This window comes from Paenibacillus arenosi (genome assembly GCF_014841135.1).
Lineage (GTDB): Bacteria > Bacillota > Bacilli > Paenibacillales > Paenibacillaceae > Paenibacillus_B > Paenibacillus_B arenosi.
Window position 1 is genome coordinate 461,373 of record NZ_JACYTN010000002.1, and the last position, 57,671, is coordinate 519,043.

Here is a 57,671-nt window from a genome sequence, read left to right on the forward strand (position 1 = left end):
TCGATACGGCCAAGCGGCATACGCGCTACCGCTTTACCTGCTACTTGAATCGCGCTGATTCCATCTTCAGGGTTTACACCTGCGTGTGCAGACTTCCCGTAAATCTCCATCGTAATCTTCGCTTGTGTTGGTGCAGCAACTGCAATGGAACCGATCTCACCGTTCGAATCCAAGGCATATCCCAAATCAGCCTTCAAAAGGGATGCATCCATAACACGAGCACCGTTTAGGCCTGATTCTTCTCCAACTGTAATGACGAATTGAATTTGACCATGTGCTTGACCAGATTCTTGCACGACACGGATCGCTTCGAACATAGCAGCAAGACCTGCTTTGTCATCCGCACCAAGAATAGTCGTACCGTCACTGCGAATCATACCGTCCGCATCGATAACTGGCTTAATCCCTTTACCAGGCGTAACTGTATCCATATGAGAGGTGAAGAAAATGCGCTTCGCTTGTTCTTGTCCCGCCGATGCTGGCCATGTAACGATCAAGTTGCCTGCACCATGTCCAGACTTCTCTTCTGTATCATCTTCATATACGTCAAGTCCTAGTTCACTGAACTGTTTTTTTAGCAAATCACAGATTTCGCGCTCATAGCGTGTTTCACTATCTACTTGAACCAATTGCAAAAAATGTTGTACTAATCGTTCTTGTTGTACCATCGTATCTTTCCTCCACACTCATTTTTCGTTAAAATAAATAGTATATCACTGAATTAGAGAGAAAGGAGTGCCTTCCTATGCAATCCAAACGTTGGTTTAAGATCGTTGTCTACGTCATGCTCATCGCTATGATCGCTTCCACTTTAATCTTCCTTATTGAGCCAATATTATATGGCCTATAAGATATCGCTTGAGAAGTTCTCAGCACCATTCGGTTCGATCGTATAGAATCGCTTAGGCAGGACAAGCCTATTTGCAAGTTGTCCACATACATCTTTACATGTACCTACGGATGAAGCCATGCTATCAGCATGGCTTTCAACGTGTTATGTTAGGAGACAGAATGATGAATGATCTCATGATATCCGAACACATTCATAAAATGAGGAATCAATTCCTGTCCTACCTGCTCTACTGTAAAGGTTTGACCTGTTACATCTTCTAATGACGTTACTCCGAATTGTTGAATGCCGCACGGAACGATTCCGGTAAATCCAGTGTGCTGAATTCCTTGCTTAATATTAAAAGCAAATCCGTGACTCGTCACAAATCCTCTGCGGTTTCTACATTTGTTGAACTTAACTCCGATCGCTGCAATCTTTTCATTGCCGACCCAAACACCTGTAAAATCTGGCTTGCGATCCCCAACGATACCATAAGAAGCAAGATACTGAATCATGATTTCTTCCAAATTTCTTAAGTATCCATGCAAGTCCAAGCTTGGACCTTCAAGCAGCAGCATAGGATATCCAACGAGTTGACCCGGCCCATGATACGTAATATCACCACCGCGATCAATTTCGTAAACAGAAATCCCCTGCTTCTCCAACTGTTCAGTGGATAAGAGCAAATGCTCAGGGTTACGCTGGGAACCAATCGTATAGGTTGGAGGATGCTCCAGCAAAAACAATGTATCCTTCGCTAAACCATTATCGATCTGCTTAACAATGTCTTTTTGCATATCCCATGCATGCTTATAATCCAATTGTCCATAGGTATGTAGGTGCAGCGTCTGAGTGTTAGTCGTTTCCAAACTGATCTGATCCTGCTGACTGTTCATCATGCTATCACTCTTTCTTCTCTGACATCCTACTCTAGTATACCACGGAATGAAGCAATCAATATAATTTCGTATCAGAATTATAGCTTTCCAAATTTTCTTTTACACGCTGAAGGAATCGACCGCAAATGACACCGTCCAATATACGATGATCAAGAGACAAGCACATATTCGCCATTGAACGAACCGCAATCATATCATTAATAACAACCGGACGCTTTACAATCGACTCAAAAGTAAGGATTGCAGCTTGCGGATAGTTAATAATCGGATAGGATTGAATAGAGCCAAATGAACCTGTATTGTTAAACGTAAATGTGCCACCTTGCATATCCTCTAGTGTGAGTTTTCCTTCGCGTGTGCGCCGTGCTAAGTCATCTATTTCTCTAGCAAGACCTGCGATATTTTTCTGATCTGCTTTTTTAATAACGGGAACCATAACAGAATCTTCAGTACCCACAGACAAGGAAATATTCACGTCACGTTTTACAATAATTTTATCAACAGCCCACAATGAGTTCATAATCGGGTAATCCTTGATCGCATTTACAACGGCTTTAAGAACAAATGCCAAATAAGTCAAATTGACGCCTTCTTTGCGTCGGAACTCATCTTTCCACTTGTTGCGAAGTTCCACCAAGTTCGTCACATCAACTTCAATCATCGTCCACGCATGCGGGATTTCAGAGACACTCTGACGCATACGAGTTGCAATCGTATTACGGATTGGGGTGACATCAATAAAGCGCTCCCCATCACCAACCGTCTGTGGTCGCTCCACATCGATGTGCGGCACTCGTGGAGATTCCGACAAGTGCAGACCCGAGCTGCGAACCGGTAGGCTAAGTGAGCTTGCATCAACAGGCATGTCTCGATCAAATCCAGCCAATTGTTCTTCGTTGAGCTGGTGCTGTTCATGACTCATTTTCGTCTCTACTGGCATAGCTGCAGTCAAGCCTACTTTAGCCAAGTCCACACCTTGCTGCACCGCTTCCTGCTCAGCATTGCCGCGAAGCTCTATATATTGCAAGACATCCTTGCGTGTAATGCGTCCACCAAGCCCAGATCCTTGGACATGTTTCAAATCAACATCATAGTCACTTGCCAACCGCTGTACTGCAGGTGACAAGCGTGCGCGCATCGGAGCGTTCTCGTCGTTAGAGATAATATTAACCTGCTCCACAATGGCTCTACGCTTGTCCGCTGTAGCTTCTACAGAATTGGAAATTGCAGCAGGTTCATGCTGTCCTCCACCTACTCTTGCTGCGCCTATTCCATTCGCAACCTTCTCAGCTATCCCAGCTTCTCCAGATGAACGTTCGGCTGTGGCCCCTGAATGGTACGTACAAATGACCTTACCTACTTCAACCACATCGCCCTCATGTACGAGATGCATACCCATTACCCCATTTTCTGTAGCGGGTATTTCAGCGACGACTTTCTCCGTAAACACTTCACATATCGGTTCATAAGCTTCAAATGCGTCACCAGGCTGCTTCAACCACTTATTGAGTGTCGCAGATACGAGGGATTCCGCAAGCTGCGGCATCGTAATCTCTTTCGTTATTCCAATGTCTGACATCGATCACTTCACTCCCGTCTTTCTTTCGACTTTCTCACATTTAGTATTGAGCGAGCTTGCGCATCGCTTCTTTGAGCTTGTCTTTATTTAACATAAACTCCCGCTCAAGCGGTGGACTGATCGGCATAGCCGGAACATCAGGGCCACATAAGCGCATAATCGGAGCATCCAGTTCATGCAGTAATTCCTCAGCAATGATGGCGGACACTTCTGCACCAATACCGCCCGTCTTATTGTCTTCATGAACAATGAGCACTTTACCTGTTTTGGCCACCGCTTCTAAGATACCTTCCTTATCAAGCGGCTGCAGTGTGCGTAAATCGAGAATATGAGCGCTTATACCTTCTGACATCAATTCTTCTGCAGCCTGCATCGCGAAGTGAAGCGGCAAGCTATAGCCAATTACCGTGATGTCTTCTCCCTCACGAATGACATTTGACTTGCCAATCGGAACGATATAATCCGTTTCAGGAACTTCACCCTTGATCATGCGATAGCACTTTTTATTTTCAAAGAAAATAACCGGATCAGGGTCACGAATTGCCGCTTTGAGCAGCCCTTTCGCATCATATGCCGTATAAGGCGCAACAATTTTCAACCCTGGCGTACCAAAGAACACCGATTCCGGACACTGGGAATGGTATAGCCCACCAAATATACCACCACCAATCGGTGCTCGAATGACAACTGGACAGTTCCAGTCATTGTTTGAGCGGTAACGAATCTTAGCTGCTTCGCTAATAATTTGATTCGCTGCCGGGAACATGAAGTCTGAATATTGCATTTCAGCAATTGGCTTCATGCCTACCATGGCAGCTCCAATCGCCACTCCAGCAATAGCAGATTCAGCTAATGGAGTATCCAAAGCGCGAGCTTCACCAAACTGCTCGTACAACCCTTTCGTTGTTGTAAAGACACCGCCTTTTACCCCAACATCTTCCCCCAGCACGAACACTTCTGGATCGCGCTCCATTTCCTCTTTCATTGCCAAGCGTATGGCATCAATATATTCAATAACGGCCATTGGACGCTCCTCCTTCCGATTCAGCATACACATGCGTATAGGTTTCATCAGGATGAGGATAAGGAGCTTCCTCTGCATAAGCCGTAGCTTCGTTGATAATCGCTAACACTTCTTTCACTAAAGCCTCTTCTTGAGCTTCTGACCATATACCACAATCAATCAAATATTGCTTAAAACGGGGAAGCCCGTCATTTGCACGATGCTGCTCTACTTCTTCCTTCGTCCGATACGCAAGATCGTTATCCGATGTGGAATGCGGCTGCAAACGATACATGACCGATTCAATAAGTGTCGGTCCTTCACCACGAATAGCACGCTCGCGCGCTTCCTTCACGACTCTATATACTTCTAACGGATCCGTCCCATCAACACGAATGCCCGGGAAACCATAGCCTGCCGCCCGATCGCTTATATTTCCGGCCGTTTGCTTGGATAAAGGCACAGAAATGGCGTATTGATTGTTCTGACACATAATAATAACGGGAAGACGATGAACGCCTGCAAAATTGCAGCCTTCATGGAAATCTCCCTGATTGCTCGAGCCTTCACCGAAGGTTACATACGATACGATATCCTGCTTGCGCATTTTAGCAGCTAACGCAATGCCTACAGCATGCGGCACTTGCGTTGTAACTGGACTTGAGCCCGTCACAATACGATGACGCTTCGATCCGAAATGACCTGGCATCTGGCGTCCTCCACTACTAATATCTTCTGCTTTTGCAAAAATAGAGAGCATCAAATCCTTCACCGTCACACCAACCGATAGTACAAAGCCATAGTCACGGTAATACGGCAGAAAATAATCCCTCTCCCGATCTAAGGCAAACGCTGCTGCGACTTGCGTCATTTCTTGGCCGATTCCTGATACATGGAAACCTACCTTGCCAGCCCTTTGCAGCAACAAACCCCTCTCGTCGTATTTGCGTGCAAGTACCATCATACGATACATCTCCAAAGCTTGATCATCCGAGATTCCTAGCTGCTCATGGCGTGAACGCTCACGAACCGTTACATCTGGTGTCATGGAGTGATCCCCCTTTTCCACATGTCCTAATCACATAAAGTTACATGTAACTACAAAAGTTGTCATCAACATCTAATACCAGGTACTAATTTTCTGGTTAGATGTATTATACCCTCTTGTTAAACAAAAAGAAAATGTTAAACGTCATATCGTTATAATGACAGTTGCGATAGCTTCAAAATGAGAAATGCCTTGACCCTTCTCCCCGTGCAGCATATCCCATCATCAACTTAGGCTGAGACCGTGGAATATTAAAGGATATGAGAGCGACCTTGTACAGCTAGCATGGCTTCCTGTACAGCTTCTGACAATGAAGGGTGCGGATGAATAACTTGTCCAATCTCCCAAGGAGTTCCATCCAAAAGTTGCGCTACTGTAGCTTCACTAATAAGCTCCGTCGCATGCGGGCCGATCATGTGAACACCGAGCACATCGTTCGTAGCTTGATTCGCAATCACTTTGACAAAGCCAGCTGTTTCACCATATACAAGAGCCTTACCGATGGCTTGGAAAGGAATTTTCGCAACTTTCACGTCATGTCCAGCAGTATGAGCCTCTGCTTCCGTCAAGCCGATTGAAGCCGTTTCTGGTCTCGCATAAACACAACGTGGTACCATTCGGGATTGTAGTGCTATGCCTTTATGCCCACTCAAATGCTCAACCGCTGCTATTCCCTCTGCTGATGCTGCATGCGCAAGCTGCAATCCACCAATACAGTCACCAATTGCATAAATATGTGGTTCATTCGTTTGTAAATGTTCGTTCACTCGGATAACACTATTATGAACTTGGACATTCGTCTGCTCCAAACCAAGCTTCTCCACATTAGCTACGCGGCCAACAGACACAAGCATACGTTCTACCTGTAAATGAATGGTCTCTTCTGCAATGGTCGCCAACATATCCATTCCAGCTTCGTCTTTGCGAATTCCTTCCGCATCGATGGTACAATTCGTATAAATTGTTACGCCTCGCTCCGCAAGCTGCTTGTGCATTTCTTTCGCAACTTCTTCATCCTCAGAAGGAAGAATTCGATCACCCGCTTCAATCATCGTGACCTGAACACCAAAGTCCACCATCATCGAGGCCCATTCAACACCAATCACACCGCCGCCTACGATAGCAATACGCTGTGGCAGCGTGTCCCATTCAAGAGCTTCGTCGCTCGTGAACACATACCGTCCATCTGGTTCTAGGCCACGCAGTAATCGTGGACGGGAGCCTGTCGCAATAATAAGGTACTTGGGTACAATCGTTTCCGACTCCCCATTTTCCAACTCAACGGCTACTGATCCGCTTTGTGGTGAAAAAATAGAAGGACCCATGACGCGCCCGCTGCCATGTATCACTTCAATGTTATGCTTGTTCATCAAATATTGAACGCCTCGATGCAATTTATCTACGATTTGCTGTTTACGAGCTTGTACTTCATCAAAGTGAAGCTTTACCCCCTCCGTATGCACACCAAACTGTGCACTTTCTTTAGCTAGCGCGTATACTTCTGCACTACGCAGCAGTGCCTTGCTCGGAATGCAACCACGATGGAGACAGGTACCTCCCAGCTGCTGTTTCTCTATAACTACAACATGATGACCTGCTTGTGCGGCTGCAATCGCAGCTACATAGCCACCCGTTCCTCCGCCGATAATGGCAACGTCTACTTGCTTCGTCATGAAACTTCTCACTCCTCTCTATATCTTGGTGCTATTGTAACTCCTTTTTCCGTTCCAGCCAATTACATAACCTATTGGACAAGTACCTTTTATCAATAAATATGACCAAAAAGCAAAATTAGACATATTTCCATACTCAAGGTAAGATGAAAAGAGCAGAAAAATAGGTAAACGACATACACATCCTCTTATAAAGGAATGAGAGCTAACGATGGCAAATGCAAATGTTAAATTAACCATATCTCGTTTTATTGCGATAATGATGCTTGTGATCCCTGGCGTGCTTGCAACTGCTGGATTTTTGTACATGAAAGATGCCATTTATCAATATATTGTTGACAAAGGAAATCCCGCTCTAACCGATATATCTTTCGGCTGGTTACCATTCTTAGTCGGTTTGTTTCTCTTTGCTATCGGGGTCGGATTTATTGGCGGCTGGATCTTTTTCCGCGATCGTAAGCATAACTATGTCGCACCCCGATTCCGTGAAAAAAAACCGCGTGGACCGCGTCCGGACTTTCGTCAGCAAGCGACACGTTCCCAGCACAATTCTGGGGAGGGGCAACCGGCTGAAGTAAATACGAAGTAAATAAAAGAAGGAAGTCTACGGCATGCACCGCGGACTTCCTTCTTTATTTTTGTTTCAATTTTATGAAAATATGCCACAACCTATCCTCCAGCTTCTGGAGGAACAGCGCCTTCAGGTCCTTCACCAATACCCGGGAATAATCCCGTGTCCTCTAACGCTTCGAAAAGACCAATATTCTCTTCATTCAGAAATTCTGGACGAATGCCAAACTTACCAAAATCACCTGCTAAAATAACTTGAACGGTTTTATTACGATTAATAATAACCGTCTCCACAATAAGCCAATCTTTTAACACAGCTGCCAGAAGAACTGCCTTCTGCAGCGTAATCGGAGAAATCGGCGGGGGTTTATTCGGACATCCTTTACCATCTGGTCCATATGGTGGAGGCCCCTTACCTTCTCCCTCATTGTTGTGTAGGTAAGCCTCTTTACGCCTACGACCACTTCGCTGATCCCGACGACTTCTCCGATATGGGTGTTGTTTATGACGCCTATTCATAGGAAGCCGCCTTTCTCGTCCGTCTAGGCACCAGAGCTGACAACAATACTTCATACAGTATAGTACGCTGATGCCTAAATGGTGAAAACCAGTTCCTTAGCTCGTAGTATCTTTACGTTCCGTGATGACATTTCGTGTATGGCTCCATTTTTCATAGAACAATCGCTTATCTCGCGTAAATAAATTCACGATGAGATGAAGAACTAGCAATCCGCCAATACCAAAATATAAGAAAAGAGCGCTCATCAAAATGATCGGAGGCAAATCTGTAAAGCTGAATATGAATCCAAATACGTAATTATACCCGATAATAATGGTATACAAGAGACTATATCGATGGAACAGCGCTTTCGCTGTTATCGTTCTACCCTGTTGCTCAGCTTGCAGTCGATCATCAACTACGTGTATGCGAGTTATCATTTTCCCAATCGTTCGTCCATTGGTCATTGTAGGTACAATAACAAAGTAAATAAGTACACCTACGATGCTTGTCAAGGCATATAAAATCCAAGCCAATACCGTATCCATACCCTGATTTATTAGACTTCGATGTAGGAAGAGCCCTATCCCGAATGTGAAAATACCTGTAACAATCGTATATACAACCGTATCGATTAGGAAAGCAACTAAACGGCGTACATAACCAACCGTCATTTGTGACAGTTGAACATCTTCATCTAACTTCTCAGAACGAGGCAAGAAAAATGTAAGAAGCGGTGTAAGGAAATAACCGAGCAATCCACCGGTCGTGTTCAAGAAGAAATCGTCAACATCGAATAAACGATACGGACAATCAAAAATACCGAACATTCCCGTAATCTGTGTTATCTCAAAGAGACACGCAACACCAAATGCGATGCATCCTGTCTGAAATGCCGTTCGTCTAAAATAATATCTCGCGTACACACCAAGCGGAATCGTTAAAAACACATTAAATATAGCTTGGAGAAACGCTTTTTCTTTTACTAACAACATATACGTACTTGGCTGCGAGAAGTTCACTTGTGTTTGATTCAAAATCTCAGATGCAAATGTGAATGGAACCAATTGTGAATACGTCCAGAACGCGCCTTCTCGGATACAATTATCCGTACTGCTCGGTAAAGGTAAAATGACTAAAAAATAAGCAGATATCATGTACAGCAGCATTGAATAGAGGACAGCAGCGCGTAGTTTGTTAACATATCCATATCTACGATACTGTACGACGAGAAATGGTAGAGTTAACGCTAGCGCGATGAATGGAAAAAATAACGCAGCATCCATAAGAGGTTTAATATAAGCTTGCATTCAAAATAATACCTTCCTTCTCTACGATGTATTTCGTACCTTCGAGATGTCATTCTAGTTGATTATCCTATGTATTCGACTAGCAAATGTTCAAATAACAACGACTCTAGTATTCGAAGATCAAGTGAAATATATTGTAACGGAATCGTCCCATAATTTGCAACTGAAATAGATAAAATTTGAAATTTAAATTATATATCTTCATTCAAACTTAATCAGTGACTGAACGCAAAACAACCCTTAACCGGCAATGTATACACATCGAAACAGCAAGGGGTGTTTTACGAGATACAGCATTAAATTGTCCTTATTTTACAAAATAAAGAATTCAATAATTCACTTCATTATTGCACCGTAATTACATAAGTCGCAAAACTTCCATTTGCCAATCTAACTTTCACAGTCGCCTTCCCATATCTCAACCCATAAAAATAACCCGGTGAGGCTTCAACAATGTGTGGTGCACTGTTCGACATAATTTCAACCACATCATACACATAAAACCCTTGACCATAGCTCAATGTGAGATTGATAGCGGCTGGTTTCGCTGGTGAGGGAGAAGGCCAATCAGCTGTGGGAGCAGATGACGCACCTGCCACGCCGAACAATAAAGAAGAAGCTAGTATCATACTTGATACGGGTACTGTAATCCATTTTTTCATAGAACAAACACCCCTTCGTCTAAAAGTGCTGTATCGCCACGGAGTCCATCTCCTACTAACTTACCATCCGGTTATTACTGCTACAAGCCTTTTAGACGTGACAGTATGTTGCTCCCATACTCTTTCCTAACTTCCCGCTCCTTGATACTGCCGAATGCCACGATGCCAGACTACTATGGTTAAAAATAAGAATAGAGGCCCTACCATAGGCACGAGCAGTAATGAAGTATTCTCTTCTTTCTGTAATAAATATAGTGCAGGATAGTAGTTAATGAAGGCAAGTGGCATCATCCATGTGAGTACAACTTGAATAACACCTGCATAGGCAGAAATCGGATAATTGATTACGTCTTTTATTTTAAAATACAGATCTCCCATGAACTGCGACTTCATAAAATACAAGCTCCAGCTACCGATTAAAATAAGTCCCCCTGCCTGCAGCATTGAGCCGCTTAACAAGGTAAACAAGAAGTAGGTAAATTCGAAGACTCCCCAATGCACGTTGAGATTTCCTAACGACCATATTAATAACACTGCAGATATCAGAATATGCGCAATATATCCAAAGTTAAAGTAGCTGGCGATCAAATAAGCGAATGGATGGATTGGCTTAATCAGATATTTATCTAAGTCCCCCTTTATCATTAACTGCTCCAAATTCAACATCGGAGAGTACGTAAATGACGCACCTATCGCATACGTTAGCACATTGATACTAATAAGAAACGCCATTTCTGGCCAAGCCCAGCCTTCAATGGAAGTAAATCGATTCAACAGCAGCCATACGATAACATAATTAGCGGCATATCCAAGTATTTGGCCAACCATACCAAGCAAAAAGTCAGCTCGATATTCCATCCGCGACCGCATTATAATTTTTAGAAAATGAATGAATAGTTTAACTGACACATTACCACCCCATTTTAACCACCCTGTACGATTAACCGTTTAATGGCCTTCCACCACAGCAGATTGACAACAAACAACAAACTAGCGATCCATCCACATCCTTGGATTAGTATTAGGTAGGGCTGTTCAAGTTTTCCTAAGTAAATGGCAGATGGAATATATCCTAAATACTGAAACGGAAGGAAACTGGCGAGTTTCGCCCAGTACGGATTAAAAAACCAGATCGGAACAAATACCCCCGAGAAAATGGTCATCAACGCACCTAATGTCCAGTTCAGTGCAAAAGTCGTTAGAAACCAAAACGCAATAAGTGCAACCAAATAACCGATTAAAAACGATATCACCATCGCAACAAGTAAACTGAGTAGAAACGGAAAGATGTGTGAGGCTTCTGGGAGTTGAACACCGAATAACAGCAGAGCAATCAATATGGAAGGAACAACATTAAACAGCAGTTGAAAACTAACCGTTCCTAGTTGTTCAAAAAATAAGTACCAAGGGTAGCTAATCGGCTTCTGCAAATCCGAACAAATATCACCTGACTGTAACTTGGAGTCTATGGTTTGATATACCCTAGTCATAAGTAGATTCATGACGGATGTCGTAATTATGGAGTAGGTAACCATTTCACTCATATTTATCATGTTATCATTCGAGTTAGCTGCAAGTGACTTCCATATGGAGATTTGAATGAACATGATGACGATGTTCCCAAAAATTCTCAGCCACACCTCAGAACGATAGCTAATATGCTTGGAAAAAGATTTACCGCAGTACGCCAAATAAGCTTTCATCATCATCACACTCTAATCTTTGAATTTTGAGTCAAGTTGACAAAAGCTTGATGTATAATCTCTTCAATGCTCATATCTTCAATTGAAATATCTTTAATTTGCTCTACATTTGGAATACTCATAATGGACCGCATGAGTGAATTCTCTTCTCCATCGTGGTGTATAAATTCAAATTTCTTTCGCACCCCTTCATCACAAATGAGCAACGCATTAGGAAATGCTATTTCGCCTGGATCAACGTGAAATTCGATCGTAACCTGCTTGTTGATTCCGCCAATTTCCTTCTTCAAATGATATATATCACCATCAAACACTGCTTGTCCATGATTTACGATAATAATGCGATCGCAAATCTCCTCAATGTCTTTCAAATCATGAGTCGTCAGCATTATCGCTACATTCGTTTCTTGATTGATTTGGCGTAAAAAGTTGCGAATATTATGTTTTGCAATAACATCTAGGCCTATCGTTGGTTCATCTAGAAATAGAATTTCTGGATGATGTAGGAGTGCTAACGCTATCTCCGCACGCATCCGTTGTCCCAAGCTCAGCTGCCTAACGGGCTTGTGGACAAAGCTCGCCATATCGAGCAGTTCAACATATTGATTCACTCTGTTGTTATAATCACTAGCACTAATGTTGTAAATATGCTTATGAAGCTCGAAAGAGTCTATTACAGGCAAGTCCCACCACAATTGACTGCGCTGTCCAAAAACAACTCCGATCTTCCTCGCGATTTCCTTTCGATTACGATAAGGCACTTTCCCATCCACTTGAATGTCACCCGATGTTGGAACAAGGATGCCTGTCAGCATCTTGATCATCGTTGACTTACCAGCCCCATTCGGTCCTAAGTAGCCAACTGATTCGCCAGCGTCAATGCTGAAAGATATGCCATCTACCGCTCGCGTGTATACATATTCAGAACTAAATAAGGATTTGATCAAACCAAAAGAGCCCGTAAACCGCTTATTCGTTCGGTATTCCTTCACTAATTGGTTGATTTGAATAATGGCCATATGCTTATCCCCACCCATCTGTAATAGAGATAAATTCCATTATGCGCGTAAGCTTGTTCTTTTCATATAGGTGGGAACAACGATGTATGATACTTTACAATGATTCACATTCTAGTGTGGAGAAGAAAAAAAATATCTATCGACCTCAGCTTGAGACTTGAGTAAGGTCGATAGATATTGTTTGTATAAATGAACATTATTTAGAATGGCCAATTTTAAATGAACTACCGCTTACTCATCATTCGTTCGATGCGGACTAGATTGCCGTAGTTATCAAACTTCGCAATGATAGATTGTTTATCTTTACTGCTGAACTTGTAATCGCCCCACACGTTATCCACCTTTACTTGATAAGAAGACAAGTCTACACCAAATAACTTCTTCGCAATTGGTTTCGCCAGCGCAACTCCTTGCTTCTGTGTCAATTTCACTTGTTTCTGATCAACTGTCTTAGGCGCAACCGTTACTGAAACAATCTTTCCTGTCTTCCTTTCAACAACAGCTTCAGATTCGACGAAATACCACTTATTATCGTGATCTCGTTGGATGGCTTTATATATATTACGATCACTATACTTCACTTCTATCCTTCTTTTTAAAATCCACACTCCATTCTCTCCTACAAGCCCTTCGTTCTTATGGAGTTCAAACTGAGTAAATGGTTGTAACTTCTTCACTCCCAAGCTCTGTACTGCCTGTTCCGCTGCCGCGACAATCTTGCGATCTATGTCAGCTTCCTTGAATTTCAAGTGGTAGTTCAATGGTTTGCTCGTCTTTAGATCAAGCTTGATGAATTGATCATCGTGGGTAGAGAAGGTAATGGACTGACTCTTATTCGCTTCTATATTTGAAATAAACAGATTCGCTATTGTAAACGGCCGTTCCGATTGGCTGCCCAGTTGCTTCACCGAAGAATGAACTGTTGTCAAATATTTCTCGTAATCTCCTGTGATTTCAGAAACATCGAAAGTAATCGAGATCGTAAGCACTTTTCCTGAGGCGGCATCGACCGATACAATGGCACTGCGATCTTTATTTTCAATCAACCAACGATTAAGCTTCTTATTCTCGTCTACCACATATTCGTCCTTGAAGGCTTTCTCGAATTGAATAGACTTCCCATTACCATACTGAGTAATCGCCTTTTCCACTGCTTCTTGAAATGATGAATCCAAATCAGCATACTTAACCACTTCAGGTCCTTTATGGTTTACGCTATTTCCCACACTTCTAATATTATCACTTTTTCCTAACTTTGTTTCACTGCTATGGCTTTCGACGTTTTCATCCGCCGATGCTGCCAGAACAGGAGTAGCTCCGAGCAAACTGCATATCAATGTGACTGCGATCCATCTATTCTTCATCATTCATATCCTCCAATGTCTAATGTTTTATTTATTACCTTCGACCTTTAATACGTCTTACTCTTGCATGCCTTCGAAAGGAAGTAGCTCTAGTCGCCAGAACTCTCCTCTAGCGTTAACCGTCCCGCTTATTGAAGGTGACCCCTTTTTACTAAACGTATATTCATTCAATTGTACGCTCACTTTATAGTCTTTCAGCGCGACGCCGAACACTTGCTGAATCGTGGAACCGACCTTTGCAATTGCCTGATCTCCGGTATAACTCTGGTTAGCATACATTTTCCTTGCTTTAGCTTCATCTCCTGGATGGTCGTCTTTGAAGCTTTGCTGAACGAGCCACACCTGATTCGACTCCACACCAACCTGAGCCAATAGACTTCCATCTCGATAAAATTCCCACACATGCTGTTTCGGTGACCAAACCCGCTTCATCTCCATGAAGCTTATTGACTTGCCCTTCGAAAATTGCTCAAAGGCTTGCTCGGCTGCTGACTTCGCCCGCTCATCGAACTTTCCAGCTGTGTAACTTATCGCAGCGGAGTCCACGTTACCTGTATGCGCATCTATAACCATGTTCGCCTGTTCATTTTGAATTAGCCAATGATCATCTTTGATGGATCGATGCCTATTCGCTGTTTTAAATCGTATAGGTTGTTCCGGATGTAGCTTTCGTAGCATCTCCTCTACCGTCTCCTGAATCGATTTATCCAGCTCATAATAAGGAATGGTTCGTTGCACACTGATCGGCTCTGCCGTTGCTTTATCTACAATAGCCATACTCCCACTGTTGTCCTTCGTGTATAAGAGCCACTTGTCTGAATAATCTGCAGCACCATACAGCTCTGCTGGCTGATTCGGCATTAGTTCCCTTATCGCGCGCTCCGCCTTATTCACAAGTTCTGGCTCTAATTGTTCCACCGTCATCTCATAAATTAGCTCATCGACCATCGGCGGAAGCGGCTCTGATGAAGCAACGAGTGGAACACTCCAGTCAATAGGCGTTATTTTTGTCCCTCCCATTAATTGTAAACTCAAACTATCAGGTAGCGAAGCTTGGTCTGCGAAGAAAAACATCGTTCGATTGCGATGATTCCCTTCAGCATCTCGCTCTAATACTGTGGCTGTTTCGAATCTAGAGCCTCTATCTAGAACGCTCTGTAAATGCCATTGCAGATCTAGCCTACTTGAGCCAAGCTGCTGATCAAGCTCCAATATCCATCCTTTTCCTTGAAAAACCGTACGCCCGTCTTTCAACGACTCGTGTTGTTCTTCCGTCTTCATTCGCGTCTTGAACGTGACTTTACTTCCATTCACCTCCTTCACCAGAGGTTTTTGTAGCAATGCTTTAGGAGGCAGCGCAACCTCTATTGGTGTAGACAAATGTTCTTGTAAATAAATCGCTGTTACAAATAGGCTAAGCTCCTTAGCATCCTTAAATGGTACAAACGAATTTCTATATTCCACATGACCCAGTGTTCCTTGTCCACTAAAGACTCGATCAATGGTATTCACACTTTGCAAGCCTAAATCTTTGCGATTTAATCCATCCCGTGCTGCCACTGTATTGCCTTCACTATCCTTCACCTCATACCGGAACATAGGCTCTCGCTTCATGGCACTTCTCCACGCTTGTGTTTCATGTACCTGTAACACCATCTCAGAGGTACTTGATCCATGTCGAAGTTCATGAAAGTCGATACGAAATCCTAGTGGAGATGTGTAACGTTTATTGATAGGTACAACAACCGTAGCGGCTTTAGCCTTCATTAAATCGAGCGGTACCTCTAACTGCCATTTACCCCGTGTATCGCCGATCTGATTGATATCGAATCGCACGATAATTTTATGGGGTAGTTCGGGTATAGACGATTTCCCGCGGCCAGCAGCTAAACTTTGAAGCGATAATATCAAGATTCGATCATTGCCGACGCGCGTATGCTCCATCCGAAGTGGCAGCACATTACCTTCGGTATCGACAACCTCATATCGGTTCGCATACGGATCATCATCTGTCCCTCTTGGAATGAATGTATCAAATAATCGGTCTGACTCAACGGATTTACCATCCTTCTCTACACTGTATAGAAGTGAAATTCGCAGCTCGTCCTGGATGACCTCTTTCACCTTAAATGTAATTCCTTGGTCTGTAACTTCTCTGTTAATGGGCTCTCCGAAGCCTGCACTCACTGCTTTCTTAATTCCTTCATCCGTCTTATAGAAGGAGAACCACGACTTTACGTACTCAGCAAATGTTGGAGAGGTTGCTGCCCCGATCGTAACTGCAATGACAAGGCTAGCGGCGGTCAATCCTAATATTTTTGCAACCTTCTTCGCTGCCTTATTGCGTCCGCTCGCCAGCTCATACTTCGCTTGCTGTATACCACGTATACTTCGCTCATGCAGTTCCTTCGGAATCTCTATCTTCTCCATCTCTTGCTTAATAGGATCATGAACCGTCATGAGATCTCACCTCTTTCCAAACTTTGTCTCAATTTGGCCAACCCTCGATAAAGTATCGTTTTCGTTGTTCCTAGCGGCATCTCCAATATGTCCGAGATCGCTTGTATCGTGTATCCTTGATAATATTTGAGCAAAATGACACTCTTTTCATTCATATCCAACTCATCTAGCAATTGCTGCAGCGTAACCGAAAGAGGAATATCCTCATCATTTGTACGTAAATTTTTATGTTCGGTATAATCCGTTGGAAACAATATCACTTTTTGTTTCTTCTTATAGGTATCAATAGAGCGGTTAATCGCAATTTTGAAAAGCCATGCCTTAAAATATTGCGGCTCTCGTAAACTGCCAATTGTCTTGAAAGATTGATACGCTGTATCTTGGACGATATCCAGCGCATCCTCCTTGTTTTTCACATACGTGTAGGCAATTCGATAAATAGACTCCTCATATTGTTGAAACAGCTCAAGGAATGCCTGATCGTTACCTTTCTGTGCCTTTTTCACAAGCTTAGATATATCCATGTGACATCATGATCTCCCTTCCTTCTTAATTCAATAAGACGAAGAGGGTGAACATTTGGCTTTAATCTCCAAAATTTTTTGGAATTTTCATATAAACAGTTCTGAATTTCGAGTTTAAGCGGAACAAAAAGAAACCACTACAGTATCGACTTCGGATGAGTGCGATTATAGTGGTTTGGGTTATAGCTTCACATATTAACAATCAATTTGAGCTGGTATATTCAATGTTCGTTCCTTTTAATATTCCTCGCCTTACCAACGCTATTAAGCATAATGTTGTGCCGAAGCCTCCGATAAATAACGTAGTTTGAAGTCCGAATATTGAAACTAAAAATGCACTAGCAAAACTCCCCAATGCCCAAGCTCCCCAATTAAGTGTACGCTGTACAGCATTTACTCTACCTAGCATGTGACTTGGAGAGACAAGTTGTCGTATGGTTGCAGCGTAAGGGGCAAATACACCTTCTCCCATACCATGTATGATACTTACAGCCACTATGCCGTACACAGTTCCCAAATATCCCATTATGGGTATAAAAGACAGACCAATCACGGATACAGCAGCGCTATAAATAAGCATCTTTGTGTGATTGATTTGCTTACTTTTCTTTAAAAGTATCGTATTACCTATTAAAAATCCCACCGAAGCTGAACCAACAACAAAGCCTATTTCAAGTTCAGATAGACCCATTACCTTATAAAGGAATATGACTAAAATGCTATATAGTATGTATTTAAAAAAACCATAGACAGCGCCGCAGCTTACAATTGGTTCCAATACAGGGTGTTTTCTAAAATATATCAAACCTTCGAATATATTTTTATATATGGATTTTATATTTACGTTTTTTAAAGAACCCTCTGTATGCGGTTTAAACCTTGAAATAAACAATAGACATACAAAACAAATAAAATACGTCGCAGCGTTAACAGAGAATGAGCCTGTTGAGCCAACTAGCGTAATAACGATTCCGGCTAGCATAGGACCAACTACTACAGCAAGAGACTCAGAAAGGGCTAATTGAGCATTTCCTTTTTTTAAATTATCTTTATCTGTTACAATTTCCGGTAAGAAAGAAGGAATTGCAATGTTGTAAAAGGTGGTGAATATTCCATTTACGAACATAAGTAACACCAATAAAGGGAACGTTATTTTATTTGTTACAGCCAGTAAAAATACAGATAAAAACAAAACACCTTGACAAATACTAGAAATGAGCAAAACTTTTTTTCTAGGAAGGATGTCAATCAAAGCACCGGCTATTAATCCAAATATGAGATAAGGCACGAATATAATTCCACGAAGCATAGCAGCATTCGCCTCACTTGTTTGAAGCACCTCTATTGCAAAAAGAGGCAGCGCTACTACTGTAAACTGGATACCTAATAAACTTATAGATTGTCCTATCCAAAGCTTATAAAAATTAAAGTACTTTGTATTTTTCATCATAAAAACACCTCCAGCTTGAGTATAACCCTGGAAGTCAGTTGTTGTACGCATTTTGGAATGTAACCGCAAGATAACGAAACTACAATGACAACTAAGCAAATTGGAACAAAAAAGAGCCGAATTTCTCCCCGTTAAGAGTAAATCGGCTCCTTACTATTACTTCGGATTCAGATGATAAATAAACGTGCTAGACTGTCACGATCATGGATAGCGTAGCATTTGTAAATTTGAGAGAAGTTTACTTGGGGGTCACTTTGCAAATCTTCTATTGAAGCGTATCTGAAATACCAAAAACCCGATAAATCTCTAGGATTTATCGGGTCAGGTGGAGATAGATAATAAAGCTATATGACGAATTGGTTGGCTTTCATCGTTGGTATGTAAAGCACTCGTAGCAACCTGCAATCCGCTCCAGTACGTCATTTTATGATACCTTATGCTCGATTCTAAGCTTATCCGCAACCATCGCAATGAATTCGCTGTTGGTTGGTTTCGACTTACTGATGTTGATCGTATAGCCGAACAAACGACTAATGCTGTCAATGTTGCCGCGTGTCCAAGCAACTTCGATCGCATGACGAATCGCACGCTCAACGCGAGATGGCGTTGTTTTGTATTTTTCAGCGATTGCTGGATAAAGCGTTTTCGTAATAGAACCAAGAATTTCGATATTGTTATACACCATTGTGATCGCTTCGCGCAAATACTGGTAGCCTTTAATATGAGCTGGTACGCCGATCTCATGGATAATCGTTGTAATGTTAGCGTCAAGATTCTTCGTTTTAGCCAAAGGTACAACATTGGACTTCATCGCGCTACTTACATAAGAAGATGAACCCGTCAACGAAGGTGTTGCTGCGGAGCCAGCTAGTTGACGAATACGATTCGCTAGCACATCCATATCAAACGGTTTCAAAATATAGTAAGAAGCACCAAGTTGTACAGCACGCTGTGTAATGCTCTCTTGACCGAAAGCAGTCAGCATGATGATTTTAGGCTGTGGCGACAATTGTAGTTCTCTAAGGCGTTCCAATACGCCAAGGCCGTCAAGATGAGGCATAATAATATCGAGAATGAGTACATCCGGCACTGTTCTCGTTTGCTCCAAAAATTGAAGCACCTCTTCACCGTTGTAGGCTACGCCACTTACGGTCATGTCATCCTGTTCGGATAAGAAATCCGCCAATAAATTCGTGAACTCCCGATTGTCATCTGCCAATAAAACTTCAATTTTTTGCAACTTAATGATCCTCCCTTAACCCGTTTTGCAGCGTCTCGTCAGCATATCTTCAATTGTGCGTGAACATTTCGCTTACAAGTTATACTTATTCGACAAGGCGATAAGAATTCCTTCTGTCGAATAAGTTTTTTTCTTTCTTTTTTTAACAAAATCATTTATAATAATAAATTTGTTTATATTTCTACACCGTTCACGCTCATTCACGCCGAGTTCCTAACATTCGACATACGGTTAAAAAGGTTCACGCTGCAGCGTGAACCTTTTTCGTGGTCTTCCATTGCGATTGTGATAATACAACACCTGCATCCTGAAGCATCCATTCGATAAAGCATCCATAGCCAGAGCTTGGATTGTTGACGAATACGTGTGTTACCGCACCAATCAGCTTATTATTTTGAATAATTGGGCTGCCTGACATGCCCTGAACGATACCGCCTGTCTTTTGCAGAAGACGTGGATCGGTTATTTTAATAACCATACCTTTCGTTGCAGGAGCAGACTGTCTTGTAACATGGACAATTTCAATTTTGAATCGCTCCACCTGCTGACCATTCACAACGGTAAGCATTTCAGCCGGACCTTCACGAACCTCTTCATTGAACGCAATCGGAATACCTTTTTTGAACAAGCTGTGATCCGGGTTGCTCTTCATTTTTCCAAAAATGCCGAACGGGGTATTTCGCTCTACATTTCCGAGCACACGCCCTTCTTTCAAGAAATGAGCGCGTTTCTCACCAGGCTCTCCATTTTGGCTTTTGGATATCGACGTCACATTCGATTGCAAGATTTCACCACGACCTACCTCAATAGGTGTTTGTGTATCGAGATCTGTAATGACATGTCCCAAAGCACCATATACACCTTGATCCGGGGCATAAAACGTTAATGTACCGACTCCTGCCGCTGAATCACGTATATATAAGCCTAATCGCCATGTTTTATCTTCTGCATCATAGGCAGGGCGCAGCTCCGTATTCACCAATTGACCATTGCGTCGAACTTCCAGCTTTAATGGTTTCTTCGCTTCGCCAGCCGCCTTCACAAGTATTCCAACTTGAGATAAATCTTGGATACGTTCTTCATTGATGCGTACAATAAGATCACCCAATTTTACGCCTGCTTCTTCACCAGGAGATACCTTACGATTGTCTTCCACTTGAACAAGATGATGACCGACAACTAATATTCCGTTGGATTTAACCTTAACGCCAATCGTCTGACCTCCAGGAATGACACGAAGATCAGGTACGACATTTACCTTTAAGCTTCGAAGCGGAATACGATTAAACAACTTAAGCTTAAGTTCAGCCTGTCCAACTTGCTTAGGCTGCAGTGCTAACGGTTGATTCAGCGAAACATTCATTACTGCTTGCTTATTGCCATTCACTTGCAATATTTCGGGATGATCAATCGTAGCCTTAGCCATAACAGGCATGGACAAGTTTAACTGTTTCTGCTGACCTTCGAATAGCCTCAATTGCTGTGGCCATGCGACATAATCACGAAACGAAGGGGTATTACTGCCAGCACAAATAATGATTACAAGCATAAGACCTATTAGCCGTTTAACGTAAGGGGTCAAGGGGTCACACTCCTTTGTAGCAATTCGAAGCATACCGTCGATGGCAGCCCCTAATCAGTAACATTAAGTTAACCCTGACCCTTACCTTTTATGAGTGAAAATGATTCCTTACCTTGATTTACGCACCTTTTTGTCGTTCAGCCAATTTAAGCATTTCTTGTGCATGATGTATCGTTTTCTCAGTAACTTCAACACCGCCAAGCATACGTGCCAATTCCTGTACCCGTCCATCTTCATTTAGAGCGGTAACCTTTGTAGCTGTGCGTTCATTTTCAACTTGCTTCTCAATATAATATTGATGATCGGCCATACAAGCGACTTGTGGCAAATGAGTAATCGCAAACACTTGGCCATTGGCTGCGACCTCAACCAATTTCTCAGCAATTGCTTGTGCTGCACGTCCGCTAACACCCGTATCCACCTCATCAAAGATAAGGACTGGAATCCGATCCAGTTCCGAAAAAATCGCCTTCAAAGCAAGCATAATACGTGACAGCTCACCGCCAGATGCAATCTTGTGCAACGGTCTAAGCGGCTCACCTGGATTGGGTGTAATAAGAAACTCTACATCGTCCCAGCCATGCTGCGTCAATCTTGTTCCAATTCCGTCTACCTCTGGCCCGTTATTATCCTGCAGTCTTTCCATACGCACTCCCATGCGAGTACGCTCCATATGTAAATGTTTAAGCTCTGCCTCAATGCGTTTTGTAAGCTGATCGGCAAGGATACGCCTCTGCTCACTCAGCAGCTTCGCTTCCTTTACAACAAGCACAAGTTGCTTCGCTAATTCAGCATCCAGCTTCTCTAAGCGCTCATCTTTGTTCTCCAGCTTATCTGCTTCATTTGTAATCTTCTCTAAGTATTGCATCATATCTTCAACCGTTGAACCATATTTGCGTTTCAAAGAAGTTAACAGATCAAGCCTCTCTTCAATCTGCTCCAAGCGTGCTGGATTAAACTCAATTTGTTCGCGGTAATCACGAAGCTGGAAAGAAGCATCTTCTAAGAGGTAAAAGGCATTTTGCAAATGTTCTACAATGGGTTGGAACTTCTCTGGATCGACATGAACGATCTGTTCCAGCTTGTCCACTGCCAACGTAACAGCATCCATCGCACCCTGACCGTATAAATGTTCATAAGAACGATTTACACTATCCATGAGCTTCTCTGCATTGGCTAGTTTGCCCTTTTCATCCGCTAATGTTTCATCTTCACCTAGTTTTAGCTTAGCTTCAGTAAGCTCTTCAATTTGGAATCGATATAAATCCAGCATACGAAACGTTTCTTGGCTTGTTTGACGCAATTGCTCAGCTTCTCGATGCAAAGCTTTATATGCACGATATTGTTCGCGATAACGTGCTTTAATTTGAGCTAGCGACTCACCGCCAAAAGCATCGAGCCACTCAATATGCTTCTCAACTTTGAGCAAAGATTGATGCTCATGCTGTCCATGTATGTTAATCAACTGATCGCCCACTTCACGCAGCATACTCAAGTTGACCATTTGCCCATTAATTCGACCATTACTCTTGCCCTGAGCTGTGAGCTCGCGACGAATGATCAACATTTCTTCACGTGAAGCGTGAATGCCAAGTTTCTCAATGATCCCCCAAGTTGGGTGATCAGAAGGAAGATCGAAGGAAGCTTCGACCTCAGCACGCTCACAGCCATATCGTACGAAATCAGCAGAACCTCTGCCTCCAGCAATAAGACCAAGTGCATCAATAATAATTGATTTACCTGCGCCCGTTTCCCCTGTCAGCACATGAAATCCTTGATGGAATTGCAGCTGTACATGCTCAATAACTGCCAAATTGCGAATAGACATAGCAACTAACATCCAACATCTCCTCCTGAACCTAACAAGCCATAAGCTAAATTGAAGATCTTATCTGAAAAATAATTGCTAGATCTCCAAACATAAGCTCAAGCTCCTGTGCAATGATTATGAAATGTAGCTCATCACCTGATCAATTACTTTTTTGCTGCTGTCTTTAGAACGAGCAACAATAAGAATCGTATCATCTCCACATACCGTTCCTAAAATATCCGGCCATTCAATGGAGTCCATCAATACAGCAATTGCATTAGACGTGCCTGGAAGACATTTCATGACTACAAGATTTTCAGCGTAATCGATGCTAACGAAATTATCCAACAACGCTCGCTTCAGCTTCTGAGCTGGATTAAAGCGCTGATCGATTGGGAGCGAATATTTGTAGCGTCCATTGTCCATCGGGACTTTAATGAGATGCAATTCCTTCATATCACGAGACACAGTAGCCTGTGTAACTTGAAAGCCTGCTTTGCGCAAAGAATCTACAAGCTCGTCCTGTGTTTCAATATCATTATTCATCACAATTTCTCTAATTTTAATATGTCGTTGACCTTTCATAAAAAAGACCCTCCACCTTGTATTCAAACATCTTGATGTATGTTTATTCGCCAGATGCAGTCGGTTCTCCTACGTGCATTTGAATAAGCTTAACAGAACGTTCGGCTTGATTAACAATTAATAGCCCATCACAATCGGGGAACGCGATTTTGTAACTTAGCCATAACTTGCGAATGCCATTTGTCGTCCAATCTAACTGCATCCGTTCACGCACTAACCGGACTACATACCAATTGTTGTGCTTCGTTACGATCAAGTCAACCCATATCCGACTCATCTGCTCTTCCTGATTGTCCATTTGGATATAGAGTGGAACGTAGAATTTGCCGCCTACGACGTCATATCCTTCCTTTTCCAGCAATGTCTCCACTTCTTCATCGTGCACCATATGCTCGCTAATATACAGCTGCTCCATCGGCTCTTCTCGATTCCAATATCGATACAGAGCAACTAACCCCCATATGACAAGGCCCACAATAATAATGACAAGAACAAAGGAATCACCGAGCATTTATAAGCCTCCTTATAAAAGACTTACTCGCAAAAGAAACTCACCCGTAGGACCGTTCCTAGTCGGATGAGTTTCATTCAAGTCGTTATCGGGTCCATTATACAGATCGGAATTGCGTGTTGGCTTCCTTAACTAAATCATGAATTAGCTCACGTGAAACGTTAGGCTGCTCCAGTTCTTCTGCTTGGTCTGGGACCGTCCAATAAGCAAGGAACTCAATGTTCCCTTCCCCGCCTGTAATAGGAGAATAGGTCACACCTTCGAGCACAAACCCAAGTTCACATGCAAAATCCAACACTTCCCTTAGCACCTCTTCATGCGTACGAGGATCTCGGACAACACCAGACTTGCCAACCTTTTCTCTCCCCGCTTCGAACTGCGGTTTAATGAGTGCAATGACCTTACCCGGTCTTTGCAGCAAGGCTTTCAGTGGCGGCAAGATCAACTTTAACGAAATGAAAGATACATCAATCGTCGCGATATTAGGTCTAGGTCCATCCAAATGCTCGGCCTCAACATAACGAAAATTCGTTCGTTCCATAACGATGACACGTTCATCATTACGAAGGGACCAATCCAATTGATTGTAACCTACGTCGATAGCGTAAACCCGTTCAGCACCATTTTGCAAAGCACAATCTGTGAACCCACCCGTAGATGCACCAATATCCATCATCGTAACACCTTCAAGCTGCAGGTCGAATTGTTTAATCGCCTTCTCTAGCTTGAGGCCCCCGCGACTTACATAAGGATGTGGTGCTCCTTTGACCGTAATAGCAGCTGCACGCGGAACTTTCATCCCCGCTTTCTCAATCCGTTCTCCGTCCGCAATGACGAGACCTGCCATAATTGCCGCTTTCGCTTTCTCACGGCTTTCATAATAGGCTTGCTCAACGAGCAAAATGTCAATGCGCTCTTTCGGTGTAGACATGCTTCATCTCCTAATTCTTTTATGCGCGTGTAAGACGATTATCGCAACGCGCGATTAACAGCCGCTTCACTTCGTTAGTTAGATGCTCTGCCGTCAAACCGACCTCTTCACGCTGCTGTTGAATGCTGCCATGCTCTATAAAAGCATCAGGTACACCAATTGGCACAATCGTTTGATCAAAGATGTGACGTTCCGCGTAGAACTCCAGTACGGCACTACCAAGTCCACCGCGTACAGTACCTTCCTCCATCACAAACATTGGCAGATGTTCTTTTGCCAAGTTTAACAGCATTTCTTCATCCATTGGCTTAATAAAACGAGCATTAATGATACGTAGATTCAAGCCCTCACGCTTCAATAATTCAGCAGCCTCTTCTGCTACTTGAATCATTGGACCAACCGCCATTACAACCGCAGAATCACCTTCACGAACCGTTTCCCATGTACCAAGTGGGATTGGTTTCATAACATCATCTACTGCAACGCCTGGCACATTGATACGCGGATAGCGGATCGCAATCGGACCATCATTATAATCAACGGCTGTCTTCATCATGTTACGAAGTTCATTTTCATCTTTAGGCATCATAAGAACGATGTTCGGTAAATGACGCAAATACGCAATATCATATACACCATGATGAGTTTCACCATCAGGCCCTACGAATCCAGCACGATCAATGGCGAATATAACATTCGCATCCTGACGGCAAATATCATGCAGCACTTGATCATATGCACGCTGCAAGAATGTAGAATATACCGCATAGACAGGCTTCATACCCTCCATAGCAAGCGCAGCACAGAATGTCGCTGCATGCTGCTCCGCAATTCCTACATCGACCATTCTCCCAGGGAAGCGATCAGCAAACTTCAGTAGCCCAGAGCCGCCAGGCATCGCAGGTGTTACAGCAACGATACGCTCATCCTGTTCTGCAAGCTCAATAAGCGCATTACCGAAAACTTCAGTATACATGGGGTTGCCTACAGACTTAACGACTTGACCAGACTCCATCTTGTATGGTGTAATACCATGCCATTTATGTGAATCCGCCTCAGCTGGGGAGTATCCTTTACCTTTGCGCGTAATCACATGAACAAGCACGGGTCCATCAATCTTATTGGCTTGTTCAAACACTTCCATCAGCTTAGGAATATCGTGGCCATCTACAGGTCCCAAATAAGTAAAGCCAAGCTCTTCAAACAATACACCTGACACTACTAAATATTTCAAACCATCTTTAACGCGCTCAGCAGTCTTTGCTAGCTTACCGCCAATCGCAGGAATTTTCTTAAGTAAGTATTCAACTTCGTCCTTTAGCTTCGCATAAGTGCGATCTGAACGAATTTTGCCCAAATATTGATGCATAGCGCCTACATTAGGTGCAATCGACATTTCATTGTCATTTAGCACCACAATCATTTTCGTCTTCTCATGACCAATATGATTCAAGGCTTCAAACGACATGCCTCCTGTTAACGCTCCATCACCAATAACAGCAAGTACTTGATTGTCTTCCTTCTTGTAGTCACGCGCTTTCGCCATGCCTGCAGCAGCAGACAATGACGTACTGCTATGTCCTGCTTCCCATACGTCATGCTCACTTTCAGCACGTTTTACAAAACCGCAAAGACCTTTATGTTTTCTCAACGTATCGAATCGGTCTTTACGATTTGTTAATATTTTATGGACATAAGCTTGATGTCCGACGTCAAAAATAAATTTGTCTTTCGGACTGTTATATAAGTAATGCATCACGATCGTAAGCTCAACGACGCCTAAGTTGGGAGCTAAATGACCGCCAGTTACTGATAGCTTCTCGATCAGAAATTGACGAATATCTGCTGCCAGCTGTGGCAACTGTTCGACCTTTAATTGTTTCAGATCACTCGGTTGGTTGATTTGTTCGAGCAGCACGGGATTTCCCTCGCTTTCGTTGATTAGAACCATAGTACATGACACTGTTGCTCATTATTAGCATGTATCTATTTATAACTAATAATAACCTGTACTCAGCTCATCTATCAAAAAACATTCCGCATCAGACGAGCAGCTTACGCCATGCTGATTGCTCAGTTGCTAATTCCCTAGCTCAACGCTGCAATCATGGATGTAGGAACTCAGCATATCGTTCGGCGAAATACCAACGCTCAATGGTACGGAATGTTTACTATTAGACCATAATTGTCATGACCATCCCTTAACTTCTAGAACGGCATTCACACATTTATACATGATTATAACATAGAGTATTACGAATCATGAACTTAATGGTTTCGTTTCATTAGGTAATCAGCTAGCTGCAATAATCGTTCAGGATAAGGAATCGATCCGGCTGTGAGCGCTTCCTTTGCTTCGAAAGTCAACCGCTCAATTTCCTTCTTAGAAGCATCCATCCCCATGAAATAGGGAAAAGTCACCTTACCGCTCTTCTCATCGCTACCTTTCGGCTTACCCGTAACAGCTTGCTCACCCTCCACATCAAGCACATCATCTTGAATTTGGAAAGCCAAACCGATTTGTCTGCCAAATGTTGTTAAGGCATCGATTTGTTCCTCGCTTGCTCCAGAAATATACCCACCAGCACGTAATGAGGCTACAATGAGATCTCCCGTTTTATGTTCATGGATATATTGGAGCTGCTCCAGACTCGTTTCACCTTGCTCACCAAGCATATCTGCTGCTTGTCCACCTACCATACCCGGGAGACCAGCATACTGTGCCAATTCTTCAACTACTGTAAGCACGGCTTCAGCTGGCACTCCATGCTTTCTTGAAGATTGAACAACCGTATAGAAAGCATGAGTCAGCAGCGCATCTCCTGCAAGAATCGCCATCGCTTCGCCATACAACTTATGATTCGTTGGTTTGCCACGTCTAAAATCATCGTTATCCATGGCTGGCAAATCATCATGTACAAGTGAATAGGTATGTATCATTTCAATTGCACATGCTGCTGGTAGAGCAGCTTCGGCTTGACCGCCCACACTTTCAGCTGCTGCAAGTACTAATATCGGTCTTAAACGTTTGCCTCCAGCCATTAATGAATACAGAAATGATTCATGAAGTGGTGCAGGGATATTCCAATTTGAAGGAACACATCCAGGAAGTGCTTGTTCGACTTCCTGAACGTTACGCTTCAAATACTGTTCAAAAGAGAGTTCACCGTTAGGATTACTCACTTCCTTCACCTGCTTCCGCTTGGAACGGCTGTTTGTCCCATTCCCCATGCTGCTCGGTTAACACCTCAATGCGGCGTTCCACTTGCTCTAGCTTGGAAGAGCAAGCTTTAGACAAATGCATGCCTTCTTGAAATAGATCAATCGCTTGTTCCAACGGTACGTCTCCGCTTTCCAATTGATTGACGATTTGCTCAAGTCGCTCCATAGCTGCTTCAAAACTTAATGCTTGATGCTGCTCTTCTATATTACTCATGAGCGTCCCTCCCTTTCATCGACCACACTTGGCAGTCCAACTGTCCGTCCGTTACATTCACTTTTACAATATCACCAAGCTGTACGTCTTCCATTTTCCGAATGAGGTTCTTCTCTTGCTCATCATAAACGAGACTATACCCTCGGGACATTACTTTGAGTGGGCTTAACGCATCCAACTGCCTAATTGTGCTGTGCAACTGCTGCGCATGTCGCTTCGACAAAACAGCCATCGCACTTCGCAAATTTTTGGATTGTACGCCCAGTTGGGAACGAGCAAATTTAGCTTGATGCCTTGGGCTTTGCTCACGTAAACGGCCTGTCCAACGTTGAAGCCTTTGGTTCGCTTTATCCAGCACGAGCTGGCCACGATGACGCAGCCGCTCCTGCTGAATAACTAACCGCTCCCGATGCTGTTCTATAGATTGCTTCGGCTTGCGCATAACAGGCGATTGCTGAATTCGCAGCAATCGTTCCTGCTGAACTTGAACCGTACGTATAGCAGCTTGCTCTAGCCGACGTGACATATGGTTCAGATGCTGTCGCAGATCATCCTGATGCATAACAGCTAACTCTGCAGCAGCAGTAGGTGTAGGTGCACGCATGTCCGCCACAAAATCAGCGATCGTAAAATCAGTCTCATGTCCAACTGCAGATATGATCGGAATAGATGAAGCAGCGATTGCTCGAGCCACAACTTCTTCGTTAAAAGCCCACAGCTCTTCGAGCGAACCCCCACCACGACCAACGATAAGTAGGTCAACTTCACCATAGCGGTTGAATGCCTCTATTGCTTGCGCGATGGAAGGTGCCGCTTGCTGCCCTTGTACTAGTACAGGATACAGCAAGATAGGAACACCAGGCTGCCTGCGCTGAATCGTTGTTATAATATCACGAACAGCAGCCCCTGTTGCTGACGTTACAACCCCAACTGCCCGAGGAAATCTCGGCAGTGGCTGCTTACGCTCGATATCAAACAACCCTTCTTCACTAAGCCTCTGCTTCAACTGCTCATACGCTAAATACAAGCTTCCGATACCATCAGGCTGCATTTGCTGAGCATAGAACTGATACTGCCCATCTCGCTCATACACCGTCACTTGCCCTCTCGCAATTACTCGTGTGCCTTCCTTAGGTCGGAACGCGAGCCTCTGGTTATACGAGGCGAACATAATGGCGCGGATTCGGCTATCCTTATCCTTCAGAGTGAAGTACATATGCCCGCTGGAATGATGAGTGAAATTGGATATTTCCCCACGAATCCATACATCCTGCAAGGTTGAATCTCCATCCAACTTCATCCGAATATACTTGTTCAAATCTTTAATGCTTAAAATGCGTTCTTCACTCACAGCGCTGACTGCACCTCCTCTCATCCATTACAACGCATGATTAGGCATGCCCTCATCACATATACATAATATATAAATAACGTTAATAGCTTAATCGTTCGTACTATTCAAGGTTATGGATGCTTTTCGCTGCCTTCAATGTATTATGCATCAACATTGTAATCGTTAGCGGTCCTACTCCACCAGGTACAGGTGTAATTAAGGAACTGACCTCTGATACATCATCGAAATGAACATCACCAGCTAGCTTGCCGTTATCCAGTCGATTAACACCAACATCGATAACAACTGCTCCCGGTTTGACGAAAGAACGATCTACAAAGTTTGCCTTTCCGATAGCAACAACAAGAATATCCGCTTGCTTCGTAAGTTCTTTCATGTTCGTAGTACGAGAGTGACACATCGTTACCGTTGCATGTTCACGTTGCAGCAACAATGAAACTGGTTTGCCCACAATATTACTTCTTCCGATAACGACAACGTGTTTACCTGCAATTTCTACATCATAACGCTTAAGCAGCTCTATAACGCCAGCTGGCGTACAAGGAAGGAGAGAATCATCGCCAATAATCATGTTACCCACGCTAATTGGATGGAATCCATCAACGTCTTTTTCTACGGCAATGGCATCAATGATAGCCTTCTCTTCAATATGCTTCGGAAGCGGCAATTGAACGAGTATGCCATGAATATTGGATTGAGCATTCAACTTACCAACAAGCTCAAGCAAGTGCTCTTGTGTTGTATCTTCAGGCAAACGATGCACTTCGGAGTAATAACCAAGTTCTAGACAGGTCTTATGTTTGCTGTTGACGTAGACTTGTGATGCTGGATCTTCACCAACAATTACAACCGCTAGTCCAGGCTGAATACCTGCGGCTTGCAATTTCTGAACTTCCTGCTTCATTTCTTCACGCATAGCTTGCGCTACTACCTTACCGTTCATCAAAGATGCTGTCATTACTCTCTCCCCCAACCTTATTTATCATATAAAATGTATATAGAGCTATACGTAGATATAGCAATATAAGCAATACAGTAATACATAAAAAAAACGAATATGCCTATCGCAATTTGTCCAAAATTACGGTAGGCAACACTTGTGTCGTTATTTCTGTTCTGAATTTTGCGCGTCTGTACCTTCGCGCTGGCGCAGCATTTGGCCAAGTACACCATTTACGAATTTACCTGATTCGTCAGTACCGAAGTATTTTGCCAAGAGAACAGCTTCATTGACAGCAACTTTAGGTGGTACATCTTCTCTATGCAACAGTTCATAGCATGCAAAACGAAGTACTTGACGATCTACACGAGATAGACGATCAACTTGCCAACCCTTCAAATAGCGCGCTAGCTCTTTATCAAGCTCTTCACGTTGTTCCCACGTGCGTGTAACCCAACCCAATACTTCATTTTTCAACTTGCCGACATGCTTGGTCTCAACACCCATTTCGTTATCTTCGGTTTGAGCTTCGTCAATAACCATCTCTACAGCTTCTTTTGCTGTAACGCCGGTCATTTCCAATTGATATAAACTTTGAATAGCCAATTCTCTGGCAATACGTCTTTTCATGATAGTTCCTCCTGCATATGTTGCTTGCAATTGTATTGGGCTTGAGATCGAGATTAAAGTATTATGGCACACGCCACAAAAAATCCTATGCGCGCTCCGATCGTCCCATCGGGTTGACCGACAGTTCCGCAGTCGTTCGGAGCGTCCATAGGACTACTTCAACCATCTCCAACGGTCAGACAGCCATACGGCAATACGCTGCCAAGGTATTATCGGACCTACATTCAAATCTTTATTTTTACCTAGGTTGTAACAAGTAAATACGAGCAGTGCAACAAACAGCATATCCCAAAATCCTGATAGCAAGTAGACTATTCCAAGCCCAATTCCCGCCACAATACCAATGATGCGTCCACTGTGACTCTCCCATAACTGTTCCCACATTGGAAAGCTCACCACCTATTCAACGCGTGCTTTGAAAGTCTGGGTTTGAACGATATTTGCCACGTAAACAGATACGAGTGATACAGGAATACCTGTAATGGTTTGAACATACTCTTTCACATTACGCTGAACCTCGGCTGTCATTTCTGGAATCGAAGTTTCTCCATCTACAACAGCACGTATCGTAATATCCAATCCAGAGTCAATCGCACGAATACGAGCTTTCAAGTCCTTTGTGCCACGTACGCGAGCAGCAGCCTTCAAGGATACATTTTCAATTGTTTCAAGTGAAATTTTGATATCACCAAATTCAGTACGCTGGTCGATAGAAGTCATCGCCGTACTATCACGCTTAATGGACAAAACAAACATCCGCAAGCTAATAAGGAACACAACTGCTGCAACGATTATAATGGCCATTCGCAGCCAAGTTGGTTCAGACAAGTTGATATACACTTCGGATGTATCCGTCAGGAGCCCACTAGCACCAACGATTGCAGCTGCTGACAACGTACCGATCGTCAAACTGTACACAAACAATAGCAATCTGTCTACTATACGTCCCATGTTGTCCTGCCTCCTTGTTGAATTGCAGGTAAACCCCCTGCCATCAGGAGGGGGTTCTCTCATGCAGCATTATTTAACGCGTGACTGAGCTTCAATCTCTTCTTGCTTCTCTTGAGATTTGAAGTGTACATCATGTACATGCACGTTTACTTCAACAACATGAAGACCTGTCATCATTTCAATAGATCTCTTTACATTGGCTTGAATGCTGGAAGAAACTTCAGGGATGCGGTGACCATACTCTACGATAATGGAAACATCCACTGCTGCTTCACGTTGGCCAACCTCAACCTTAACACCTTTAGAAAGGTTTTTACGGCCTAGAAGCTCCGCAATACCTCCTGCGAATCCGCCGCTCATGCCTGCTACACCTTCTATTTCAATGGTCGCAAGACCTGCGATAACTTCAATAACTTCAGGTGCAATTTGAATATTCCCCAAATCTGTACGTTCAAACTCAGAAACTGCTTGACTCATCAATCACCACTCCTCACATTTTCATCCCACAAGGTTAATCGTTACCCTGTCCGCTTATTACTCATAACTATATCATTTGTCCATTTTTATGACAAACAATCGATGAAATAAACGATTATACCTCATTCTCTTCTAAGAACTTAATGTCAAAATCACCACGTAAAAACGTTGGATGCTGCAAGAGACGACTATGAAACGGAATCGTAGTGTGAATACCTTCAATGGAAAATTCCGATAATGCACGCTTCATTCGCTCGATTGCTTCTTCTCTTGTTGGTCCCCATACGATCAGCTTCGCAATCATCGAATCATAATGCGGTGATATTACATATCCCGGATAAGCAGCGCTGTCAACACGGACACCGAAGCCACCAGGTGGCAAATAGAAATTAATCTTGCCTGCAGAAGGCATAAAGTTGCGCGATGGATCTTCTGCATTAATACGACATTCAATCGCCCAGCCGTTAATACGGACATCTTCTTGTTTCACGGAAAGATGCTCACCTTGAGCAACCATAATCATTTCCTTGATGATATCAAGTCCAGTAATCATTTCGGTTACAGGGTGTTCCACTTGAATACGTGTATTCATTTCCATGAAATAAAATTGTCCATCAGGTGCAAGCAAGAACTCAAGTGTTCCTGCTCCCGAGTAGTTTACTGCTTGAGCTGCACGTACTGCAGCAGCCCCCATACGCTCACGAATTTCTGGCGTCAAGATTGGACAAGGCGCCTCTTCAACAAGCTTTTGACGACGTCGCTGCACCGAACAATCACGCTCACCTAAGTGAACAACGTTCCCATGCTTGTCAGCAATAATTTGAATCTCAACGTGCTTCATGCCTGTTAGGAACTTTTCTAAATAGACGCCTGCATTACCGAAAGCTTTCTCTGCTTCCTGCTGAGCAGTCGTGATTTGCTTAACTAGTGAATCCTCATCATCAGCAATACGAATACCTTTACCTCCGCCACCAGCTGTAGCTTTAATAATAACTGGATAGCCGATATCTCGGGCAATCATAATCGCATCGTCCATATTTTCAACTAAGCCATCTGAACCTGGAATAACTGGAACATTGGCATCTTTCATTGTCTGCTTAGCAACGGCCTTATCCCCCATGCGTTCAATCGCATTTGGAGAAGGGCCAATAAACGTAATCCCGCAAGAATCACAAATCTCAGCAAAGTCTGCGTTCTCGGCTAAAAATCCATACCCCGGATGAACAGCATCGCATTCAGTCAGCGTTGCAACACTCATCAAATTGGTAAAGTTCAAATAACTATCCTTTGACGCAGTAGGGCCAATACAATATGCCTCGTCCGCCAAACGAACGTGTAATGAATCTCGATCGGCTTCAGAATATACCGCTACGCTGGCAATTCCGAGCTCTCGGCACGCGCGAATAATCCGTACGGCTATTTCTCCGCGATTCGCGACGAGCACTTTGTGAAATGTCATCGTTCAACCTCCTTGACTTGGCTGCCATTAGGGCATTATAAGCTAACGTTATTCCGCTTTAACCAAGAATAGCGGCTGTCCGAATTCGACTAATTGACCATTCTCCACGAGAACTTCTACAATTTGTCCCTTCACTTCCGCTTCCAGCTCATTCATCAGCTTCATCGCTTCTAGAATGCACACGACTGTCTTTTCGCTCACTTTGGAACCTACAGAAACGAATGCATCAGCATCAGGTGATGGAGAAGAATAGAACGTACCTACCATCGGCGACACAATCTTATGAAGGCCTGCTGTGTTATCAACAACAGTTGGTGCTGCTTCTTGCTTGGCAGGAACAGCTTGTTCTACCGCAGCTACTGGCGCCTGCACAGGTGCAGGCGTATATGTATGGGCTGCAGGAGCTGATTGAATCGTAACTACCTCAGATTTGCCAGGCTTACGAATCGCGATGCGACAGCCTTCATTTTCAATTTCTAGCTCGTGAACAGAAGTCTGATCCACAAGTTTAATGAGTTCTTTAATCTCGCTTATTTTGAACAATTCATTCACTCCTCGTGACTGTTGTATCATTAAGGGATTACCACTAATAGATGGACAATCAATATGGACGTATGTATTATAACACAATCGAACCAAATAGAAAGAGCCCAGTTTCGGGAACTGGGCTGACCATTGTTTTCTAATTGATGATTACGGACATTATTCAGTAACGTATTGTACACTTACTTTGTCTTGTGTCACTTGAAGCTCATTAATTATTTTGTCAATAATATCAACCGCTTGTCTAGCTTCCATCTTCTCAGCTTGTACGATGACTTTGACGTTATTGTTTTCCTCGCTTATGACCACATTAGGATAATCTTTTTGCAGCTCTGCCTCCAAAGCGGAAATTTTTTGCTCCTTGTCGTCCAAACGACTCATATCATCATACAACTTTGTCATCTCTTCTGAGCTTACCTTAGAGCCATTTAATTTTGTTAAAATGTTTTCAAGCTGCTGCTGATACTGCTCCGAACGTTCCATTGCCTTTTGTTCAATGGTACTGCGGGACATAACTCCTTGCGCAGCAACCTGATCCAATATGGCCTTCTCACCATCTGTGAGCGTTTGCTTGCTATCTTTAGCTGCTGATTCGTTCGAAGGTGTTTGTTTGTCTGACTTCGTCGTTGGAGCATCGACTGGTTCCTTTGTTTCAGGAGATGTGGTTGCACCATCCACTTTTCCTTCTGCATTCGGTTGCACTTCTGCTTCTGTACCACCCACTTGAGTTACTTCAACCTTTGGCAATTGTTCAAGCGCAGCCCCAGCTTCTCCGGCTACTTGATTAATAGTGGCTACGCCTGCTGCTGGATCAGGCTTGGCAGGCTCTTCGGTAAATAAATAATACGCGGACAGGACGACCATAAGGCTCAACATAGATACTAACCAAATTGTTTGTCGTTTGGTATTCATTAAGGTAAACCCTCCTTATAATTGACATCTCGGCTCTCCGTGTTCTCGTTTTACTCCGATATTTTGCGTGGCACTACCGATATCCGGTAGGAAGGCACATTCAATCCTTTTTCCACTGCATCTACGATCATCTGATTAACAACGGCATTCTCTGCACCTTTTGCAACGACGATGACGCCTCGAACTTTAGGTTTTACTCGTTTCGTCACGATAGGCGACTGATGTTCTGAGGTTTCAGTCATCACAATTTCACCATCACGAGAAGTTTGTGTAATATGACGTTTGCCTCCATTCGCATCCGTCTCTTCCGTAACTTGTTGACTATCTTTCATATTGCGCTGAATAACTAGCTCTTCGGTCGAATCAACAGTAACCATCACCTGCACCTGATCAACTCCGACAATCTCTTCAAGGACCGACTTCATACGAGTTTCAAAGGATTGCTCAATCGTTGCAAATGGATTATTAGGATCAGGCGTTGCAACAGAAGCACGACTGTCATTTAGCTCCTGTTCACTCATTACACCTGTCACAGCAGGAGGTTCTCTGCCTGAACTGCCCATCAGCCAATTGCCATTCCCAGGTCCACTTGAGAACGAGCTAACCAAGATGAGCGCCGCACCGACGAGACCTAATAGGAGCAGCCAACGAAATGCTTTCACTCGTTTCGGTCCGTTAGATCCGCTTCCAAGGATAGATTCAATTTTTTGCAGCCATTTCGCCATGAGCGCTACCCACCTTAAACTGATAATTGTCGTGCTCCATCTTGTCCTTATTTCACCTATACGCAGCTTGTCTAAAAATATGACTAACAATTACGACTTCTTAGCACATTAACACGTATTATTTTTATATTTTTTTCCACTCGATGTGGATTTCTTCTGGTTTAACAAGCCAATGCGAAGTAAGCATATCAGTAATTTTCTTCTCCCACATCTTCACCACGTGCTGTTCTACAGAAGTGCGTTGACCACTTGGAGCAGATGATGCGCGTTCATCGATAGATTCAGTTCGCACGTCTACGGCTCTAACCTGTTGGACAGACATGACTCCTTCTGTTTGCTCATTATGTTGTGGAGAAGGGGAACCTGCAAGCCTGCTATATGTCATAGAAACCGTTATCGATTGTATCGTAGGTTCCGGCTCATTAGCTGACACCCCTAACTTCACATTGACTTGCTCCGTTTGTACTCCATAATCGGTAGAGGGCATCACTTTCGAGGCTGTTTCAGCTGTTTCAGCTGTTTCAGCAGCTTGCAACGTTTCCGTTTCTTCCAGCCGTTCGGCATTCGATCCCACTGCTAATTCATTTAACTGCTTCGTCATCTGAGACTCTAGCTGAGATTCGGCAAGTTCACTCACCTTCATTTGTCGCTGGTGCTGCAGCCGTGCAGCATCTCGCTGAATACTAGTCAAAGAAGCAAATGCACTTGTTGTCGGATTGGACTGCTCCCATTCAACCGCCACTTGCTCCGCTAGATCGTTATCAAACAGCTTCATAATCGGTGATAGCAAAGCCAGTAAAATGATCAGGCTGAGCATGAGCTTTACATATCGCTGCATTTTTGCGCTTGGCAGCAGCAAATCGACAAAAGCAGCCAGCAAAATAAGCATAATGATCTCTTTCAACCATTCACTGAGCCAGCTCATACTCACCCCTCCTCCATGGACTTGCTGTCATCGCATCATCACCGTTACATTACCTGCAGTCAGCAATATCGTAATGGCTAAAAAGAACATAAGTCCCACTGCTGCAAGTGCAGCAAAGACATAAATCATGCTCTTTCCAACCGTTTGCAAGCAGCCGACAACTGGACTATTTCCAAGTGGCTGCATAATAGCAGCTGATACGTTATAAATGAGCGCCAACGTTAAAATTTTCAATGCAGGAAATGCACATAGGAACAACAATATAATGACCCCAGTAAGGCCCACCGCATTTTTCACGAGCAAAGACGCTGTAATTACGGTATCTGTCGCATCTGAGAACACTCTGCCCACAACAGGCACAAAATTTCCTGTAATGTATTTGGCTGTACGAATGGCCACACCGTCTGTTACCGAACTGGTCACTCCTTGCACGGAAATAACACCGAGAAATACAGTGAGTAAAATACCAAGCAATCCCACACTAATGTTTCTAAGAAGGTTGGCGAGTTGTGTCACTTTATACTTGTCCGTGAGAGAGCTAACAATATGCAGTACTGCGGAGAAAAATAGCATCGGGAAGACTACTGTGTAAATAATCGTACCTACCAAATGAATCATAAACACGATAAGCGGATGCAGTACGGATACCGTTATAACATTCCCTAGAGATGCAAGTAGTGTAAATAACACTGGCACCATAGCCATCATGAAGTGAATCATGCCTGATATTGCATCTTTCGCATAGCTGATGGCCACATTAAAGCTGTTAATGGCCAAAATGATGATGACCATGTAGGAAATGGAATAGGCAATTTTACTGACTGTATTTCGCTCGAAAGCCGTTTGCAGCGTTTCAAGCACCATACTAAACACGGCAAGAATAACGATGGTGACGATTAATTTCCCATTCGTAATCACTTCTTGCATGAGAAACTTGCCGAGCGCCTTAAATGTATTGCTTAACGTCAACTTTTCCCCGCCCGGGAGCAGAAGATCGGCAAAGTTTGGTAGTGAGTCTCGGGGGAAGAAACCGCCGTATTTGGTCAACAATTCTTGCCAATATCCTTCAACTTCACTTGTCGGCAGCTGTTTCGTCTGCTCTTTAATCCAGCTATCTGTCGGGGCGGCTGCCGGCTCAGTAGTTGAGCTTGTCCCATCAACAGCTGCTGCTTGTACCGTTGTAGAACGTGCTGCCTCCTTTGGTGTAGCGTCCGAAGAGGCATAAGCGCCAGACACACAAGCGAGCAGTGATAGGATGACCACAAATACAAATAAAGAAATGCGATGGTTATAACTCGTCGTGCGGTCGTACAGCTCTTTCACAGCCTCTCCCTCCATCAAGCTGGCAGCAGCTTCATAACGGTTTCAATGATGACGCTAATAATGGGAATGGCCATAACAATAATCAATACTTTGCCTGCCAGCTCTATCTTTGTTGCGATCCCGTCTTGACCAGCATCCCTTACCACCTGTGCACCAAACTCAGCAATATATGCAATGCCGATTATTTTCAAAATCGTTTTCACGTAAACAGGCTCGATGCCTGAACGCTCTGCCAAAGAATCCAGCACTTCAATAACAGTCTCAATTTTGCCGATCAAGAACAAAAAGATGACAATGCCAGCGAAAGCCGATATGAGAAAGGCAAACATCGGCTTCTGTTCTTTAACGACTAGTACGAGTATGGCCGCAATAAGGCCAAGGCCGACAATTTGCACAATCTCCATCAACATCACCTACTGAAATAAAAAAATAGTTTTGATTTCTTGGAACAAATGATCCAGCAATCGAACGACCATAAATAGAACGACAACAAATCCGATAACTGTGACCCAATGTGCCATATCCTCCTTGCCCATCTGCTTCAGGACCGTATGGATCATAGCAATGATGATGCCGATTCCGGCGATCTGAAATATCGCGCTCACATCCACATTCATAATCAGGCACCTCAATACATTAAAATGACAGCTAAAATACCACTTAACACTCCGATACTGCGGTACATCCTTACATACCGCCCCGCTTCATCGCTTGCATTGGCTTCTTCTTGCTCTAATCGCTTCATGGCATGACGAATATGATTGCGCTGATCTTCTCGGTCACTAATGCCCAAGCTCATTCCTAGATCATACAAAATACGTACATCTTGTGACTTCAAGGCACTATGCGGCGCTTCTGATTGAAGGGCTGCATGCCAAGCCGCCTTAGCCGTCTGAATATGGCCATCTCTTGCCCGCATTCCTGCCGATGCTTGTGCGAACAGTTTGTTCAGAGGAGGTGGCACCTGCGCACTCAGTTGTTCACAAGCTTCATCAAGTGGGGTATGTCCATACATGACAGATGTCTCTAACCGTTGAAGCGCAATAATCAACTGCCTAAGCTGGCGAGGGCGGGCCGCATAGTGAGACGCTTGTATCCAACCTATTGCACCCGCTGCAGCAATGACAATAGCAGCTCCAAGCAACTTAATAATGAGCTTCCCCCTCCCTTCCAATACGGTTGGATGTAGCTGTTTGAAGAGCTCGCTGCTTCTCGTCATATACACGATGAGTCCATTGCTTTCTGACTCGTTTTAGCACAACGATACGAGAAAAAACGCCACTTTCAACAAGTGGCCCTATGCCAGGCCTGCGTGCGATTTCCTTCACATCTGCACCATGTGCCGATGCAACGACACGAACACCAGCATGTATCGCTTCATTCATCGCAGATACATCTTCTTCACGGCCAAACTCATCAACGACTAGCACATCTGGCGACATCGAGCGAATGAGCATCATCATTCCTTCCGCTTTCGGACAACCATCCAATACATCCGTTCTAGCTCCTACATCGAAACATGGGACACCGCGTACACAACCTGCAATTTCCGAGCGCTCATCCACAACACCTACCTTTAAACCCCTCCAATTCACATCTGGGTGGTTCCAACGTCCGTCGGATATCGATCTAGCCAAATCACGAAGCATCGTTGTCTTGCCATGCTGAGGCGGAGAAACGATAAGCGTGTGGTGAATAGATTTCTGACTAAAGTCTAGTAAAAGTGGCATTAAACTACCCGATATACCTTGCTTTTCACGAGCGATTCGAATATTAAACCCCGCAATATCACGCAGATGACTAACCTTGCCATTGGTTAATACTGTTCTTCCAGCTAGTCCTATCCGATGTCCCCCTGCAATCGTGACATAGCCGCGTCTAAGCTGCTCCTCCATCGTATATAGCGAATGATTGGTCAATACATCCAACAATTGGTGGCCGTCTTCGCGAACAGGAATATACGCCTCATGAATCTGACTTGTCAGTATGCCTTCTGCCGTTACAAAATAATACTCACCCATGAAGCCAATTTCCAACGGACGACCCTCTCGAATCCTTACTTCTTCCAGTTCATTCAGTACTTGACCGGGAATGTTGGTGAGAATGGAACGAAGAGCAGGCGGCAAGACATGAATCCATCCTGACGCAATTGTTACTGCCATGTGGTCCTCCCTTCTTGAAATAGGCGAATTTGCATAAGTCGATCATGTATTTCGATCTGTTCTGCAGGCTTGGCCGCTTACTCCCATATGTATGATTGTAGTTGCTAAATATGACTTGTCTCATCCACTTACACCTAGAAGGAATTTATTGTGACCCACGAAAAAAATTACTTGTCCTCCATGATCACTGGTCATCTATCCCGGCATATAGGCACCTGTCATTGGAACAACGCATATATTGAACATGTATTCGGAGGCAGTAGATGCACGGGTGTTATATATCATCAAGAGTGGAGCAGCAACTCACTCCTAACAACAGTCATGGATATTTATTTATGTCATATGATTTCAGAAACAGGCTTCGAGATTGTCTAGCGCTGGAGGTACTGACGCAAGTTCATATTTCATCTAGAAAAATAGAGTGGGGAGAGCATGTTACATGCAAGTTATATGTATAAAATTAATGAAAAACAGGCGTACCCGGATCGCCAACATCGTTGATATATGTTCCTACAGCTGAATACGTACAAGCACCTTCACCCATGCAGCAAGGAAAGGAGGAAGCGTATGCAGTTACAAGTTGATGTCATTGCTAGTATCGGTGAAGCGCGAGCAGTGGACTTGAATCAACACACGGTTATTGTAATTGACGTGCTACGAGCGACTAGTACGATCATTACAGCATTAGCTAATGGCGCCGCGTCGGTCTTACCTGTAGAAACGGTTGGTCAAGCGAGGCAGCAGTACGCAGAAGGCGATGTACTGGGAGGAGAGCGATTTTGCAAAAAAATAGCTGGTTTCGATCTAGGTAACTCTCCACACGAATATACGTCTAGCTTGTGCCTAAATAAACGCATCGTCCTTACTACGTCTAATGGGACACGTGCGATTCAAAAGGCAGTTCGCGCGGAACATGTTCTTGCAGGAGCATTTCTAAATGCATCCGCGTGCGCCCAGCTCGCACTAAGCTTACGAAGGAACGTTGCCTTACTCTGCACGGGAACTCAGGATGCATTTGCGTTTGAAGACGCCCTTTGCGCAGGGATGATATTACATGAAATGATAGCTGATCACCAGGCTGGAATGATCATTACGAACGATCTAGGTATGCTCGCCCTTAGTGCCTACAAACAGCATAAGGGACATATTCATGACGCAGTTCGACAAAGTTCCAGTGGCAAGCGCCTGCTTAAACTGGGATTTGGTGACGATGTTGAATACTGCTCTCTTACGAATCAAGTTCACCTCGTTCCGACTCTACATGAACATCTATTAATTCCACACCGTCAATCCTCTTAATCCGGATACGAACGATAGAAGCCGAATAGACACCAACAACCTCCGAGTCCACTTTATATAAAGGGCATCGGAGGTTGTTTAATTTACATTCCATTATTTATGTTAGGTTACGGATGAGTGCTCTATCTGGTGTTAGTGTAGATGGGAATACACTTGGACCTATTAACGACGATCTTGTGGACCACCCACAAATACATCTTCTACCGTATCCAAGCCATACGCTGTATGAAGAGCACCAACAACATCAGTTAGCTGATGATTAGAAATTACGCAAGAAACTTTAATTTCTGAAGTGCTTACCATTTTAATACTAATGCCTAGTTTAGAAATGACATCAAACATTTTTGCTGCTACACCAGGGTGACTGACCATACCAGCGCCAACGATAGAAATTTTAATAAGGCCAACCTCAGAGGATACATGATGATAAGGTACTTGCTGACGGAAGCTTTCGATGACTTGGAGTGCTCTCTCTCTATCATCTAGAGCAGTTGTGAAACTGAAATCAGCTGTTCCATCCTGCACACCGCTTTGTACGATAATATCAACATCGATACTAGCATCAGCCAATTTACCAAATACGGTAGCCAGTACTCCCGGCTCATCAGGTACTCCCATAATACTGATTTTTGCCACATTTTTATCATAAGCAATGCCGCTAACGACAACTCCCTGCTCCATAACCGCTTCCTCCTTCACCGTTGTACCTTCATTATGATTAAAGCTTGATCGAACAACTAGACATACCTTGTTATGCTTCGCATATTCGACAGCACGTGGATGCAGTACAGCAGCACCTAAGTGAGCGAGTTCAAGCATCTCATCATACGAAATTTCATTAAGTTTGCGAGCACAGCGTACAATCCGAGGGTCTGTAGAATAAATGCCATCTACATCGGTGTAAATTTCACAAACATCAGCCTCAATAGCTGCGGCCAAAGCTACAGCAGTTGTGTCGGATCCTCCGCGGCCTAATGTTGTAATCTCCCCCGTATCTGAAGCACCTTGGAAACCAGCCACGATAACAATTTGACCGTTATCAAGCGACTTTTTCACCCGTGCCGGATCAATATCCACGATACGTGCTTTACTATGGGTTTGATCCGTTAGGAATCCAGCCTGCCAGCCTGTATACGAAACAGCCTCATGCCCAAGTTGATGAACCGCCATAGACAACAGAGATACACTAATTTGTTCTCCTGTAGTTAATAACATGTCCATTTCTCGTGCAGGCGGCGAGCTGTTCAGCAGTTTAGCCTTATCAATCAAGTCATCCGTCGTATCGCCCATTGCAGATACAACGACCACACATTGGTGGCCATCTAGTTTCTTCTCAACAATTCGTTTGGCGACTCTCTGCATCCGCTCGACATCACCAACTGAACTTCCACCAAACTTCATGACGAACAAAGCCACACTGCTCACTCCCAATCCTCGGAATGTATCTTTTCATTTAATTGTGTATTATAGCACGTTTCCAGATGTAGTGGTGGAAATTATATGAATTAAACACATTAAAATTTGTACTAAAAAAGCTCTGCATACCTAAATAGGATGCAGAGCTTTCTCACTTATACATATGATGACGATTGATTATTACGCGCGGGAAATGTACTTACCTTCGCGTGTATCAATAAGCAATACATCTTCTTCATTGATGAAGAGTGGAACTTGAACGTTCAAGCCAGTCTCAAGCTTCGCGTTCTTCGTAGCACCAGTTGCCGTGTTACCTTTAATTCCTGGCTCTGTTTCAACTACTTTCAACTCAACGCTGTTCGGCATAGTGATTCCAAGAATCTCGCCTTGGTAGCTAGAAATATTAACTACCATGTTGTCTTTAAGGAAGTTCAATTCCCACTCCAATTGTTGTTGAGTCAAGTTGAACTGGTCATACGTTTCGTTATCCATGAACGTGTACTCGTCACCGCTGTTGTAAAGGTATTGAACTTGTTGATTATCGATTTGTGCACGGCCAATTGTTTCACCTGCACGGAATGTTCTTTCTACTGTGTTTCCGTTACGCAAGTTGCGAAGCTTGGAGCGCACAAATGCTGCACCTTTACCTGGTTTAACGTGTTGGAAATCAAGTACTGTGAAGATATCCCCTTCTACTAGTACAGTAAGTCCTGTCTTAAAATCGTTAACTGAAATCACGATATTCCCTCCTAAGGTCGTTCGAGCTCGTCCGAATTCGTTCTAAATGACGAGCAATTGTTTCGTTGAATGTGTTATTATTTCAATCCCGTTCTCCGTGATGACAATGTCATCTTCAATGCGAACACCGCCAAATCCAGGTATGTAAATACCAGGCTCAACAGTTACGGTCATTCCGGGAGTTAACACCGTATTATCACTCATAGCCAAGCGAGGGTACTCATGTACTTCCATCCCTAAGCCATGACCTAGACTATGGCCAAATTGCGGACCATATCCATGTTTGACAATGATGTCACGTGCAAGCGCATCTGCTTCTCGTCCTGTCATACCAGGACGAATGTACTCTAAAGCATGAAGCTGTGCCTCAAGCACAATGTTGTAAATTTCACGATGGCGATCTGTCGGTTCCCCTACTACAATGGTCCGAGTTATATCGGAACAATAACCTTTGTAGTAAGCACCAAAGTCCAGCTTGACGAATTCATTTGTGCCAATAATCCGATCGCTTGCTACGCCGTGAGGCAATGCTGAACGTTCGCCAGAAGCAACGATTGTATCAAAGGAGCTTGATGTCGCCCCATGCTTACGCATGAAGTACTCCATCTCCAATGCAACATCCATCTCCGAGATACCAGGTTTGATGAAAGTTAGGATATGACTAAATGTACGGTCTGCGAGATCAGCAGCTTCACGCATAATAGCCAACTCATTCTCATCCTTCACCATACGAAGCTGCTCAACCAATCCGCTAACAGGTACAAACTCAATTCCATCCAATGCTTCCGCATATTTAGCGTATACGCCGTAGCTCATATGATCCTGCTCAAATGCAATTCGGCTAATACCCGCTTCTTTTAGCAGCGATGCCAATGTATCCGTAACTTTTGGAGCATGCTCCAAAACTTCGAATCCGGTCGCTTGTTCAGGAGCTTGTGTCATATAACGGAAATCTGTCAGTAACACAGCACGATCTGCAGTAATGAATACATATCCCGCTGATCCCGTAAATCCTGTCATATACCGTCTATTATACTCACTTGCGATCCATATGCCTTCGAGCCCTCGTTGTTCCAACTCCTTACGAAGACGTTCCACGCGAGCATTGCTCATCTGAATCCTCTCCTGTCCGCTAATGTTCGTGCTGCTTATTCCTGCGATTGATTGCACACGACATGGTGCAAAGCCTGTAAGCCCAGCTCATAACTATAAGCACCCAAGCCGCATATTTGACCTGCCGCAATTGGAGCAATAACCGAAACATGACGAAACGCCTCGCGCTTATGTATGTTGGATAAATGAACTTCGATAACAGGGATTGCTACCGCACTTAGCGCATCACGGATGGCGTAGCTGTAATGCGTCCAAGCTCCAGGGTTAATTAATATCCCGTCACATTGCCCATAAGCAGCATGAATGCGATCGATTAATACCCCTTCATGGTTGGTCTGCATAAATTCCAGCTCTACTTGCAGTTGTGCCGCCAATTGCTGTAAGCGCTCCTCAATATCTTGAAGCGTTGTTGCACCGTAAACACCAGGTTCACGTATACCAAGCATATTTAAGTTCGGTCCGTTCAATACCAAGTAACGTGCCATTGTATCCCACCTGTCTTAATAAGCATTCGAGTTACCGAGCGCTATATAGAACATACTCATCAGACCAATACTCACGTATTTTATCATAGGAACAAGCACTTGAGAAGCATCATCGTAGCGTAACTAGCATTAACCGTTCACGAGGAGGCATTTGCCGCGGCTTGTGCAGTATCATCCGAAGCGCTTTCTTCTTCGTTTTCCGGCTCTCTCAATCGCTCATCATTGAATTCGGTTGCCGCGGTATAGCCTATGAACAAACCCCACAGTAAAAATATACATAATTCTGTCGTAATCGAATTATACGAAGTCTGTGTTACAGGTAGCACTAATCCTAGCGCCGGTCCTACGGCTACAAATAATAGTACCCACCAGAGAATACCATACAATATACCTGGCCAAGGGCCTGTTCGTTTCCTCATTGTAAATGTATACAGCAGACTGCATAGAATGGAGAACAATATAAATGCTCCCCAGCCTGCGAATCGCCCCTGTTGACTTTGCAAAAAGCTATTTAGCAAAAATGGCTCCAACAAAAAGCCCGGCACATTAACGGTAAAATGCAATTCATAAGAAAGAATTCGCATCCCTCCCCATATTAGCCCCGCATAAAATCCCAGTTGCAGCGCAAACCACCAAGGGTTGGTCTTAGGTTGATCATTCTGTTGATTCTGTTGATTTTGTTTGTTTCTTGATTGATGTTGTGTCACTTTACCTGCTCCTTATCCATCATGTGTAATTGCTCCCAACTTGAAACTTCTTAGTAGTATGCGCGGAAGCAAGACAGATTAACGAAGTTCACAACGGATTGGTTGGCTGAATAGGTTCTCTTCTGGAAAAAGAACGGCAAATCCTATACAATATATAAAAAGGATTCTACCAGCAGTTGAAATTTACATTTTATTACTAATATGGTGGGAAGGTGTGAAAGGATTGTCAGAACAACCGAAATCCATTTACGGCGGACAAGCGGTTATTGAGGGCGTTATGTTTGCAGGCAAGCATGTAAATGTAACAGCTGTTCGCCGAAAGAATAAGGAGCTTTCTTTCTATGAAGTTCCACGTGAGGATAAGAAATGGGTAACCGCATTAAAGAAAATCCCTTTTATTCGCGGCTTAGTAGGTATTATAGAAGCTAGTGCCCGCGGAGCTCAGCATTTAAATTTTGCAACTGAGAAGTATGCTGAGGATGAAGAAGGCCCACCAGACCCAGATCAAAAATCTAGCAAGCTTTGGGACATTGGAATGATTCTTAGCGTTGCCGTTGTTGGCATTTTGTCTTTTGTCTTCAGCAAAGTTATTTTTACGGCAGTTCCTGTTGTTATCGAAGAATTCCTCTTCGGCAAAGCATTCGATAATCGAGTGCTTCATACGATTATTGAAGGTATCATCAAACTATTTATGCTACTTATCTACTTGTGGTTTATATCGCAAACTAAGCTTATTAAACGTCTGTTCCAATATCACGGTGCAGAGCATAAAGTGATAAGTGCCTATGAAGCAGGCAAAGAGCTTACCGTCAGTAACGTACAACAGTTCACTCGCTTGCATTATCGTTGCGGCAGTAGCTTTATGATTTTGACCATTATTGTCGGTATCTTTATTTATAGCTTCGTGCCTTACGATTCCATGATTGATCGAATTGTTGGTCGTTTGCTGCTGCTTCCCGTTGTAATCGGTGTTTCGTATGAAATTTTGCGTTTCACAAATGCATTACGCGACGTTCCTGTACTCCGCTTTTTAGGATATCCAGGCTTGTGGCTGCAACTTCTTACAACGAAAGAACCTACTGATGATCAAGTTGAAGTATCTATTGCCTCATTTGAGCGCATGCTTGAATTAGATCGTACTATTGGTGAAGAAAGAAGTGCTCGTACAAGCGCTTAACTATGTAATGGAAAGGGGTTAGCGAGATGAATCGAGTGCCAAATTGGCTCATCTACGTCGTACTTGGGTGTGCAGCTCTAGGATTTGTAATCGGATTTTCATCCAATCCCATCGCTTATTCGATCCCGCTCGTATTAGCAGCGATCATTTTCATCTTTTATCGTTTAGGACCAAAGCGTACAAATTCACACCCACGTGTGAAAAAATCTGCTGCGACGGAAGCGAAGATGAAAGCGATGCGAAATGCGAAGCATACCAAGAACGTCAAAAACCCTAAGCCGATCAAGACTCGACGCTCTTCTGCTAGCTTAACCGTCATTGATGGAAACAAAGGAAAAGATTCCTCAAGTCGTTCCATTGAAAAATCCTCAACAGGTGAATCTCAATAAGAACTCCATAACATAAGCATCTCCTGCATCATGTTATCAACAGGAGCGCTAACAGCCCTTTCACTTCCTAAGTAGGTAGTTTGGAAGGGCTTTGTTATTTCAATGAACGGGGTACATAAAATCGCAAGGAGGATACGGCTAATCATGGACAAATGGCTGGAATACTGTATGACCAAAAGAGGGACGAGCCTAACTAATCCGTTTGGGCCGGAAGTAGATGTTATGAAGGTAGGCACCAAAATGTATGCACTCTTCTCATCAGATGACGCACCAACCATTAGCTTAAAATGTGAACCGTTCCGAGCAGATTCATTAAGGGAGCAATACCCAGAAATCAAACCTGGCTATCACCTTAATAAAAAACATTGGAACACGGTATCTTTGGATGGAAATTTGACAGACGAAGAAATAGAAGCCATGATTGATCATTCTTATGATCTAGTCGTACTTGGGATGACGAAGACCGAACGGAGCAACATTGGAACTTAAGTTAAACGATAACACTTACTTTTACTTTAGTTTACTTTGTAAAAAAGAGTCGGAGAGAAACCAACTGCATGTAAGCATACTGCATTTCTTCCCGACTCTTCTCATTTTCCCTTATTTAGAAAAACCGTTCCAATTAACGATTATAAACCATGCAGTACTGCTCCAATTCGCTGTCAGTCATTTTGATCGTATCTACCAATTCGAAACCATATCGGCCGTATAACGGCACATTGTTCGGATTTTGTGTTTCTAGCGTACACGCTACATCACGAGAAGAACATTCATCTATAAGCGGCATTATCATCTTTGTAACGAGCCCCGTACCTCGATACTGTTTCTGTACAACCAGCATATCCATATGCGCATATGGTCGATCTTCCAACATACTGAGCCATGCTGAGCTCATACTTCTTAGTATGGATACACCTCTAAACAATCCTTTTACCCCGATATATTTACAGGCTGGCAGCGACTTCAGAATTGCGAATGCAATTTTTCTCCAATAATTCAATTGAGCAATCTTCGAGCTGCCGAACTTCTCAGAATAAAATACAAGCATTACTCCTTCTAGCCGAGTTGAACTTGCATATAAATTTGAATAAGGATATAGCATGTCCAAATAATTACGAAAAAAGATACGCAGCACGTTCAGTCTCGTACGTTGATCAGGCAATATAAACCTATACAGCGGATCTTCCATGAACTGCTCGGCAAATACATTAGCTGCTTGCGGTATTTCTCTACGTTGTAATAAAACTAAACTGTTGCTGGAAATAGTTCCACCCCGGATCCAAAAGAATCCCCTCTCCTGACAATATCAAATAAGCATGTTTAGGTCTCAGAAAAGGAGTCTATGGATTAGGTTACTCTTTGCAGGCTTCTACGTCAAATTTACGCGTTTCAAAAGCCTTATCTCCTAATAATCGCTTTTGATTCATGAAAATCACTTTTACATGCGTGCAGTGCAACACTTATTTTTGTCGTTGCTTTGTATGAAGCAGCTTTTGCTCATATTGCTTGTCATCCCAATCGTGGAAAAATTCATTGCCACTTAGCAAGCCCGAATCAAACAAAGCCAGACTCTTCTCCAACGTAATATCAAACTCAGTTATCCCTACACCAAGGGTGGGAATTTTCACGGTACGGAAACGGTTATGCAGTTCGATGTATCGCTCATCATGCGCGGATATCATCGTATCGACAATTGCTTGCAACATCGATACGACCCCATTGATCTGATGCGGCTGATTCGTTGTCTTCCCCACCATTTGAAAACCAACCGTAGGAATAAGCCGTCTAGTCTCAGGATGGCAATCATCATCAAACAGCCACAGCGGAAAATTGCTGAGCATCCCACCATCAACCACATAAGTGAACTGCTGCTTGAATGATTTTTTCCGATCAGCAGACAAGCTCTGCCGTAATATAACGGGATCAAAGAAATAAGGAATACTCGTACTCATACGCACTGCCTTACATACGGAAAAACGTTTGGGGTTCACCCCATATTGAACCATATCATCTGGCAGCACCATTAATCTTCCGTTCGTAATATCAGAAGCGATAATGCGCAGCTGATTGTCCTCCAAATCCCCAAATGTCCGCACACCTTTAGCTTCAAGCAAAGAACACATCCAGCGCTCAAGTGCTTCTCCTGAATAAAGCCCTTTTTTCATCAATAATCGCATGGCAGGTCCAATCCACTTCACATTAAAAATAGGCGCCCTCTTTAGAAATGAAGAAAAAGGCATGTCAATAATAAGACGCTTCATCTCATCCGCACTGTAACCAGCCGCAATTAAAGAAGCAACAATTGACCCTGAAGAGGTCCCTGCCACTTTACGAAACTTTATTCCATTTAATTCAGCCGCTTTAACAGCTCCAACCAATGAGATTCCCCTTACACCCCCACCTTCAAACACACCGTTGATATACATTTGCGTAAGAGCCTCCTCACGCTGCATACCCATCTATGCAGGCATCGTAGTTGTTTAGTGGATGTGTATGAGTGGAAATGAGCATTTATGAACAATCGAAAAAGGAAAGAACCTAATGGTTCCTTCCTTCATGTTAGTTGGATATTTTATAAATAAATAGATATTATTAGAAAATTCACACATATAGCTATACGTGGTGAGTGAATCTCCCCATCCACCCACCTATAAATCAGTTCCCCATAAAAAATATATAAGAAGTTTCGACTGACATGTTGTTACTTGTATTCAGAAACTAGAAACCGTATATGCGAAAGGCTGTATTACCTTAAAATATTAATATTCAGATGAATGAATTATTGCTTTTTCTCTGCATCTTGTTCAGCGTAATAGGAGCTTAATTCGTCTGCCACTTGCTTCGTATTTTTCATAATATCTGCTGCACTAAAGAAAATACTACCTTCAATATCCTCTTTATATCTTTCATTATAACGGAGCTGTTCTATTAATATCTCCGCACTTGTCCAATGTTGTTTTTCTTTTGGATCTGCTAATTTATAGGCTGCATGACCAATGTACAAGTCAACATCTGTTCCTTCTGTCTCTTTTATCCACCAATCAGTCACTGTATCGTAAGAAGCCGCATTATGCCCAATATGCCAATACACTTGCGGTGCTACATAGTCGATCCAACTGCTTTGAATCCATTTGCGGACATCTGCATGCAAGGAATCATAGCTAGTTACCCCTGCCTTCGTTGCCGAGCCTGTTGGGTCTACACTTTTATTACGCCATACTCCAAATGGGCTGATTCCAAACGAAACATTCGGTTTGGTTTTTTCAATACGTTCAGATAATTCTTGCACAAACAAGTTGACATTGTTGCGTCTCCAGTCATTCTTGTTGTTGAAAACTTTGTTGTATGTACGATATGACGCATCATCTTTGAAAGGCTCACGTTCCTGACCATAAGGATAGAAATAATCATCTAAATGAATCCCATCAATATTATAATTTTCTACGACTTCCATGATAGAATCAAGAATAAATTCCCTAGCGGCTGGAACTCCCGGATCAAACAGCAGCTTGTCCGAATGCTTAACGACCCAATTCGGATTTTTGCGCGCAGGGTGAGTTGGAACTAATTTATTTACATCGCCTTGCACACTGATTCGATATGGATTGAACCATGCGTGAAATTGCATCCCTCGCTTATGTGTCTCTTCTATCATAAAGGCAAGTGGATCGTAACCTGGATCTTTCCCCTGCTTGCCTGTCAGCCACTCTGACCAAGGAAGCATTGTTGAAGGATAGAATGCATCTGCTGTTGGACGGACCTGAACAAATACGGTATTCAAACCGGTTTGCTGTAGTTTATCTAACATTGCTGTATATTCCTGCTTCTGCTTCTCTGCATTGAAGGATTTACGTGGGTCACTCGGCCAGTCAATATTGTATACCGTCGATATCCATGTACCGCGCACTGCTGGAATCTCAATGACCTCGCCATCCTCCATCGTCATAACGACAGTGCGTGACTTAGCATCCCACTGTACAGCAACTCCTAAATTTTCACTCACAAAGCGCAGCGGAACCATTACTCGTCCTGCCTTCATTTGAGCACTTACATCCAACGACTTCTGCTGTCCATCTACCATTGCAGAGTCACTGCCTTCCTTTAAAACAATAGTACGGCCATTCTTCTCAAACATCACTTCCTTGCTAGCAGGATTCCAATCTACTGTAGCCCCTATCCCTTCCCCAATCGAGCGAAATGGCATCATCGTCACGTTTTTGGAAGGAATAATGTAAGGAGGAACATCACTTTTTAGACGTTGATCATTTAGCAAAATCTTAATTTCATTGGATTTCTGAGCAAAAGCTTGCATAGGCATAATCGCTGTACTCAGCAAAGCAGCTGTACAAGCAATAACCACTATACGTTTTTTGATATTCATATTTGTACTCTCCCATTTCATAAAATACAAACTTATATATACTTAGACGCCAAAAATAAAGCATCTGTTTCGGTAGAAACAGATGCTTTAAGAATCATTATCTAATTCACTCTGTATTCGGCGCAAATCCGCTACACGAGTAGGGTCTTGATTGAAGTATGCAACTAACGCTTCGATACAAGTAATGGAGTTCCAACTTAGATGATGCTCGATGCCTTCTACATCTTGATAAATAAGGTCTTCTTGTACACCTATCGTAGTAAGAAAATCCTCCAGCAACTGGTGTCTATCCACCAACCGTTTGCCAATTTTCTTACCCTTACTAGTAAGTACCAAGCCACGGTACTTTTCATATATTAAGTACTGATCCTTATCCAGCTTTTGAATCATCTTCGTTACTGATGAAGGATGTACTTCTAGACCTTCCGCAATATCCGAGACACGAGCATATCCTTTTTCATCGATTAATTTGTAGATGCGCTCCAAATAATCTTCCATACTGGGTGTTGGCATCATTTTCCCTCTTTTCCACTTCAACATCATCTTCTGCCACAAAGGCTCTTCTAGTTTACATGGTTTGCCCTGTAAGTTCAACCTTAGTTGAACCACCAACCACTGCTAGCATTTACCTTTTAATCCTCATGACGTACAAGTCTATGTAAATATAATTGGCTACACCAGCAAAATAGCAGTAGCTGCATGCTATAAAAACGAGCTTGCAGCTACCGATATTCAAATTACATTAAATTGTACAGCCAGTCGGGTGTTACCCCTTGCAGCCAAGCGTTCATTCTCGCCATTTGATCTGTAAACAACAATATCCCCATCACAATCATTAGCACTCCGCCAACCTTCATAAGTACACCTGAATATTTCACAAGCCAACGTGTTGAACTAATGAAAAAGCCAAGTACGAAGAACGGCAGTGCAAACCCAATGGCATAAACGGTCGACAACCAGAACCAAGAGCCTGGATCTTGTGCCGCCAAACCAAGTATGGCTCCAAGTATAGGTCCAACGCACGGTGACCATCCTGCCGAAAAGCCGATACCGAATAAGAATGAACCGCCATAACTGCCACGTTTGCCAGCAACGTTCCATTTACGTTCTTTCATTAACAGCTGGGGTTGAAAAATCCCCAATAACATTAAACCCATCACGATAATAAAAATAGCCGCGACTTGACGCACCAGCTCACGATATTGGACAAGTATCGAACCGAATACGCCCGCTACCAATCCTAACGTGTAGAATACAACGCTAAATCCTAGGATAAAGAATAAGGTATGGAGCAATATTTTCTTACGTACTTCCCGCTTCGATTGCTCCTCTTTTAATTGCTGTACAGACATGCCTGTAATGAGAGATAAGTACGATGGATAGAGTGGCAAACAGCATGGAGAAAAGAACGAAGCTATCCCCGCTAAAAATGCAATGCCAATGGAAATCGTCATGCATATGCCTCCACAATTCAAACATGATGTGAACTACTCTATCCAGTTTATACCTTTACTCCTTTACGTACAAGCATTGTCACAATTAGGACAAGGATTAGCAGCAAAACAATCGTCGCGCCAGGCGCCAAATTCCAAACACCTGCAACGAGTAACCCTGCAACAACAGCTATTTCCGAGATAAACACGGATACGATAATTGCCCTTTTGAAACTGCGAGCCATCAGTAAGCTGATAGCTACCGGAATGGTAAGTAAAGCCGATACGAGCAGTGCGCCAACAATTTTGATCGCTGCGCTAATAACGAGAGCTGTAAGAACTGTCATCGCTATATTTAGCCAACGCACAGGAAGTCCATTTACCGCAGCTGCATCTTCATCAAAAGTAAGCAAGAACATTTCTTTATAAAAGACTAGCATAAAACCAATTACGATCACGGTGACACCACCGATCACATACAAATCCACAGGAGCAAGCGTATATATGCTGCCAAAGAAATAGCTTGACACGTTGGCATTAAAGCTCATTCCAAGTGTAAAAAATAATGAAGCTAGAGCCACTCCACCCGACATAATGACCGCAATGGACAATTCCGCATATGTCTTATACGATTTACGCAGCTTTTCCACCGCTATTGAACCAATTAACGCAAAAATAAGGCCTACTGCAAGTGGATACACATTAATTAAGAAGCCTAATGCAACACCAGCGATCGTTACATGTGCGAGCGTATCCCCGATCATAGACAATCTACGCAATACAAGGAACATTCCCATTAAGGGAGCTGTAATTCCTATTAAGAGCCCACCGATTAGAGCTCGTTGAAAAAATTGAGATGATACTAAATCCATTAACATAGTTAGTCTCCTACTCCTAACGAGAACTTCTTACTTAGACGAACACACCATGTACGAAGTCTTCTTCCTGACACACCTGCTCGTGCGAATGCTTACGATAAAAACTAAACTTGCCGCTGCGATGCACAGGTTCACTTCCGAGCCATGCATTCACCATCTCCATATCATGAGATACCATAATAATTGTCATGTTGTGATGCTCGTGTAAATGCTGCAGCAAATTAAAGAAATCACGCTGAGTCTCAGCATCGATTCCTACTGTAGGCTCATCCAAAATAAGTAACTCTGGTTTATTTACCATAGCACGCGCAAGAAAGACACGCTGTTGCTGGCCACCTGACAGTTGACCAATTCGCTTGTTCGCCAAATTCTCGATCCGCATTACTTTCATGGCATCTTCAATTTTAGTACGATCAGCTTGCGACAGACGACGGAATATTTTACTACGGCTAAATACACCTGATTCAACAACTTCCATAACCGTTGCTGGAAACAACGGATTAAAATTATTTTTCTGCGGCACATACCCGATACGCTCCCAAGCTTTGAACTGCTGGATCGGGGTATTAAATAAGCGTACCTCCCCGGCAGCCGGCTTTAACAATCCAACCATCAAGCGCATCAATGTGGTCTTTCCTGCACCATTTGAACCAATGACACCAACAAAGTCTCGTTCATAAATTTCAAAGCTTACATCTTGAAATACATGTTGATCCTCATACTTAAAGCCAAGCTGATCTAGCGTAACGACCTGATTATGACAGGCACGATTGTCACTCATCTCATTTCACTTCCTTAATCCGAACGATGTAAGGTGAATGATAACATACGTATCATTCACCTTGATCGATTCATTTCCAGTTATTATTGCAGTGCCTTGAGTAAATGCTGAAGATTGCGTTCCATCAGCGTTAAATAATTTTCTCCTGCGGCTTCCTGCTCTTTTGTTAATCCTTCTAGCGGACTCAGCACTAGCGTTTCAACATTCGCCTCACTAGCCAGCGTCTTCGCCAATGTATCCGATACAAGCTCCTCGAAGAAAATGTATTTAATTTGCTTTTCCTCTACAAGCTGCTTCAAACGCAAAATGTCTTGCGCCCGCGGCTCAGCGCTAGGCGATATACCCATAATTGCATGCTGATGGATTCCATAATCACGTGCTAAATATCCAAAAGCATGGTGAGAAACGACTATATCTTTTTTGCTAGTTTGTTTGATTGAATCAGCATATTGCTTATCTAATGCAACAAGCTTATCATGAAGTTGTTTATGACGCTCTTCATAATAGGATTTGTTGCTGCTATCTGCATCAATAAGTGCTTGTTTTACATTCTCCGCCATTACGATAGCTGACTTCGGACTCACCCATGTATGAGGATCAACTCCACCTTCATGACTGTGTCCTACTTCATTCTCGTGATGGTGCTCTGCTTCTTCATTGTGCCCATGATCATGACCATGTTCATGACCTGACTCTTCCTCAGCATTAGTCCCCTCGATTAACGTAACCCCTTTGCTTGCTTCAATTAGCTTCACCTTAGAATTGTTATCCAATCCATTTTTAAAATCTTCGATCCAGCCTTCGAATCCTGCGCCTTGATACAGCATAATTTGCGCTTTGGAAACGTTTTGAAGATCTACACTTTTCGGTGTCCAGTCATGAGGCTCTACCCCAGAAGGGATTAAGTTCACCACATTAACATGCTCTCCGCCGATCTCTTTAGCCATATAATAGAGAGGATAGAAACTCGTAACAACGTTCACTTTTCCTTCCTCTATTTGTACTGCTGCCGAATTACCGCAGGCAGTTGTCAACATAATGATAGCTCCTAGCAGAATGGACAACCAAGTCTTGCTTCTTTTCATCTGAACAACTTCCTCTCTCCAAATAACCTGTTAGCTTTCATCTTTATAAACAAGCAAAAATGTAGCTCGCTCTTTTTCGTAATGATTACTATTAAGATTATAGACACCTACCTAACATGTGTCAACCAAAAATGATGTCTATTAAGAAGGATTGTTGCTTACAGCTATAGACGCATATCGTAGTATGCCCATTTATTTGAAAATAGAAGAACCTCTGTCTCTCTTCGAATCGGAAGAGAACACAGAGGTTCTTTATATGGTTTGTTCAATCAAACTTATTTTACAACTGCACCATTTGGCATCGAATCGGGAACCGTAGCAAGCGTTAACTGACCTTCATGAGATGCAGCTAGTACCATCCCTTGAGATAGGACACCGCGCAGCTTCACTGGCTTCAAGTTAGTCACAACAATGACTTTGCGCCCGATTAGCTCCTCAGGACGATAGTATTGGGCAATTCCAGAAACAACTTGACGCTCCTCGAATCCAAGATCTAGCTCCAAGCGAAGAAGCTTATCCGCCTTAGGTACCGGCTCTGCATGCTTTACTTGTGCAACACGAAGCTCTACCTTCGCAAAGTCATCAATGCTAATTTCCTCTTTCAATTCTACCGCTTCAACAGCTTTGTTTTCTTTTTGAGCATCTGCTGCCTGTGCCGCAGGTTCGGACTTAGCAGCCTCTGCTTGCTTGACACCGCC

61 protein-coding genes (2 of these 61 cut by a window edge) are annotated in these 57,671 nt (G+C 43.3%); 6 read left to right on the forward strand and 55 right to left on the reverse strand.

Annotated features, from left to right (window positions below; all coding sequences use genetic code 11):
• A protein-coding gene (locus IFO66_RS05215; protein ID WP_192024094.1) for a M20/M25/M40 family metallo-hydrolase crosses the window boundary here: on the reverse strand, positions 1 to 668 show its 5' portion. The gene continues 463 nt to the left of window position 1, outside the view; the window shows 668 of its 1,131 coding nt (coding positions 1–668); its start codon is at positions 666 to 668; its stop codon lies beyond the left edge, outside the window.
• Positions 669 to 745: 77 nt separating this feature from the next.
• On the opposite strand from IFO66_RS05215, the gene prli42 reads away from it, so the two are divergent.
• The gene (gene prli42, locus IFO66_RS05220) at positions 746 to 850 is read left to right on the forward strand and encodes a stressosome-associated protein Prli42 (RefSeq protein WP_157282673.1); all 105 of its coding nucleotides are present in this window, start codon (positions 746 to 748) and stop codon (positions 848 to 850) included.
• A 149-nt stretch (positions 851 to 999) separates the two neighbouring features.
• Here prli42 and lipB read toward each other — a convergent pair whose 3' ends face one another.
• From lipB to lpdA, 5 genes are all read right to left on the reverse strand, one after another.
• On the reverse strand, positions 1,000 to 1,731 hold the full coding sequence (lipB, locus tag IFO66_RS05225; RefSeq protein ID WP_225445499.1) for a lipoyl(octanoyl) transferase LipB: 732 nt from the start codon (positions 1,729 to 1,731) through the stop codon (positions 1,000 to 1,002).
• Positions 1,732 to 1,786: 55 nt separating this feature from the next.
• Complete coding sequence (locus tag IFO66_RS05230; protein WP_192024095.1) at positions 1,787 to 3,310, reverse strand: dihydrolipoamide acetyltransferase family protein; 1,524 nt, start codon at positions 3,308 to 3,310, stop codon at positions 1,787 to 1,789.
• A 40-nt stretch (positions 3,311 to 3,350) separates the two neighbouring features.
• Positions 3,351 to 4,334: an alpha-ketoacid dehydrogenase subunit beta gene (locus tag IFO66_RS05235; protein ID WP_192024096.1), complete on the reverse strand. Its 984-nt coding sequence runs from the start codon at positions 4,332 to 4,334 to the stop codon at positions 3,351 to 3,353.
• A complete protein-coding gene (locus IFO66_RS05240; RefSeq protein WP_192024097.1) occupies positions 4,321 to 5,361 on the reverse strand; it encodes a thiamine pyrophosphate-dependent dehydrogenase E1 component subunit alpha in 1,041 nt (346 codons plus the stop codon). The genes IFO66_RS05235 and IFO66_RS05240 overlap by 14 nt, the downstream gene beginning before the upstream one ends.
• 251 nt (positions 5,362 to 5,612) lie before the next feature.
• Complete coding sequence (gene lpdA, locus IFO66_RS05245) at positions 5,613 to 7,034, reverse strand: dihydrolipoyl dehydrogenase (RefSeq protein WP_192024098.1); 1,422 nt, start codon at positions 7,032 to 7,034, stop codon at positions 5,613 to 5,615.
• 211 nt (positions 7,035 to 7,245) lie between these two features.
• On the opposite strand from lpdA, the gene IFO66_RS05250 reads away from it, so the two are divergent.
• Entirely contained in the window at positions 7,246 to 7,623 is a 378-nt protein-coding gene (locus IFO66_RS05250) for a DUF2627 domain-containing protein (RefSeq protein ID WP_192024099.1), read from the forward strand.
• 80 nt (positions 7,624 to 7,703) lie between these two features.
• On the opposite strand, the gene IFO66_RS05255 is transcribed toward IFO66_RS05250, so the two are convergent.
• The 35 genes from IFO66_RS05255 to spoIIIAA form a co-directional block, all read right to left on the reverse strand.
• Positions 7,704 to 8,123 (reverse strand): hypothetical protein, encoded by a 420-nt coding sequence (locus IFO66_RS05255; protein WP_192024100.1) that lies wholly within the window; start codon positions 8,121 to 8,123, stop codon positions 7,704 to 7,706.
• 96 nt (positions 8,124 to 8,219) lie between these two features.
• Positions 8,220 to 9,413 carry a VanZ family protein gene (locus IFO66_RS05260; RefSeq protein WP_192024101.1) on the reverse strand — a complete coding sequence of 398 codons (1,194 nt, stop codon included), beginning with the start codon at positions 9,411 to 9,413 and terminating at the stop codon, positions 8,220 to 8,222.
• Positions 9,414 to 9,757: 344 nt separating this feature from the next.
• Positions 9,758 to 10,075 (reverse strand): hypothetical protein, encoded by a 318-nt coding sequence (locus tag IFO66_RS05265; protein ID WP_192024102.1) that lies wholly within the window; start codon positions 10,073 to 10,075, stop codon positions 9,758 to 9,760.
• Between the two features lie 126 nt (positions 10,076 to 10,201).
• Entirely contained in the window at positions 10,202 to 10,984 is a 783-nt protein-coding gene (locus tag IFO66_RS05270; RefSeq protein ID WP_192024103.1) for an ABC-2 family transporter protein, read from the reverse strand.
• Between the two features lie 14 nt (positions 10,985 to 10,998).
• Entirely contained in the window at positions 10,999 to 11,784 is a 786-nt protein-coding gene (locus tag IFO66_RS05275) for an ABC transporter permease (RefSeq protein WP_192024104.1), read from the reverse strand.
• On the reverse strand, positions 11,784 to 12,797 hold the full coding sequence (locus IFO66_RS05280) for an ABC transporter ATP-binding protein (protein ID WP_192024105.1): 1,014 nt from the start codon (positions 12,795 to 12,797) through the stop codon (positions 11,784 to 11,786). The genes IFO66_RS05275 and IFO66_RS05280 overlap by 1 nt, the downstream gene beginning before the upstream one ends.
• 224 nt (positions 12,798 to 13,021) lie before the next feature.
• Positions 13,022 to 14,164 (reverse strand): hypothetical protein, encoded by a 1,143-nt coding sequence (locus IFO66_RS05285; RefSeq protein ID WP_192024106.1) that lies wholly within the window; start codon positions 14,162 to 14,164, stop codon positions 13,022 to 13,024.
• A gap of 54 nt (positions 14,165 to 14,218) precedes the next feature.
• Complete coding sequence (locus IFO66_RS05290; RefSeq protein WP_192024107.1) at positions 14,219 to 16,621, reverse strand: DUF4179 domain-containing protein; 2,403 nt, start codon at positions 16,619 to 16,621, stop codon at positions 14,219 to 14,221.
• The gene (locus tag IFO66_RS05295; protein ID WP_192024108.1) at positions 16,618 to 17,145 is read right to left on the reverse strand and encodes a sigma-70 family RNA polymerase sigma factor; all 528 of its coding nucleotides are present in this window, start codon (positions 17,143 to 17,145) and stop codon (positions 16,618 to 16,620) included. Before IFO66_RS05295 ends, IFO66_RS05290 begins: the two co-directional genes overlap by 4 nt.
• 202 nt (positions 17,146 to 17,347) lie before the next feature.
• The gene (locus IFO66_RS05300; RefSeq protein ID WP_192024280.1) at positions 17,348 to 18,592 is read right to left on the reverse strand and encodes an MFS transporter; all 1,245 of its coding nucleotides are present in this window, start codon (positions 18,590 to 18,592) and stop codon (positions 17,348 to 17,350) included.
• Positions 18,593 to 19,019: 427 nt separating this feature from the next.
• Positions 19,020 to 19,835 carry a sporulation transcription factor Spo0A gene (gene spo0A, locus IFO66_RS05305; RefSeq protein WP_192024109.1) on the reverse strand — a complete coding sequence of 272 codons (816 nt, stop codon included), beginning with the start codon at positions 19,833 to 19,835 and terminating at the stop codon, positions 19,020 to 19,022.
• Positions 19,836 to 20,076: 241 nt separating this feature from the next.
• On the reverse strand, positions 20,077 to 21,417 hold the full coding sequence (gene spoIVB / locus IFO66_RS05310) for a SpoIVB peptidase (RefSeq protein ID WP_225445500.1): 1,341 nt from the start codon (positions 21,415 to 21,417) through the stop codon (positions 20,077 to 20,079).
• A gap of 118 nt (positions 21,418 to 21,535) precedes the next feature.
• On the reverse strand, positions 21,536 to 23,257 hold the full coding sequence (recN, locus tag IFO66_RS05315) for a DNA repair protein RecN (protein WP_192024111.1): 1,722 nt from the start codon (positions 23,255 to 23,257) through the stop codon (positions 21,536 to 21,538).
• A gap of 105 nt (positions 23,258 to 23,362) precedes the next feature.
• Complete coding sequence (gene ahrC, locus IFO66_RS05320) at positions 23,363 to 23,812, reverse strand: transcriptional regulator AhrC/ArgR (protein WP_028596088.1); 450 nt, start codon at positions 23,810 to 23,812, stop codon at positions 23,363 to 23,365.
• A 43-nt stretch (positions 23,813 to 23,855) separates the two neighbouring features.
• Positions 23,856 to 24,323, reverse strand: coding sequence for a DNA-binding protein (locus IFO66_RS05325; RefSeq protein WP_192024112.1), 468 nt, complete (start codon positions 24,321 to 24,323; stop codon positions 23,856 to 23,858).
• Between the two features lie 97 nt (positions 24,324 to 24,420).
• Positions 24,421 to 25,254 (reverse strand): TlyA family RNA methyltransferase, encoded by an 834-nt coding sequence (locus IFO66_RS05330; protein ID WP_192024113.1) that lies wholly within the window; start codon positions 25,252 to 25,254, stop codon positions 24,421 to 24,423.
• 19 nt (positions 25,255 to 25,273) lie between these two features.
• Entirely contained in the window at positions 25,274 to 27,172 is a 1,899-nt protein-coding gene (gene dxs / locus IFO66_RS05335; RefSeq protein WP_192024114.1) for a 1-deoxy-D-xylulose-5-phosphate synthase, read from the reverse strand.
• Positions 27,173 to 27,522: 350 nt separating this feature from the next.
• On the reverse strand, positions 27,523 to 28,485 hold the full coding sequence (locus tag IFO66_RS05340) for a polyprenyl synthetase family protein (RefSeq protein ID WP_192024115.1): 963 nt from the start codon (positions 28,483 to 28,485) through the stop codon (positions 27,523 to 27,525).
• On the reverse strand, positions 28,430 to 28,690 hold the full coding sequence (gene xseB, locus IFO66_RS05345) for an exodeoxyribonuclease VII small subunit (protein ID WP_192024116.1): 261 nt from the start codon (positions 28,688 to 28,690) through the stop codon (positions 28,430 to 28,432). The genes IFO66_RS05340 and xseB overlap by 56 nt, the downstream gene beginning before the upstream one ends.
• Positions 28,683 to 30,065, reverse strand: coding sequence for an exodeoxyribonuclease VII large subunit (xseA, locus tag IFO66_RS05350; protein WP_192024117.1), 1,383 nt, complete (start codon positions 30,063 to 30,065; stop codon positions 28,683 to 28,685). The genes xseB and xseA overlap by 8 nt, the downstream gene beginning before the upstream one ends.
• A 79-nt stretch (positions 30,066 to 30,144) precedes the next feature.
• Positions 30,145 to 31,002, reverse strand: a complete 858-nt coding sequence (gene folD, locus IFO66_RS05355; protein ID WP_192024118.1) for a bifunctional methylenetetrahydrofolate dehydrogenase/methenyltetrahydrofolate cyclohydrolase FolD — start codon at positions 31,000 to 31,002, stop codon at positions 30,145 to 30,147.
• 147 nt (positions 31,003 to 31,149) lie between these two features.
• The gene (nusB, locus tag IFO66_RS05360; RefSeq protein ID WP_192024119.1) at positions 31,150 to 31,614 is read right to left on the reverse strand and encodes a transcription antitermination factor NusB; all 465 of its coding nucleotides are present in this window, start codon (positions 31,612 to 31,614) and stop codon (positions 31,150 to 31,152) included.
• A gap of 153 nt (positions 31,615 to 31,767) precedes the next feature.
• Complete coding sequence (locus tag IFO66_RS05365; RefSeq protein WP_192024120.1) at positions 31,768 to 31,998, reverse strand: DUF2273 domain-containing protein; 231 nt, start codon at positions 31,996 to 31,998, stop codon at positions 31,768 to 31,770.
• 15 nt (positions 31,999 to 32,013) lie between these two features.
• Positions 32,014 to 32,565, reverse strand: a complete 552-nt coding sequence (gene amaP, locus IFO66_RS05370; RefSeq protein ID WP_192024121.1) for an alkaline shock response membrane anchor protein AmaP — start codon at positions 32,563 to 32,565, stop codon at positions 32,014 to 32,016.
• 69 nt (positions 32,566 to 32,634) lie between these two features.
• Positions 32,635 to 33,042 (reverse strand): Asp23/Gls24 family envelope stress response protein, encoded by a 408-nt coding sequence (locus IFO66_RS05375; RefSeq protein ID WP_028596099.1) that lies wholly within the window; start codon positions 33,040 to 33,042, stop codon positions 32,635 to 32,637.
• Positions 33,043 to 33,157: 115 nt separating this feature from the next.
• Positions 33,158 to 34,501 (reverse strand): acetyl-CoA carboxylase biotin carboxylase subunit, encoded by a 1,344-nt coding sequence (accC, locus tag IFO66_RS05380; RefSeq protein ID WP_192024122.1) that lies wholly within the window; start codon positions 34,499 to 34,501, stop codon positions 33,158 to 33,160.
• Positions 34,502 to 34,549: 48 nt separating this feature from the next.
• Positions 34,550 to 35,044 (reverse strand): acetyl-CoA carboxylase biotin carboxyl carrier protein, encoded by a 495-nt coding sequence (gene accB, locus IFO66_RS05385; protein WP_192024123.1) that lies wholly within the window; start codon positions 35,042 to 35,044, stop codon positions 34,550 to 34,552.
• A gap of 159 nt (positions 35,045 to 35,203) precedes the next feature.
• Positions 35,204 to 35,956 (reverse strand): SpoIIIAH-like family protein, encoded by a 753-nt coding sequence (locus IFO66_RS05390; RefSeq protein ID WP_192024124.1) that lies wholly within the window; start codon positions 35,954 to 35,956, stop codon positions 35,204 to 35,206.
• Positions 35,957 to 36,006: 50 nt separating this feature from the next.
• A complete protein-coding gene (gene spoIIIAG / locus IFO66_RS05395) occupies positions 36,007 to 36,681 on the reverse strand; it encodes a stage III sporulation protein AG (RefSeq protein WP_192024125.1) in 675 nt (224 codons plus the stop codon).
• Between the two features lie 124 nt (positions 36,682 to 36,805).
• Complete coding sequence (spoIIIAF, locus tag IFO66_RS05400) at positions 36,806 to 37,606, reverse strand: stage III sporulation protein AF (RefSeq protein WP_192024126.1); 801 nt, start codon at positions 37,604 to 37,606, stop codon at positions 36,806 to 36,808.
• Positions 37,607 to 37,633: 27 nt separating this feature from the next.
• Positions 37,634 to 38,887 (reverse strand): stage III sporulation protein AE, encoded by a 1,254-nt coding sequence (spoIIIAE, locus tag IFO66_RS05405; RefSeq protein WP_420488650.1) that lies wholly within the window; start codon positions 38,885 to 38,887, stop codon positions 37,634 to 37,636.
• 56 nt (positions 38,888 to 38,943) lie between these two features.
• Positions 38,944 to 39,333: a stage III sporulation protein AD gene (spoIIIAD, locus tag IFO66_RS05410; RefSeq protein WP_028596105.1), complete on the reverse strand. Its 390-nt coding sequence runs from the start codon at positions 39,331 to 39,333 to the stop codon at positions 38,944 to 38,946.
• Positions 39,334 to 39,342: 9 nt separating this feature from the next.
• Entirely contained in the window at positions 39,343 to 39,546 is a 204-nt protein-coding gene (gene spoIIIAC, locus IFO66_RS05415) for a stage III sporulation protein AC (protein ID WP_005546700.1), read from the reverse strand.
• An 11-nt stretch (positions 39,547 to 39,557) separates the two neighbouring features.
• Positions 39,558 to 40,148, reverse strand: coding sequence for a stage III sporulation protein SpoIIIAB (spoIIIAB, locus tag IFO66_RS05420; protein ID WP_192024127.1), 591 nt, complete (start codon positions 40,146 to 40,148; stop codon positions 39,558 to 39,560).
• Positions 40,075 to 41,091 carry a stage III sporulation protein AA gene (gene spoIIIAA, locus IFO66_RS05425; protein ID WP_192024128.1) on the reverse strand — a complete coding sequence of 339 codons (1,017 nt, stop codon included), beginning with the start codon at positions 41,089 to 41,091 and terminating at the stop codon, positions 40,075 to 40,077. Before spoIIIAA ends, spoIIIAB begins: the two co-directional genes overlap by 74 nt.
• A 567-nt stretch (positions 41,092 to 41,658) precedes the next feature.
• On the opposite strand from spoIIIAA, the gene IFO66_RS05430 reads away from it, so the two are divergent.
• Positions 41,659 to 42,390, forward strand: coding sequence for a 2-phosphosulfolactate phosphatase (locus IFO66_RS05430; protein ID WP_028596108.1), 732 nt, complete (start codon positions 41,659 to 41,661; stop codon positions 42,388 to 42,390).
• A gap of 162 nt (positions 42,391 to 42,552) precedes the next feature.
• Here IFO66_RS05430 and IFO66_RS05435 read toward each other — a convergent pair whose 3' ends face one another.
• The 5 genes from IFO66_RS05435 to IFO66_RS05455 all read right to left on the reverse strand — a co-directional run bounded on the left by IFO66_RS05435 (position 42,553) and on the right by IFO66_RS05455 (position 46,849).
• Positions 42,553 to 43,806, reverse strand: coding sequence for an aspartate kinase (locus IFO66_RS05435; protein ID WP_192024129.1), 1,254 nt, complete (start codon positions 43,804 to 43,806; stop codon positions 42,553 to 42,555).
• A 180-nt stretch (positions 43,807 to 43,986) separates the two neighbouring features.
• Entirely contained in the window at positions 43,987 to 44,544 is a 558-nt protein-coding gene (gene efp, locus IFO66_RS05440; protein WP_144988579.1) for an elongation factor P, read from the reverse strand.
• Between the two features lie 42 nt (positions 44,545 to 44,586).
• Entirely contained in the window at positions 44,587 to 45,657 is a 1,071-nt protein-coding gene (locus IFO66_RS05445) for a M24 family metallopeptidase (RefSeq protein WP_192024130.1), read from the reverse strand.
• Positions 45,658 to 45,692: 35 nt separating this feature from the next.
• Positions 45,693 to 46,142, reverse strand: coding sequence for a type II 3-dehydroquinate dehydratase (gene aroQ, locus IFO66_RS05450; RefSeq protein ID WP_192024131.1), 450 nt, complete (start codon positions 46,140 to 46,142; stop codon positions 45,693 to 45,695).
• Positions 46,143 to 46,279: 137 nt separating this feature from the next.
• Complete coding sequence (locus tag IFO66_RS05455) at positions 46,280 to 46,849, reverse strand: YqhR family membrane protein (RefSeq protein WP_192024132.1); 570 nt, start codon at positions 46,847 to 46,849, stop codon at positions 46,280 to 46,282.
• Between the two features lie 223 nt (positions 46,850 to 47,072).
• Here IFO66_RS05455 and IFO66_RS05460 point away from each other — a divergent pair, with 223 nt between their 5' ends.
• The 3 genes from IFO66_RS05460 (at position 47,073) to IFO66_RS05470 (ending at position 48,904) form a co-directional block, all read left to right on the forward strand.
• Positions 47,073 to 48,026, forward strand: a complete 954-nt coding sequence (locus IFO66_RS05460; RefSeq protein ID WP_192024133.1) for a DUF1385 domain-containing protein — start codon at positions 47,073 to 47,075, stop codon at positions 48,024 to 48,026.
• A gap of 26 nt (positions 48,027 to 48,052) precedes the next feature.
• Positions 48,053 to 48,415, forward strand: coding sequence for a hypothetical protein (locus IFO66_RS05465; protein WP_192024134.1), 363 nt, complete (start codon positions 48,053 to 48,055; stop codon positions 48,413 to 48,415).
• 144 nt (positions 48,416 to 48,559) lie between these two features.
• Positions 48,560 to 48,904, forward strand: a complete 345-nt coding sequence (locus IFO66_RS05470) for an MmcQ/YjbR family DNA-binding protein (RefSeq protein ID WP_192024135.1) — start codon at positions 48,560 to 48,562, stop codon at positions 48,902 to 48,904.
• Positions 48,905 to 49,037: 133 nt separating this feature from the next.
• Here the strand turns inward: IFO66_RS05470 and IFO66_RS05475 are convergent, their stop codons facing one another.
• The 9 genes from IFO66_RS05475 to metG all read right to left on the reverse strand — a co-directional run.
• A complete protein-coding gene (locus IFO66_RS05475; RefSeq protein ID WP_225445502.1) occupies positions 49,038 to 49,463 on the reverse strand; it encodes a GNAT family N-acetyltransferase in 426 nt (141 codons plus the stop codon).
• Positions 49,464 to 49,875: 412 nt separating this feature from the next.
• Positions 49,876 to 50,841 carry a patatin-like phospholipase family protein gene (locus IFO66_RS05480; protein ID WP_192024137.1) on the reverse strand — a complete coding sequence of 322 codons (966 nt, stop codon included), beginning with the start codon at positions 50,839 to 50,841 and terminating at the stop codon, positions 49,876 to 49,878.
• Between the two features lie 353 nt (positions 50,842 to 51,194).
• Positions 51,195 to 52,796, reverse strand: coding sequence for a family 10 glycosylhydrolase (locus IFO66_RS05485; protein ID WP_192024138.1), 1,602 nt, complete (start codon positions 52,794 to 52,796; stop codon positions 51,195 to 51,197).
• Between the two features lie 87 nt (positions 52,797 to 52,883).
• Positions 52,884 to 53,309 carry a transcriptional regulator MntR gene (gene mntR, locus IFO66_RS05490; RefSeq protein WP_028596119.1) on the reverse strand — a complete coding sequence of 142 codons (426 nt, stop codon included), beginning with the start codon at positions 53,307 to 53,309 and terminating at the stop codon, positions 52,884 to 52,886.
• 224 nt (positions 53,310 to 53,533) lie between these two features.
• Complete coding sequence (locus IFO66_RS05495; protein WP_192024139.1) at positions 53,534 to 54,250, reverse strand: cytochrome c biogenesis CcdA family protein; 717 nt, start codon at positions 54,248 to 54,250, stop codon at positions 53,534 to 53,536.
• Positions 54,251 to 54,297: 47 nt separating this feature from the next.
• Positions 54,298 to 55,101, reverse strand: coding sequence for a metal ABC transporter permease (locus IFO66_RS05500; protein ID WP_192024282.1), 804 nt, complete (start codon positions 55,099 to 55,101; stop codon positions 54,298 to 54,300).
• 40 nt (positions 55,102 to 55,141) lie between these two features.
• A complete protein-coding gene (locus tag IFO66_RS05505) occupies positions 55,142 to 55,888 on the reverse strand; it encodes a metal ABC transporter ATP-binding protein (protein WP_192024140.1) in 747 nt (248 codons plus the stop codon).
• 83 nt (positions 55,889 to 55,971) lie between these two features.
• Positions 55,972 to 56,973, reverse strand: a complete 1,002-nt coding sequence (locus IFO66_RS05510; protein WP_192024141.1) for a metal ABC transporter substrate-binding protein — start codon at positions 56,971 to 56,973, stop codon at positions 55,972 to 55,974.
• Positions 56,974 to 57,248: 275 nt separating this feature from the next.
• Positions 57,249 to 57,671, reverse strand: the end of a protein-coding gene (gene metG, locus IFO66_RS05515; protein WP_192024142.1) for a methionine--tRNA ligase. 1,578 nt of this gene lie beyond the right edge of the window; 423 of the gene's 2,001 nt are visible here — the last part of the coding sequence; its start codon lies beyond the right edge, outside the window; the stop codon is at positions 57,249 to 57,251.

What these genes read in the sequence shown, in the direction of transcription:
- IFO66_RS05240 (WP_192024097.1), bottom strand. Translation starts at nt 5,361, where the DNA reads ATGACACCAGATGTAACGGTTCGTGAGCGTTCACGCCATGAGCAGCTA.
- mntR (WP_028596119.1), bottom strand. Translation starts at nt 53,309, where the DNA reads ATGCCAACACCCAGTATGGAAGATTATTTGGAGCGCATCTACAAATTA.
- IFO66_RS05250 (WP_192024099.1), top strand. Translation starts at nt 7,246, where the DNA reads ATGGCAAATGCAAATGTTAAATTAACCATATCTCGTTTTATTGCGATA.
- IFO66_RS05275 (WP_192024104.1), bottom strand. Translation starts at nt 11,784, where the DNA reads ATGATGATGAAAGCTTATTTGGCGTACTGCGGTAAATCTTTTTCCAAG.
- lpdA (WP_192024098.1), bottom strand. Translation starts at nt 7,034, where the DNA reads ATGACGAAGCAAGTAGACGTTGCCATTATCGGCGGAGGAACGGGTGGC.
- IFO66_RS05235 (WP_192024096.1), bottom strand. Translation starts at nt 4,334, where the DNA reads ATGGCCGTTATTGAATATATTGATGCCATACGCTTGGCAATGAAAGAG.
- IFO66_RS05365 (WP_192024120.1), bottom strand. Translation starts at nt 31,998, where the DNA reads ATGTGGGAACAGTTATGGGAGAGTCACAGTGGACGCATCATTGGTATT.
- IFO66_RS05290 (WP_192024107.1), bottom strand. Translation starts at nt 16,621, where the DNA reads ATGACGGTTCATGATCCTATTAAGCAAGAGATGGAGAAGATAGAGATT.
- IFO66_RS05260 (WP_192024101.1), bottom strand. Translation starts at nt 9,413, where the DNA reads ATGCAAGCTTATATTAAACCTCTTATGGATGCTGCGTTATTTTTTCCA.
- IFO66_RS05285 (WP_192024106.1), bottom strand. Translation starts at nt 14,164, where the DNA reads ATGATGAAGAATAGATGGATCGCAGTCACATTGATATGCAGTTTGCTC.
- spoIIIAA (WP_192024128.1), bottom strand. Translation starts at nt 41,091, where the DNA reads ATGGCAGTAACAATTGCGTCAGGATGGATTCATGTCTTGCCGCCTGCT.
- IFO66_RS05300 (WP_192024280.1), bottom strand. Translation starts at nt 18,592, where the DNA reads ATGAAAAATACAAAGTACTTTAATTTTTATAAGCTTTGGATAGGACAA.
- IFO66_RS05255 (WP_192024100.1), bottom strand. Translation starts at nt 8,123, where the DNA reads ATGAATAGGCGTCATAAACAACACCCATATCGGAGAAGTCGTCGGGAT.
- spoIIIAF (WP_192024126.1), bottom strand. Translation starts at nt 37,606, where the DNA reads ATGAGCTGGCTCAGTGAATGGTTGAAAGAGATCATTATGCTTATTTTG.
- IFO66_RS05495 (WP_192024139.1), bottom strand. Translation starts at nt 54,250, where the DNA reads ATGACGATTTCCATTGGCATTGCATTTTTAGCGGGGATAGCTTCGTTC.
- accC (WP_192024122.1), bottom strand. Translation starts at nt 34,501, where the DNA reads ATGACATTTCACAAAGTGCTCGTCGCGAATCGCGGAGAAATAGCCGTA.
- IFO66_RS05480 (WP_192024137.1), bottom strand. Translation starts at nt 50,841, where the DNA reads ATGTATATCAACGGTGTGTTTGAAGGTGGGGGTGTAAGGGGAATCTCA.
- IFO66_RS05500 (WP_192024282.1), bottom strand. Translation starts at nt 55,101, where the DNA reads ATGGATTTAGTATCATCTCAATTTTTTCAACGAGCTCTAATCGGTGGG.
- IFO66_RS05465 (WP_192024134.1), top strand. Translation starts at nt 48,053, where the DNA reads ATGAATCGAGTGCCAAATTGGCTCATCTACGTCGTACTTGGGTGTGCA.
- IFO66_RS05295 (WP_192024108.1), bottom strand. Translation starts at nt 17,145, where the DNA reads ATGGATATATCTAAGCTTGTGAAAAAGGCACAGAAAGGTAACGATCAG.
- spoIIIAC (WP_005546700.1), bottom strand. Translation starts at nt 39,546, where the DNA reads ATGAATGTGGATGTGAGCGCGATATTTCAGATCGCCGGAATCGGCATC.
- IFO66_RS05325 (WP_192024112.1), bottom strand. Translation starts at nt 24,323, where the DNA reads ATGCTCGGTGATTCCTTTGTTCTTGTCATTATTATTGTGGGCCTTGTC.
- IFO66_RS05510 (WP_192024141.1), bottom strand. Translation starts at nt 56,973, where the DNA reads ATGAAAAGAAGCAAGACTTGGTTGTCCATTCTGCTAGGAGCTATCATT.
- recN (WP_192024111.1), bottom strand. Translation starts at nt 23,257, where the DNA reads ATGTTAGTTGCTATGTCTATTCGCAATTTGGCAGTTATTGAGCATGTA.
- IFO66_RS05340 (WP_192024115.1), bottom strand. Translation starts at nt 28,485, where the DNA reads ATGGGGAATGGGACAAACAGCCGTTCCAAGCGGAAGCAGGTGAAGGAA.
- ahrC (WP_028596088.1), bottom strand. Translation starts at nt 23,812, where the DNA reads ATGAAAGGTCAACGACATATTAAAATTAGAGAAATTGTGATGAATAAT.
- aroQ (WP_192024131.1), bottom strand. Translation starts at nt 46,142, where the DNA reads ATGGCACGTTACTTGGTATTGAACGGACCGAACTTAAATATGCTTGGT.
- IFO66_RS05505 (WP_192024140.1), bottom strand. Translation starts at nt 55,888, where the DNA reads ATGAGTGACAATCGTGCCTGTCATAATCAGGTCGTTACGCTAGATCAG.
- IFO66_RS05280 (WP_192024105.1), bottom strand. Translation starts at nt 12,797, where the DNA reads ATGGCCATTATTCAAATCAACCAATTAGTGAAGGAATACCGAACGAAT.
- xseA (WP_192024117.1), bottom strand. Translation starts at nt 30,065, where the DNA reads ATGAGAGGAGGTGCAGTCAGCGCTGTGAGTGAAGAACGCATTTTAAGC.
- IFO66_RS05230 (WP_192024095.1), bottom strand. Translation starts at nt 3,310, where the DNA reads ATGTCAGACATTGGAATAACGAAAGAGATTACGATGCCGCAGCTTGCG.
- folD (WP_192024118.1), bottom strand. Translation starts at nt 31,002, where the DNA reads ATGACAGCATCTTTGATGAACGGTAAGGTAGTAGCGCAAGCTATGCGT.
- prli42 (WP_157282673.1), top strand. Translation starts at nt 746, where the DNA reads ATGCAATCCAAACGTTGGTTTAAGATCGTTGTCTACGTCATGCTCATC.
- IFO66_RS05475 (WP_225445502.1), bottom strand. Translation starts at nt 49,463, where the DNA reads ATGCTTGTATTTTATTCTGAGAAGTTCGGCAGCTCGAAGATTGCTCAA.
- IFO66_RS05265 (WP_192024102.1), bottom strand. Translation starts at nt 10,075, where the DNA reads ATGAAAAAATGGATTACAGTACCCGTATCAAGTATGATACTAGCTTCT.
- spoIIIAD (WP_028596105.1), bottom strand. Translation starts at nt 39,333, where the DNA reads ATGGAGATTGTGCAAATTGTCGGCCTTGGCCTTATTGCGGCCATACTC.
- IFO66_RS05470 (WP_192024135.1), top strand. Translation starts at nt 48,560, where the DNA reads ATGGACAAATGGCTGGAATACTGTATGACCAAAAGAGGGACGAGCCTA.
- amaP (WP_192024121.1), bottom strand. Translation starts at nt 32,565, where the DNA reads ATGGGACGTATAGTAGACAGATTGCTATTGTTTGTGTACAGTTTGACG.
- spoIIIAG (WP_192024125.1), bottom strand. Translation starts at nt 36,681, where the DNA reads ATGGCGAAATGGCTGCAAAAAATTGAATCTATCCTTGGAAGCGGATCT.
- IFO66_RS05330 (WP_192024113.1), bottom strand. Translation starts at nt 25,254, where the DNA reads ATGTCTACACCGAAAGAGCGCATTGACATTTTGCTCGTTGAGCAAGCC.
- IFO66_RS05445 (WP_192024130.1), bottom strand. Translation starts at nt 45,657, where the DNA reads ATGAGCAATGCTCGCGTGGAACGTCTTCGTAAGGAGTTGGAACAACGA.
- xseB (WP_192024116.1), bottom strand. Translation starts at nt 28,690, where the DNA reads ATGAGTAATATAGAAGAGCAGCATCAAGCATTAAGTTTTGAAGCAGCT.
- IFO66_RS05375 (WP_028596099.1), bottom strand. Translation starts at nt 33,042, where the DNA reads ATGAGTCAAGCAGTTTCTGAGTTTGAACGTACAGATTTGGGGAATATT.
- nusB (WP_192024119.1), bottom strand. Translation starts at nt 31,614, where the DNA reads ATGAAAAGACGTATTGCCAGAGAATTGGCTATTCAAAGTTTATATCAA.
- lipB (WP_225445499.1), bottom strand. Translation starts at nt 1,731, where the DNA reads ATGATGAACAGTCAGCAGGATCAGATCAGTTTGGAAACGACTAACACT.
- IFO66_RS05390 (WP_192024124.1), bottom strand. Translation starts at nt 35,956, where the DNA reads ATGAATACCAAACGACAAACAATTTGGTTAGTATCTATGTTGAGCCTT.
- spoIIIAB (WP_192024127.1), bottom strand. Translation starts at nt 40,148, where the DNA reads ATGACGAGAAGCAGCGAGCTCTTCAAACAGCTACATCCAACCGTATTG.
- IFO66_RS05485 (WP_192024138.1), bottom strand. Translation starts at nt 52,796, where the DNA reads ATGAATATCAAAAAACGTATAGTGGTTATTGCTTGTACAGCTGCTTTG.
- IFO66_RS05430 (WP_028596108.1), top strand. Translation starts at nt 41,659, where the DNA reads ATGCAGTTACAAGTTGATGTCATTGCTAGTATCGGTGAAGCGCGAGCA.